At 45.4% G+C, this 57,671-nt stretch carries 51 protein-coding genes and 1 pseudogene (2 of these 52 running past the window's edge); 28 read left to right on the forward strand and 24 right to left on the reverse strand.

Annotation, left to right across the window (positions count from 1 at the left end):
* From MHH50_RS09265 to MHH50_RS09275, 3 genes are all read left to right on the forward strand, one after another.
* Positions 1-352, forward strand: the 3' end of a protein-coding gene (locus MHH50_RS09265) for a response regulator (protein ID WP_340034225.1). It extends 1,295 nt beyond the left edge of the window; 352 of the gene's 1,647 nt are visible here — the last part of the coding sequence; its start codon lies beyond the left edge, outside the window; its stop codon occupies positions 350-352.
* Between the two features lie 122 nt (positions 353-474).
* Positions 475-1,785, forward strand: coding sequence for an extracellular solute-binding protein (locus MHH50_RS09270; RefSeq protein ID WP_076124844.1), 1,311 nt, complete (start codon positions 475-477; stop codon positions 1,783-1,785).
* 130 nt (positions 1,786-1,915) lie between these two features.
* The gene (locus MHH50_RS09275) at positions 1,916-3,997 is read left to right on the forward strand and encodes a glycoside hydrolase family 36 protein (protein WP_340034599.1); all 2,082 of its coding nucleotides are present in this window, start codon (positions 1,916-1,918) and stop codon (positions 3,995-3,997) included.
* Between the two features lie 77 nt (positions 3,998-4,074).
* Here MHH50_RS09275 and MHH50_RS09280 read toward each other — a convergent pair whose 3' ends face one another.
* Both MHH50_RS09280 and MHH50_RS09285 read right to left on the reverse strand, forming a co-directional pair.
* Complete coding sequence (locus MHH50_RS09280; RefSeq protein ID WP_076184251.1) at positions 4,075-4,848, reverse strand: GHKL domain-containing protein; 774 nt, start codon at positions 4,846-4,848, stop codon at positions 4,075-4,077.
* 17 nt (positions 4,849-4,865) lie between these two features.
* Entirely contained in the window at positions 4,866-5,615 is a 750-nt protein-coding gene (locus MHH50_RS09285) for a LytTR family DNA-binding domain-containing protein (RefSeq protein ID WP_340034226.1), read from the reverse strand.
* A 182-nt stretch (positions 5,616-5,797) separates the two neighbouring features.
* Between MHH50_RS09285 and MHH50_RS09290 the strand changes: the two genes are divergently transcribed.
* The 8 genes from MHH50_RS09290 (at position 5,798) to MHH50_RS09325 (ending at position 13,815) form a co-directional block, all read left to right on the forward strand.
* Positions 5,798-7,525: an ABC transporter ATP-binding protein gene (locus MHH50_RS09290; RefSeq protein WP_076179649.1), complete on the forward strand. Its 1,728-nt coding sequence runs from the start codon at positions 5,798-5,800 to the stop codon at positions 7,523-7,525.
* Positions 7,526-7,602: 77 nt separating this feature from the next.
* Entirely contained in the window at positions 7,603-7,782 is a 180-nt protein-coding gene (locus tag MHH50_RS09295) for a CLI_3235 family bacteriocin precursor (RefSeq protein WP_036684027.1), read from the forward strand.
* 40 nt (positions 7,783-7,822) lie between these two features.
* On the forward strand, positions 7,823-9,280 hold the full coding sequence (ccpM, locus tag MHH50_RS09300; protein WP_217904434.1) for a Cys-rich peptide radical SAM maturase CcpM: 1,458 nt from the start codon (positions 7,823-7,825) through the stop codon (positions 9,278-9,280).
* A complete protein-coding gene (locus tag MHH50_RS09305) occupies positions 9,280-10,401 on the forward strand; it encodes a TIGR04066 family peptide maturation system protein (protein WP_081387796.1) in 1,122 nt (373 codons plus the stop codon). Before ccpM ends, MHH50_RS09305 begins: the two co-directional genes overlap by 1 nt.
* 16 nt (positions 10,402-10,417) lie before the next feature.
* Positions 10,418-10,702, forward strand: coding sequence for a hypothetical protein (locus MHH50_RS09310; protein WP_036684022.1), 285 nt, complete (start codon positions 10,418-10,420; stop codon positions 10,700-10,702).
* A 1-nt stretch (position 10,703) separates the two neighbouring features.
* The gene (locus MHH50_RS09315; protein ID WP_076184254.1) at positions 10,704-11,339 is read left to right on the forward strand and encodes a DUF6033 family protein; all 636 of its coding nucleotides are present in this window, start codon (positions 10,704-10,706) and stop codon (positions 11,337-11,339) included.
* Between the two features lie 93 nt (positions 11,340-11,432).
* Complete coding sequence (locus tag MHH50_RS09320) at positions 11,433-12,953, forward strand: S8 family serine peptidase (RefSeq protein WP_081387797.1); 1,521 nt, start codon at positions 11,433-11,435, stop codon at positions 12,951-12,953.
* A gap of 604 nt (positions 12,954-13,557) precedes the next feature.
* Entirely contained in the window at positions 13,558-13,815 is a 258-nt protein-coding gene (locus MHH50_RS09325; protein ID WP_036684015.1) for an AbrB/MazE/SpoVT family DNA-binding domain-containing protein, read from the forward strand.
* Positions 13,816-13,919: 104 nt separating this feature from the next.
* On the opposite strand, the gene MHH50_RS09330 is transcribed toward MHH50_RS09325, so the two are convergent.
* Both MHH50_RS09330 and MHH50_RS09335 read right to left on the reverse strand, forming a co-directional pair.
* Entirely contained in the window at positions 13,920-14,429 is a 510-nt protein-coding gene (locus tag MHH50_RS09330; RefSeq protein ID WP_036684013.1) for a PadR family transcriptional regulator, read from the reverse strand.
* A 96-nt stretch (positions 14,430-14,525) separates the two neighbouring features.
* Positions 14,526-15,689 carry an ABC transporter permease gene (locus MHH50_RS09335; RefSeq protein WP_339281887.1) on the reverse strand — a complete coding sequence of 388 codons (1,164 nt, stop codon included), beginning with the start codon at positions 15,687-15,689 and terminating at the stop codon, positions 14,526-14,528.
* Positions 15,690-15,882: 193 nt separating this feature from the next.
* Here MHH50_RS09335 and MHH50_RS09340 point away from each other — a divergent pair, with 193 nt between their 5' ends.
* From MHH50_RS09340 to MHH50_RS09350, 3 genes are read left to right on the forward strand one after another with little or no spacing between them, the layout of a single operon-like run.
* Positions 15,883-16,608 (forward strand): HAD hydrolase-like protein, encoded by a 726-nt coding sequence (locus MHH50_RS09340; RefSeq protein ID WP_340034227.1) that lies wholly within the window; start codon positions 15,883-15,885, stop codon positions 16,606-16,608.
* Entirely contained in the window at positions 16,601-16,771 is a 171-nt protein-coding gene (locus MHH50_RS09345; RefSeq protein WP_340034228.1) for a hypothetical protein, read from the forward strand. Before MHH50_RS09340 ends, MHH50_RS09345 begins: the two co-directional genes overlap by 8 nt.
* A 36-nt stretch (positions 16,772-16,807) precedes the next feature.
* Complete coding sequence (locus MHH50_RS09350; RefSeq protein WP_076304368.1) at positions 16,808-17,122, forward strand: hypothetical protein; 315 nt, start codon at positions 16,808-16,810, stop codon at positions 17,120-17,122.
* Positions 17,123-17,340: 218 nt separating this feature from the next.
* Here MHH50_RS09350 and MHH50_RS09355 read toward each other — a convergent pair.
* The 5 genes and pseudogenes from MHH50_RS09355 to MHH50_RS09375 all read right to left on the reverse strand — a co-directional run.
* A pseudogene (locus MHH50_RS09355) lies at positions 17,341-17,766 on the reverse strand (glutathione peroxidase); the annotation flags it as partial.
* 389 nt (positions 17,767-18,155) lie between these two features.
* On the reverse strand, positions 18,156-19,688 hold the full coding sequence (locus tag MHH50_RS09360) for a DUF3502 domain-containing protein (protein WP_076184258.1): 1,533 nt from the start codon (positions 19,686-19,688) through the stop codon (positions 18,156-18,158).
* 141 nt (positions 19,689-19,829) lie between these two features.
* A complete protein-coding gene (locus MHH50_RS09365; protein WP_038569639.1) occupies positions 19,830-20,714 on the reverse strand; it encodes a carbohydrate ABC transporter permease in 885 nt (294 codons plus the stop codon).
* Between the two features lie 12 nt (positions 20,715-20,726).
* Positions 20,727-21,707, reverse strand: coding sequence for an ABC transporter permease subunit (locus MHH50_RS09370; protein WP_340034229.1), 981 nt, complete (start codon positions 21,705-21,707; stop codon positions 20,727-20,729).
* A 321-nt stretch (positions 21,708-22,028) separates the two neighbouring features.
* Positions 22,029-24,272, reverse strand: a complete 2,244-nt coding sequence (locus tag MHH50_RS09375) for a helix-turn-helix domain-containing protein (protein WP_340034230.1) — start codon at positions 24,270-24,272, stop codon at positions 22,029-22,031.
* Between the two features lie 202 nt (positions 24,273-24,474).
* On the opposite strand from MHH50_RS09375, the gene MHH50_RS09380 reads away from it, so the two are divergent.
* The gene (locus MHH50_RS09380) at positions 24,475-26,040 is read left to right on the forward strand and encodes a glycoside hydrolase family 43 protein (protein ID WP_076124862.1); all 1,566 of its coding nucleotides are present in this window, start codon (positions 24,475-24,477) and stop codon (positions 26,038-26,040) included.
* A 19-nt stretch (positions 26,041-26,059) separates the two neighbouring features.
* Entirely contained in the window at positions 26,060-27,514 is a 1,455-nt protein-coding gene (locus MHH50_RS09385; RefSeq protein ID WP_076281030.1) for a glycoside hydrolase family 28 protein, read from the forward strand.
* A 7-nt stretch (positions 27,515-27,521) separates the two neighbouring features.
* On the opposite strand, the gene MHH50_RS09390 is transcribed toward MHH50_RS09385, so the two are convergent.
* The gene (locus MHH50_RS09390; RefSeq protein WP_076281029.1) at positions 27,522-28,403 is read right to left on the reverse strand and encodes an AraC family transcriptional regulator; all 882 of its coding nucleotides are present in this window, start codon (positions 28,401-28,403) and stop codon (positions 27,522-27,524) included.
* A 73-nt stretch (positions 28,404-28,476) separates the two neighbouring features.
* On the opposite strand from MHH50_RS09390, the gene MHH50_RS09395 reads away from it, so the two are divergent.
* The 3 genes from MHH50_RS09395 to MHH50_RS09405 are packed head-to-tail and all read left to right on the forward strand — an operon-like array spanning position 28,477 to position 31,581.
* A complete protein-coding gene (locus tag MHH50_RS09395) occupies positions 28,477-29,367 on the forward strand; it encodes a pectinesterase family protein (RefSeq protein ID WP_076191130.1) in 891 nt (296 codons plus the stop codon).
* Entirely contained in the window at positions 29,342-30,406 is a 1,065-nt protein-coding gene (locus MHH50_RS09400; RefSeq protein ID WP_254848713.1) for an alpha/beta hydrolase family protein, read from the forward strand. The genes MHH50_RS09395 and MHH50_RS09400 overlap by 26 nt, the downstream gene beginning before the upstream one ends.
* A gap of 47 nt (positions 30,407-30,453) precedes the next feature.
* Positions 30,454-31,581, forward strand: a complete 1,128-nt coding sequence (locus MHH50_RS09405; protein ID WP_076278570.1) for a glycoside hydrolase family 88 protein — start codon at positions 30,454-30,456, stop codon at positions 31,579-31,581.
* 67 nt (positions 31,582-31,648) lie between these two features.
* On the opposite strand, the gene MHH50_RS09410 is transcribed toward MHH50_RS09405, so the two are convergent.
* Both MHH50_RS09410 and MHH50_RS09415 read right to left on the reverse strand, forming a co-directional pair.
* Entirely contained in the window at positions 31,649-31,969 is a 321-nt protein-coding gene (locus MHH50_RS09410; RefSeq protein WP_036683993.1) for a cupin domain-containing protein, read from the reverse strand.
* A gap of 26 nt (positions 31,970-31,995) precedes the next feature.
* Complete coding sequence (locus tag MHH50_RS09415) at positions 31,996-34,536, reverse strand: heparinase II/III family protein (protein WP_340034231.1); 2,541 nt, start codon at positions 34,534-34,536, stop codon at positions 31,996-31,998.
* A gap of 236 nt (positions 34,537-34,772) precedes the next feature.
* Here MHH50_RS09415 and MHH50_RS09420 point away from each other — a divergent pair, with 236 nt between their 5' ends.
* From MHH50_RS09420 to MHH50_RS09440, 5 genes are all read left to right on the forward strand, one after another.
* Entirely contained in the window at positions 34,773-35,669 is an 897-nt protein-coding gene (locus MHH50_RS09420; RefSeq protein WP_038569654.1) for a sugar ABC transporter permease, read from the forward strand.
* An 87-nt stretch (positions 35,670-35,756) separates the two neighbouring features.
* Positions 35,757-36,578, forward strand: a complete 822-nt coding sequence (locus MHH50_RS09425) for a carbohydrate ABC transporter permease (protein ID WP_254847647.1) — start codon at positions 35,757-35,759, stop codon at positions 36,576-36,578.
* 45 nt (positions 36,579-36,623) lie between these two features.
* Positions 36,624-38,393 (forward strand): sensor histidine kinase, encoded by a 1,770-nt coding sequence (locus tag MHH50_RS09430; protein ID WP_340034232.1) that lies wholly within the window; start codon positions 36,624-36,626, stop codon positions 38,391-38,393.
* Between the two features lie 7 nt (positions 38,394-38,400).
* The gene (locus MHH50_RS09435) at positions 38,401-40,017 is read left to right on the forward strand and encodes a response regulator (RefSeq protein WP_256717495.1); all 1,617 of its coding nucleotides are present in this window, start codon (positions 38,401-38,403) and stop codon (positions 40,015-40,017) included.
* Between the two features lie 93 nt (positions 40,018-40,110).
* Positions 40,111-41,496 carry an extracellular solute-binding protein gene (locus tag MHH50_RS09440; protein ID WP_340034233.1) on the forward strand — a complete coding sequence of 462 codons (1,386 nt, stop codon included), beginning with the start codon at positions 40,111-40,113 and terminating at the stop codon, positions 41,494-41,496.
* 77 nt (positions 41,497-41,573) lie between these two features.
* On the opposite strand, the gene MHH50_RS09445 is transcribed toward MHH50_RS09440, so the two are convergent.
* From MHH50_RS09445 to MHH50_RS09470, 6 genes are read right to left on the reverse strand one after another with little or no spacing between them, the layout of a single operon-like run.
* Complete coding sequence (locus tag MHH50_RS09445) at positions 41,574-42,704, reverse strand: YheC/YheD family protein (RefSeq protein WP_076281025.1); 1,131 nt, start codon at positions 42,702-42,704, stop codon at positions 41,574-41,576.
* A complete protein-coding gene (locus tag MHH50_RS09450; protein WP_076124882.1) occupies positions 42,686-43,204 on the reverse strand; it encodes a GNAT family N-acetyltransferase in 519 nt (172 codons plus the stop codon). The genes MHH50_RS09445 and MHH50_RS09450 overlap by 19 nt, the downstream gene beginning before the upstream one ends.
* Positions 43,205-43,230: 26 nt before the next feature.
* Positions 43,231-44,343, reverse strand: a complete 1,113-nt coding sequence (locus MHH50_RS09455; protein WP_312150849.1) for a YheC/YheD family protein — start codon at positions 44,341-44,343, stop codon at positions 43,231-43,233.
* Positions 44,340-45,713 carry a YheC/YheD family protein gene (locus tag MHH50_RS09460; protein ID WP_036683976.1) on the reverse strand — a complete coding sequence of 458 codons (1,374 nt, stop codon included), beginning with the start codon at positions 45,711-45,713 and terminating at the stop codon, positions 44,340-44,342. Before MHH50_RS09460 ends, MHH50_RS09455 begins: the two co-directional genes overlap by 4 nt.
* Complete coding sequence (locus MHH50_RS09465; protein WP_076308253.1) at positions 45,714-46,880, reverse strand: YheC/YheD family protein; 1,167 nt, start codon at positions 46,878-46,880, stop codon at positions 45,714-45,716.
* 10 nt (positions 46,881-46,890) lie between these two features.
* On the reverse strand, positions 46,891-48,258 hold the full coding sequence (locus tag MHH50_RS09470) for a YheC/YheD family protein (protein WP_076124889.1): 1,368 nt from the start codon (positions 48,256-48,258) through the stop codon (positions 46,891-46,893).
* Positions 48,259-48,693: 435 nt separating this feature from the next.
* On the opposite strand from MHH50_RS09470, the gene MHH50_RS09475 reads away from it, so the two are divergent.
* Positions 48,694-49,032, forward strand: coding sequence for a YlbF family regulator (locus tag MHH50_RS09475; RefSeq protein ID WP_036683973.1), 339 nt, complete (start codon positions 48,694-48,696; stop codon positions 49,030-49,032).
* Positions 49,033-49,194: 162 nt separating this feature from the next.
* On the opposite strand, the gene MHH50_RS09480 is transcribed toward MHH50_RS09475, so the two are convergent.
* Positions 49,195-49,770, reverse strand: coding sequence for a hypothetical protein (locus tag MHH50_RS09480; protein ID WP_076124891.1), 576 nt, complete (start codon positions 49,768-49,770; stop codon positions 49,195-49,197).
* A gap of 195 nt (positions 49,771-49,965) precedes the next feature.
* On the opposite strand from MHH50_RS09480, the gene MHH50_RS09485 reads away from it, so the two are divergent.
* Entirely contained in the window at positions 49,966-50,247 is a 282-nt protein-coding gene (locus MHH50_RS09485) for a hypothetical protein (protein ID WP_076202990.1), read from the forward strand.
* 952 nt (positions 50,248-51,199) lie between these two features.
* On the opposite strand, the gene MHH50_RS09490 is transcribed toward MHH50_RS09485, so the two are convergent.
* Positions 51,200-51,340 (reverse strand): hypothetical protein, encoded by a 141-nt coding sequence (locus MHH50_RS09490; protein ID WP_175617313.1) that lies wholly within the window; start codon positions 51,338-51,340, stop codon positions 51,200-51,202.
* A gap of 106 nt (positions 51,341-51,446) precedes the next feature.
* Positions 51,447-52,277 (reverse strand): hypothetical protein, encoded by an 831-nt coding sequence (locus MHH50_RS09495; RefSeq protein ID WP_340034234.1) that lies wholly within the window; start codon positions 52,275-52,277, stop codon positions 51,447-51,449.
* A 300-nt stretch (positions 52,278-52,577) separates the two neighbouring features.
* Between MHH50_RS09495 and MHH50_RS09500 the strand changes: the two genes are divergently transcribed.
* The gene (locus MHH50_RS09500; RefSeq protein WP_076124897.1) at positions 52,578-53,912 is read left to right on the forward strand and encodes a DRTGG domain-containing protein; all 1,335 of its coding nucleotides are present in this window, start codon (positions 52,578-52,580) and stop codon (positions 53,910-53,912) included.
* Between the two features lie 133 nt (positions 53,913-54,045).
* On the opposite strand, the gene MHH50_RS09505 is transcribed toward MHH50_RS09500, so the two are convergent.
* From MHH50_RS09505 to MHH50_RS09515, 3 genes are all read right to left on the reverse strand, one after another.
* Positions 54,046-54,360 (reverse strand): YtpI family protein, encoded by a 315-nt coding sequence (locus MHH50_RS09505; protein ID WP_076124899.1) that lies wholly within the window; start codon positions 54,358-54,360, stop codon positions 54,046-54,048.
* An 83-nt stretch (positions 54,361-54,443) separates the two neighbouring features.
* Positions 54,444-54,944, reverse strand: a complete 501-nt coding sequence (locus MHH50_RS09510) for a DUF4044 domain-containing protein (protein WP_038569663.1) — start codon at positions 54,942-54,944, stop codon at positions 54,444-54,446.
* Positions 54,945-54,949: 5 nt separating this feature from the next.
* A complete protein-coding gene (locus MHH50_RS09515) occupies positions 54,950-55,273 on the reverse strand; it encodes a YtrH family sporulation protein (RefSeq protein WP_036678886.1) in 324 nt (107 codons plus the stop codon).
* Positions 55,274-55,414: 141 nt separating this feature from the next.
* On the opposite strand from MHH50_RS09515, the gene MHH50_RS09520 reads away from it, so the two are divergent.
* Positions 55,415-57,671, forward strand: partial view of a DNA polymerase III subunit alpha gene (locus MHH50_RS09520; RefSeq protein WP_340034235.1) — the 5' portion only. The gene runs 1,385 nt beyond the window's last position; 2,257 of the gene's 3,642 nt are visible here — the first part of the coding sequence; it begins with the start codon at positions 55,415-55,417; its stop codon lies beyond the right edge, outside the window.

Below are 57,671 nucleotides of genomic sequence, written 5' to 3' on the forward strand. Positions count from 1 at the left end.
CAAAAGCCTTGCTGGCAATCGCCCCAGCGTACTGGAAAATATTAAAGCATACATTGATAATCACTATTTTGAGAATATTAAAATATCGATGTTCACGGATAAATATTTCCTGAGCAGAGAATACTTGATGAAACTTTTTAAAGGGCAATATGGTTATGGCATACATGAGTATGTACAAAAGGTAAGAATGGACAAGGCAAAGGAGCTGCTATTCACCCCCGACTTGAAAATCCAAGACATTTCCGAGATGTTGGGGTACAAGGACAAAAATTATTTCAGCAAGGCGTTCCGGAATTATTATGACTGTTCACCTTCTGAATATCGGGTTCTGCTATTGAACGGGGAGGAGTGAAGCGGTTACATGAACACACTTTTTTACCCTAATAAGTTCACTTATGTACATTCTTATCCTTTTTCTTTTTCTTTAGAATTGTCTCAAGACCACTAGATGCATGAGGAAAAGGGGGCAACATCATGTTAAAAAGATTTATGGCTTTATCTGCGAGTCTGCTGCTCGTCGGCGGATTACTGGCGGGCTGCGGCGGAAACAACAATGCCGCTAACAATAGCGGAACAGGGAATACTCCTGCCACAGATTCTGGCAAGCCGGTCACGATTAATATGTTCACCGCATCACCCGAGTACACTGATGCTTTTAACGCTTATATTGCCGAGTACAAGAAAGTTAAACCGAATGTGACGATTAATCTGGAGATTATGCAGGCTGACTACAATACGGTGCTCAAATCGAAGATTGCTGCGGGAAGTACACCTGACGTATTCCAGACCACAGCGGGCGGAGATATTGATACTTTTGCGGAGTATAGTGCTGACCTAACTAATGAGCCACTGGCTGCGGCGATGACCGATGCAGTGCGTTCTAACATGAGTTCTTCGGACGGTAAAGTGCTCGGTCTTCCGGTAAAAGGAAATCTATTCGTCCTGATGTACAATAAGAAACTGTTGGCTGACGCTGGGATTACAGAAGTTCCTAAGACAACAGCCCAAATGGACGATGCGATTACTAAGCTTGAAGCTAAAGGCATTACTCCTTTTGCCAACGCTTATAAAGAGTGGTGGGTATGGAAACACATCTTCCAACACTTCGTAGATGCGGCAGCCCAAGATGCAGGTACGGATGCTAAGACACTAGTAAATGATTTTATTGCCGGAAAAACTACGATCAAGGATCACCCGGTGCTGTACAATAACTTCTTCAGCTTCGTTGATACTACTGTTAAACATGGCACAGACAAACCGCTTGAACGGGACAGCAATGCTGAAGTCAGCGACTTTGCATCCGGCAAAACAGCGTTCATGACGGGTAAAGGCGCATGGGATGAAGAAGCCATTAAGAAAATTACACCGGACTTCGACCTGGGTATTATGGGTTACCCAGTCAGCGACAAGGCTGAACAGTCCCAGATCATTACTGGTGCGGATCAAGCCCTGCGTATCAATAAGGATTCTGCTGTAGCTGCTGAGACTATTGAATTCTTCAACTGGCTGTATACTTCTGAATACGGTAAGAACTGGTTCTCTACAGTAGCTAAGGTTATTCCTCCAATTAAGGATGCTCCTATGCCTGACCTGCAAATGCCAAAAGAAATGGAAGAAATCCTCAAAACAGAGAAATCCGGCGACCTGTCCGTGAACTACTCTCTGGATACCTTCCACCAAAAATTTGGTGAGCTCATGCAGGCTTACATCGGCGGCAGCAAAACTAAGGATCAAGCCATCGATGAAATTCAAAAAGCTTGGATTCAATTCGGATCGGCAGAATAATTAGGTTCAGATCAGGGGCGGGCTCCAAGGTAAGATTCACTTACTGGAGAACCGTCCCTTTTTTACATGTTATATAATCATAAGAAGATACTGAGACAAAGTCAGGAGGTACATTATTGTGAATAGCAAAATGATTGAAATCATTGAAAATGGACTATATCTTACGATTGAAGTTACGGAAGATCAGGATGTTCGGCTGTTGCATTTTGGAGCGGCACCTTTGGAAGCAGTCATAGCGGATAAGAACAAGCAAGGCTTCCGGCTGCTGGAGCTGCAATTATCGGGCGAAGACCGCGCCGAATATCACGGGCGCACACACCGAGCATCCTATCCGGGTCTTCGGATGGTATATGCGGGGCACAGCGATACAGTGAATGCGCTCGGACGTAAACTGGAGTTTAGCTTGGCTGATCCGATTTCGGGAATCCAGGCAATGCAGCATTTTCAGTTCTACAAGGGTGTGCAAATCGTTCGAAGCTGGACAGTGCTAAAGAATGCTGGAGAAGCTGAGGTGGCAGTGGAATACATCTCTTCCTTTGCTCTTACAGGTGTAGACAAAGAGGGGGGCGGGGAGCGCAATGATAAGATTGAAGTAACCCTTGCTCACAGCGGATGGCAGAGTGAACTTCAGTGGCGGACCTACCGCCTGCCTGAGCTCGGAATGTATCATTTGGCAGACCGTGGCTCCAAACGAATTGCCGCAAGCAATACAGGCTCTTGGTCAGCAGCGGAACTTCTGCCGATGGCGGTTTTGCATAATAAGGAGAGCGGGACAAGCCTGTTCTGGCAGATTGAGCATAACGGCTCCTGGCATTGGGAGCTGACGGATCAATACGATCAGCTTACACTGCTGGTCAGCGGACCTACAGAACATGATAACCATTGGTGGCTGAAGCTAGCTCCCGGTGAAGAGTTTACTTCAGTACCAGCAGCTGTAGGTGCAGTGCGGGGAGGATTTCAGGGCGCGGCAGAACAGCTTACGGTATATCGCCGGATGATCCGCAGACCTAATGAGGATAATGAGCTGCTGCGGATTATTTTTAATGACTATATGAATTGCCTATGGGGAAGCCCAACGACTGAGAAGCTACTGCCTTTAATTGATGCTGCCGCAGAAGTAGGTTGTGAATATTTCTGTATTGATGCTGGCTGGTATGCACCCGGAGAGTGGTGGGATGGCGTAGGCCAGTGGGAGCCTTCCAGCGAACGGTTTCCGGAAGGGATTAAATATGTGCTCGACTATATCCGCAGTAAAGGGATGATTCCCGGACTATGGCTTGAGCTGGAGGTTATGGGCATCAACAGCCCGAAGCTTGCGGAGACTGATGACAGCTGGTTTTTCATGCGGCATGGTAAAAGGGTTAAGGACCGTAGCCGCTATCAGCTAGATTACCGCAACCCGAAAGTCATTGATCATGCAAACGGTGTTATTGCGCGTCTGGTTGAGCAGTACGGTGTAGGATACATTAAAATGGATTACAACATCAATGCAGGCATTGGGACAGAAACGAATGCGGACAGCTTCGGAGATGGGCTGCTACAGCATAACCGCGCTTATCTGGCTTGGTTGGACAGTATCTTTGTTCGTTATCCGAAGCTTGTTATCGAGAACTGTTCCAGCGGGGGAATGCGCATGGATTATGCGATGCTTAGCCGACACAGCATCCAGTCTACTAGCGACCAGGAGGATTATGTACAGTATGCGGCCATTGCTGCAGGTTCTCCGGCAGCACTGACACCGGAGCAGTCCGCAGTTTGGTCTTATCCGCTGCGCGAGGGGGACGATGAGGAAGTCATCTTCAATATGGTTAATGCGCTGTTGCTTCGTGTACACCAGAGCGGTCATTTGGCGGAGCTTGAACCCCACCGCAGAAGTCTAGTTAAAGAAGCGCTGGATTATTACAAAACCATTCGCAGTGATATCCCACACGCCACACCTTTCTGGCCACTCGGCCTGCCGGACAGTGAGGGCGAATGGGTCAGCCTTGGCCTGCGGCGCGGCGAACGACGGTATGTCGCGGTATGGCGGATTGCCGGAGAAGCTGCGAATGTCCAATTGCCGATGGTAGAGCTGAAGGGACTTGATCCGGCGATCACCTGTGCCTATCCTCAGCAGCATAGCTCAACCTGGAATTGGGATAAATCGGCAGGGGTTTTGACGGTGGCGCTCCCACCAGGAAAAACAGCGAGATTGTTTGAGATTACTTCGTAAAGCTTGCGGCGGGCCTGCTCTCCTTCAATCTGATGTTTGGGGAGCGGTCGCTGTAGCTTGCTAGGGAAATAGTTTATTCACTGCCTTTCTAATTCGGTCAGGATTGGCGTATCTGCTGAAAGTATGTTTAGAAAAGGCAGTACAATGATCGTTTCGAATTCATTATTTTCAGCGTTAGTAACCAGATGACCTCCGTATTTTTCGGTGACACTTTGAATATTTGTTAAGCCGAATCCGTGAAAAGCGGGATTCTCTTTAAAATTATGCTGTACTATAGTGCTAGAATCGTTCCGTGAGTTGGTGACTTGGATAAACAATGAAGTATCAGTAGTGAAAATTAGCAGCAGAATAAATCTATCTTCTTTTTTGGGAACTCTTGCAGCGGCGTTTAGAGCATTATCCAGCACGTTCCCGATCACGGTACATAAGTCAAACCGATCAATATCAATAGCTTCGGCGTGTATATGAATATCATAATTCATAGCAATTTTGTGTTCACAAGCAATATTTAGCGCGTTACCAATTAAAGAATCAATTACCAAATTACCTGTTGATAGTTTTAGAGAAGGCTGATGAATTTGACCGAGCATTGAATTAATATGATGGATAGATTCCTGAATCTCATTCTTCTGAATACAAGTCCGGACATATACCAATTGCTTGTTCGTATCATGGATAACTTGTTTGATGCTTGTAAGGGAATGTGCGGTTTTTTCATAGCTGTTGTGTTGATAATCCATTTGTTTATGTAATTGCAGATTTTCTTTAGTCAGTTTGGCATTTTCATTAATTTTACCGAATAAAAGGATGGTTTCTCTGATTAGCAGAATAAGCAACATCATGATTACCATTGATAGATAAAGAGTCGTCATCCTCGTTCTTTGAATTGTGCAATCATATAATAGGCGTAGGCTTCTTTAACCTCTTTTGCCTGAGTACGGCCAATAGGAAACTGCTCTTGATTGTGCATGATTACGGAAGTAGCTGTAAACTTATGGACATGTTCCAGATTAACAATAACGGAACGATGAATAAGCATAAACGGACGGTTTAGTTTACTTATATATTCTGAAATTGTACCTGAAATTATGTAATGCTGCATTGAGGTAATGATCTTTAGCCGGTTTTTAGCCAAGGAATGTTTGATTTTAACAATCGCAATAACGTCAGAATTTTTGATCACGATATGTCCATCTTCAGTTTTAATCATTAGAAACCTATTTACAGAAGAAATGATATAGTTACATAGCTTTATTATCTTTGCCTCAAAATACTCATAGTCTACCGGTTTAATCAAATAATGGAAGGGTTGCACATCAAAGCTGTTCATTACGTACTGCGGATAGTTAGTCAAAAAAATAATTTGAACCTCTCGATCCGGAAGTGCACGGATTTTTTTTGCAACCTCGATTCCATTTAATCCTCTCAGTTCAATATCCATTAGAAGTATATGAAAAGGATAACTACTCTGTTGATTATAATAGTGAAGCAATTCCTCACCACAGGTAAAATATTGAATCTCGAAAGAGTAAGCCGTGCTTTTCATAAGTCTTGGGAGATATTGCTTTAGCAACTCGTGTTCCTTTTTCTCGTCATCACATACGGCTATGCGTAACAAAGTCATTCCCCCCATAATTAAATTTGTTAATCTTCAGAGATACAAAAACCTGACACAAAACGTCATTCAGCCTCCTATTTCAACCATTAGCTACCAAATTACCCCAAATATTCTTTTATATGATATATTGATAGCGTTCTCAATGTCAAACCGAAGCTTGAAAGTAGAAGAGGATATATTCTATGAATGATAAGAATACCCTTAAAAAACTTATCAGATTATTCAAACCGCATAAAAAGAATTTATGTTTTATTTTTCTGCTCTTAATATTTTCTACTTTGATTAGTTCCATTTTGCCGATGTTCAACAAAATCATTATTGATGAAGGATTTATGAAATCAGATGTTAGAACCATTATTTTAACGGCAATCTACATTTTTCTTTTGTCAATGTCTAGTAGCTTTTTAGATTTGCTCAAAGAAAAACAAAGAATAAAAATAGCTTCAAATATTATCTACTCCTTGCATAAAGCTGCATTTGATCTACTTATGAAAGTGAAAGTGAAATATTTCACTGATAAAAACTGCAGTGAAATTTTAAATCGCGTTAGTACCGATATATCGAATATTTCGCAAATAACGGATGGTAGCATGCTTTTTATTGTTAGTCAGTGTTTTAGTTTGGTAGGAGGAGTTATTGGACTTTTTATCATAAGTTGGGAACTTACACTCATTGTGCTTATTTTAATCCCTATAGAATATTTTATTTTGAAATCGTTTGCTAAAAAAAGAAAGATGCTTGCGGAAAAATACATCACGAAAGATGGAGAATATTCGCATTGGTTTGAGGATAGTTTGAACGGTGTGAAGGAGACAAGGCTTTTTAATTTATTCGTTTTCAAAGAAAAAGAATTTGCGGACAAGCAGAATCAAGTAATAACCTCCCATATGGGAATCAGTTTATTGGACAATTGGCGGATTACTGTGGAGAGATTTCTAATTGGAGGACTAGTTCTTCTTATATATGCTTCTGGATCGACGATGATATTAGATTCAAAGCTTTCGGTAGGAAGCATATTTGCTTTTATTACCTACAGCGCTTATGTAACCACTCCTATCTCATCGATGTTGAATATTGGATACTTATTGTCGGGAATAATGCCTTCTGCCCGAAGGTATTATTCGTTGCTCGAGGAAGAAATCGAAGCTTGTGATGTAGAATCCGACAACATTGGTATGAAGCGACTCAATCCTTTTGGGAGCATTCAGTTTGAAAATGTAAGCTTTGCTTATGATACTGAACTGATCTTGTCAAATGTGAATTTCACGATTGGCAGCCATGAGAAAGTGGCCATTGTAGGAATGAATGGTTCGGGGAAGTCTACAATCCTAAATTTAATCCAGAGGTTTTACGAACCACTTGCAGGACGAATTTTATTCGATGGAGTGGATATTAAGGCTATTAATTTGAATGAATATCGGGAATTAATTTCGACCGTTAGTCAAGAGGTATATCTTTTTGACACAACCATCGAAAATAACATAAAACTTTACAGTGAAACCCATGAGGAGCAGTATAGACAGGCTATTGAGGCTACCCAATTATTAGAGAAGAATACAAGCCAGTTTAAGAATTATGTCGTAGGTTCTAATGGGAACAAGTTGTCCGGTGGACAAAAACAAAAAATCGCGATAGCCAGAGCATTAGTAAAAAGCAGGCCCATGGTGATTTTTGATGAAGCGACCTCCAACCTTGATCTTCACTCTGAACAAGCAATTAACCATCTATTAGATACAGTACTCAGTAACAATACAGTGATTATAGTCAGTCATAGGCCGGAAATTCTGAAGCATGTGGATAGAGTAATCTTTTTAGAAAAAGGTCGGGTATCCGATATTGGACTTCATGAGGAGTTGTCCTATACAAATGAAAGGTATCGGCTCATCACTCAACAGCATCAATTCGTTTAATGGGTTTACCCTTCGAGTGATTTAAATATCAAATATTGATATTTAGATAAATACGATTTGAAAGGAGGAATAGGCATATGAAACAACTTGTAAAAAGAACAAATGCAAATTATGAAACGTTGGAGGCATATGCAGCTTGCAGTGCATGTCCTTGTTATGCATGTACATGCAATGCCAGCGGATCAAACAAAGCAGCCATGAAACAAGTAACCTATACTGGTAACTCCATGAAGATGACTGCTATTGGAATCGGGTAGTAAGTGCAATCTTAAGTATAGCTAAGAGCAGGATGGCTAAATGGCTTTATTAAAAAAGCTGTCCTGCTTCACTTTTAGAGTGGGGGGAGTTCAGGTGCCAGTATTTCATTTATTTGAAACGGTAACGGGAAAATATATGTTCGATGCGAATGCAAATACATTTCTTAAATTAAATGAAAGATCTTATCAGGCTTTGTTGAACTATAGAAATTCAAACTTTGAACAAGTGGAACCGGAGATTCAAAACTTATTTGATTCCGGTTTTTTGGCGGAGAAACAGGATTTTGAGATGATTCATCCCATGAGCGACTCTTTGCAGCACAATTTAAGCAGAAGCGTTGGCTCGATAACTTTGCAGGTCACGCAAAACTGTAATTTAAGATGCAGCTATTGCGCGTATTCAGGGAGCTACTTACACAGAGTACATACCAATAAGAGAATGAAAAAAGAGGTTGCTTTGAAAGCAATTAAGTTTTTGATTGAGCACTCCGTAGATTCTCCAATTATTAATATTGGATTTTATGGAGGAGAGCCCTTACTGGAAATGGACTTAATAAAAGCTTGTGTTGCTTATGCCAGAGAACAAAGTGCGGGCAAAGAACTAACGTTTAACCTTACTACAAATGCAACTTTAATTACCGACGAAACCTTAGAGTTCTTATCTTCTAATGATTTTAATTTAACGATCAGCCTGGACGGCGATGAAGTCGCGCATGATAGAAACCGAGTTTTTGCGGTAAATAATAAAGGTAGTTTTCAGACTATTATGGATAATATTGAAAATATCAAAAACAAAACACCAGACTATGTTGATAAAGTGATGTTCAATGCAGTTATTGATCCAAATTCAGATTTTAGCTGTTCCACAAACTTTTTTTCAAACTATGAGACCGTAAAAGACTTTGCTGTTATGGCAAGTGATATAGCAAGTAGCTACAAAAAAAGTGAGTCCTTAATCAATGACAGTTTTATCAAGATGTATAATTACGAAGTTTTCAAATTATTTCTTTATAAATTTGATAGGCTTAAGAAAAATGATGTATCCAAGCTGGTGATGGAAAGCTTTGATCAAATCCAGGAGAATGTCCATAACAGGCTTAGAATCTCTTTCTATGATGTAAAAAAAGACCATCATTCCGGACCGTGTGTTCCAGGAGTACAACGATTGTTTGTGAATGCTGACGGTGCTCTGTATCCCTGTGAAAGAGTTAGTGAAGCATCTAGTGTAATGAGGATTGGGCATATAGATACAGGCTTTGAATTGGATAATATCCGGAACATACTAAACATTGGAACAATAACGGAGAAAGAATGCAAAGAGTGCTGGGCCTTTAGATATTGCACTTCTTGTGCAATGGCCGCCGATGATATCAGTGAGTTTTCTGCTGCCAAAAAATTAAGTATCTGCAATAAAGTTAAAGAAAACACTGAGAGTTTGTTTAAAGATTATTGCGTACTAAGAGAGTTAGGCTACGACTTTGATAAAGAAAAAGTGTAATGGGGGAGACAATGGTGAAAAAAAGAGCAATTGTTTATCCATATCATGCAGATTTCGGTCCGGTCGTCAGATTCTCCAATTTACTGGGCAACTATGAGCTTGTTTCATTAATGGCACCTTTAGGTTTTGGACTGAATGAAAAAGATGCAGCGTACAGCTATTATGGTGAGGATGTGGGTATAAAAGTTAAAGATTCTTTTTCAGATGCTGAATTTGATGTGTTAATGATTTGTGAATTTGAATGCAGTTTTGAAAAAGTGGTGTTCCCGACAATTATCAAAGCCGCAGAGATGGGAAAAGATATTGTTCTGCTTAACAGATGTGCTGATCATGAAGTTGAAATGGTAAAGAAGGTATGCCTGAAAAATAATGTGGAACTCACAAGTTTTTTTGGAATTGACATTGACAGAACGAAAGTAGAACTCGTTGAGAAAATACTGCTGGATATTAATGTTCCGATAATCTGCGTGGCGAGTCTTATGGAAAAATCCAATAAATTTGATGTTCAGCTTAGCCTAAGGGATTATTTCTTGAAAGAAGGGTACAAAGTAAGTCAAATTGGGACAAAATCTTATTGTGAGATTATGGGATTTCATTCTTTTCCTGATTTTATGTTTAATCATAAAGAAGCGGAGATAGATAAAATATTTCTTTTTAATCACTTCTGTAAATATATTGAATTGAACGAACGACCTGATGTAATGATTATCGGAATTCCAGGCGGGACAATGGTATATAATAATCTGTTTACCAATAGATTTGGTATTACTGCATTCGAGGCGGCTAGTGCAATCCATCCGGATGTCGGTATTATGAACTTGACCTATGATGATTTTAATGGAGAGTTTCTCGATAAGATATGTGTGTCAACAAAGCATAAATTAGGTTTTGATATTGATTGTTTTAATATGTCAAATCATAAATTTGATACGGGCAGAAGCAAACAGGATAAAGAATTGAAGTTTTTTACGGTTGATTCTAAGTTGGTTGATGAAAAAATTGCAAAAATATCGCTAGAGTCAGTGGTTCCTCTGTTTAATTCGTTAAATGGGACAGACACTTTGAAATTAGCAGAATGCTGTGAAGCTCTATTGTTACAGGAAAATATGCAAATCGTATAAAAGAAGGGTGATATTTATGGATCTGGATCAAGTGCGTGAACAGATAAACGAAATATTATTCGACGTAATGGGAATGGACAAGATCAAGCTTAATGAAAACTACTTCTATGAAGATTTATTGGGCGAGGCGATGCAGTTCTCACCACGGGATTTGTTGGTTCTATTTGTACATATTGAGGAAAAACTAAAAATACAAATTCCGGAAACCGATATATTAAATGGATGCTTCAACAGCCTAGATCGAATTAATAATACAGTTTGCCGCATTCTACAGGAAAAAAGAATAAGGGAGTTGGTTTAAGTTGTTGAATGTAGCTTCACTCAGTAGCCTGAATCGTGCGGGGGCTGCAATGGTAATCCAGAAAAATAAGAGTTCAGAGATTTCATTTCAAGACGCGCTATCGACATCGAGTTCGGAAGCGGTTTTGATGGAATTGGAAAAAAAATTCGACATTAAAATCAACGTTCAAGCCATACCAAAGAACAATGAAGCAGTGAAAAGTGTATACTCTGGTAGTGTTGGCAAAGGGAATGTAACCATTGCTCCAAATATACTGAATCAGTCGGCAACAGATCCACAAATGCAAAAAAGGGTAGAAGCAATTATTCAGGATCATTTTGATTCCAGCGCTAATGATAAACCCGGTGATGCCAGTGGCGTCATTATACATCCGGATGGAACAGCTACTTTTTGGGTGATTGGTGATTATTTAACACCTGCCGAGCGGGAGAAGATTAATAAAGAAGTAGAGGCAGATAAAAAGAAAAAGGCGGAGCAGTTAGACTCGTTGAGTAAATTAAGTAGCAGCTCTAGCCTATCACAATTCGGGTTATTTATTGACAACTCCAATAATGGTGAAGAAGATAGCATGTATTTAAATAGTGTGCTACAAGCTAGTCTGGATTCGATGCTGCGGAAAAAGAACCTGTTTAATTAAATGATTAATCACTTTTTTAATCATGACTACCGCCTGGGTCAATGGATTTGTGACCAATGAGGCGGTTTTATTTTTGTCGATCTGTAAAAGGAGATGATGAACATCGAAGCTAAAGTGAAAATTGCCGTGATTGATGATGGTATCAACGAATATTTGCTAGGTGAACCGGTTGTTCAACAGTTGATCTTCAATGAAGATTTCACAATAGACGCTTATACAATAGACAGTCCCGAAAGAATAACTCACGGCACCATCTGCGCAGGCATAATTAAGCACTATTATCCGGAAATCTATATGTATAGCTTGAAGATATTGTCTTCTACCTTAAGGGGAAATATCCAGAAGTTGTATAGTGCACTAGAATGGTGCGTTCAAAATGATATCCAAGTTGTAAATATCAGCTTGGGAAGCCATTGCTCAGCGGATTTATTAGAAACGCAGAGAGTTATAAACAAGGTTGCTGGTCAAGGCTTAGTTATTGTAAGTGCCGCAAGTAATCATAATTATATTACATATCCAGCTTCTTTTTCAAACGTTATAGGCGTTAAGAGAGAGGTAAGCAACACGCTGCACGAAGGGGAGTTTTATCTCAATGATAATATCATCGACGGTATAGAATTTACGGCTTTTGCTAGACATCATTTGAATGGTAAAGAGTGCAGCAACTCGAACAGCTTTGCCGCGCCCATGATTACAGCCAAAGTATGTGAACTCATTGGTAAATCTCACCTAACTAACTTGCAGCAAATAAAACTCATGTTGTCGAAAATGGCAAATAACTATAGGGACGATAAACACTTGTTTATTTGCTATGCTGACCCTGATTGGATAAGTGATATATTAGTATGCTATGTGAACGGAAAATGCAAATTGGACAATCTGAATCTTTGCGTTAACATACACGGTGAAATTGTCGTTCCCGCTGAGTCGGTTTATGATGCTGTTGATGCAGCCCTATTGGCTTACAATGAAAATATTGAGACTCTCGTTGTGATCAGCAGAGATCTTTACCCTGATGCTTATGTTGAATTACAGTGGATTGCTTCGAAATACAATAAAAATGTAGTGTTTATTGACAATTACCAAGGAAAAGATATGAACAAGATAGTTAACAATCAGTGTACTAACATTAAGTTATGGCATAGCTTATTCAAAATACACAACATTTACACACTTAACAGCACCCCGTTGCTGATCGAAGAGCCAATGGTTTCTATTTACATCCCTGCTGACACTGACTTTGAAGTTATTCTCTGGTTAAAAGGGCAATTTAAAAATAATAACTATAACAGTTATTTTGCATCGAATCACCCTATCGGAGTTTTATACGGAATAGACTATGTTCCTGAGACAAACTCAGCGCAGACATCTTCCTATTTTTCCTTAATTCTGAATAAGAAATCTTACGATATCGCGATATATGTCTTATATGGCTATGATATTTCGGATAAAATAGAAACGGATATTGAAATAGACATTGAACCATTAAACGGTTACTTTCAAGCAACTTTTGCTGTAAATGGCTTATGCCAGGAACGTATTATCAATATTAAACAGATTGATGAAACCTTTATCAGAGAACTATATAATTCTATAATTTATTTACTCTCTTAATGGGGGACAAAAATCATCAAACACTTAGAATACTCTCCATTAATAACTTCTTTGCTAGCCCCTCGTTAGTCGACTTCCGGATTCATCGTATTTACACTACAGTGATATCATCAGCCTTATATTTACATGAGGATTCGATACACACACTACTCATAGCGAATTTATTATTCCAATGATAGATCCTATTTAAGTTTGACTTACTAAACATCTGGGTAAATGACGGAGTAGCGTTCTTGCTAGTTTTCGACAATTTCCTACTTACTGTGATTGCGGATAAGCGGAGTGACAAGATTTACAAATAGATTAACGAAGGTATTTTAGGGTAGAATTGTCATCAAGTAGGGTTACATTCTGGGTGAATTTCGACATTCCAGAGAAGCCCCTATTTTTTTGTGTTCTGACATGGCTTCAAATCTTGGTGCTCAACAGATATCATACATTGTCGAAATTTTGTCGAATAATATCATATAATGTAGAAAAATAATTGACAGGAAATGAATAGAACTTTAGAATTAGGTAGTAGCGTAATCATTACTATCATATAGAAGCGTACATAGCTTTTAGCAAGAATGATTATAAATGTGACTTCAAGGGAGGATGTACGATGATGAAAGCAACAGGCATAGTAAGAAAAGTGGATGAATTGGGACGTATCGTAATTCCTATTGAACTGCGTAGAACAATGGGAATCGACATAAAAGACCCGCTCGAGATTTTTGTAGACGCTGAAAAGATTATCCTTAGAAAATATGAGCCAACTTGTATCTTCTCCGGAAGCTCAGAAAACCTGATCAATTTCAAAGGTAAAATGGTAAGCAAAGATGTTCTTGATGAACTTATTGCAAGCTTTGATAGAGCATAATCCATATACCACATATGATTTCAAAAAAAAGAACCGGTATTACAAGCACAAGATGTGCATGTAATACCGGTTCTTTTTTTATGGTGTACTTTCGAAAGCCGGTTTTATTTAGACTCTAGCACACTTTGGATTTTTTTGATAAAAGCATCATATTGTACGAGGCCTAGCTCCATGCACAACTTCTGGTAGGAAGATAACTTGTAATCTAGCTGGTTCAACTTCTGTTCCAGATCGTCGTACATTGCCTGCTTTTCTATCAATGCTTGCCGAAGCAGATTATCTATGTTCTCTTTGTCCGTCTTTTCCCCAAAATACAGGTGCATAAAAAAGTCAGAACGCAGAACATCTTTTTCGGCTGGTGATTGTAGATAAGCGTGGAACTGATCCAAGCCGGCAGAGGTAATGGTGAATACATTTTTGTCGGGTTTGCCTTCCTGTCGCACAGATTCTTTAGTGATCAGATTCAGCTTTTCCATCTTGCTTAGGGTAGGATAGATCGTGCCATAGCTGGCATCGAAGAAAAATGAGAAGTATTCCTCGAAATGTCGTTTTATCTCGTAACCAGAATGAGGTTTTTCGCTTAAAATCCCCAGAATAACATCTTGTATGTTCATAAATCATTGCCGCTCCTTTCTTTCACTTCCTACCATATCACAACTGCATATCGCTCTCAATTTGAAATGGCATAGCCGGAGTGGCAAACTGTATAATTACGCATTTACTGGCACGGGCTCTTGTTCTCGTGAGATCCGAGTTTCTTTACGGAGGAAAGTGACAAGTACGCTTAATACAGCAATTGTTGCCCCAATACAGAGTAAATAGAACATATCCTTCCATACCCCGTTACCCCCGATAACCAGGTCGAGCATACCATTAACTGCATAGTAAGCGGGCGAAAAGGGACCGATCCAGTTATAAAAAGGTGAAAGCACATCGCGTGGAATAGTTGCTCCGGACGCTAACATTTGCATGGAGAGAAGCGCAATATTTAGCCAGCCGCCAGCATCCCCGAGGAGCAGCAGACTAAACTGAGCAAGGATCATACAGGAGAGAATTACCGTGAACTCGAACAGCCACATAAGCAGAAAGCCACGATTAGAGTGGATACCGAGTGAGTTAACCATGATAGTTCCCACGAGTGAGATAAGCACAGCCGTTCCACCCATTATGACAAATCGGGCTGCAAAGCGATTCCATTTACTAAATTGTCCAGACAAGTTGGAGGAAGCTTTATGGAGATTCATCGCGAGTAACATAGCACCGGTAAATGAGGCGGTAACGATCATTAAGGGAACCATAGTTTGTGCAAAATTAGTTGTAGGGTTAATGATTTCGACGTTGGCGGAAATGCGGCTGCTTGCAGCACTTTTGATGATCTCCGCTTGTGCTTGCGGCAGATTCATAGCTTCCAAGGTGTGGCTTAGTGCTGAATTACTGCTTTGAGTGTTCATTGCTGCCGTGACTTTAAGTGCTACCGACTGCATCACATTGCTGACCATCTGCGGATTAGATTCATTTAAGAAGTAGTGGAGTTCAGTCTTTGCAGATGGATTACTGATCTGTCCAGTGAACCCTTGGGGAATATTGATAATCATGCGGATTTCTCTATGCTCAAGTGCTTCTTTTGCATTTTCTAGTTGGAGATCCTGTCTGGTTACGAACTGAAGTGATCCTGCAATCCCATCGACTATAGGCTGGGCATTTGTACCATCCTCATTAACAATAGCAATGGGCAACTGATCTACCCGATCCGTTACATGATCGTACCCTGTAATCCAAATTAAGCTGAAAAAAACTTGGAACAACAGTGCAGTTATAATTCCAATGATGGTAGCAGGCTGCTTGAGGAAGCGCATGATTAATTGATTTGACATGGTTATTTCTCCTTTATATTTCAAGTTGTAATATTACAGATTGAAATATAGCATAACGAAATATAAACTGCAACAGAAAAAGCTAAGAGTATGGACATTACAAAGCGATTTCATATATCATAGGGCTTGTACTGGAAATATCGCACAGATGAATGTCTTACCTGAAGCTGAACAGAATGGGGAGGAACAACAGATGAGTAACGAAGTACAAGGAACGGAACAAAACGTGGTTCATGCGAAACTGAACAAGCCAGAAGCGATTGTATTTGATATGGATGGAACATTGTTCCAGACTGAAAGTCTTTTATTGCCTGCATATCATAAAATGTTCGATATTTTGCGGGAAGAGGGACTATACGTAGGACCTACACCACCAGAAGAACGTATTCTAGGCTGCTTAGGGATGTTGCTGGCAGACATTTGGAAGAATGTTATGCCTGAAGCAGATGAAGCCGTGCACCGCCGGGCGGATGAATTGCTCCTGCAGCTGGAGATTGAAGGGCTTGAAGCCGGAGGCACACTACTGTATCCACAGGTGGTTGAGACACTGACAGCGCTTAAAGAGCGCGGAGTGAAGCTGTTTGTGGCTAGCAACGGGCTGGAGGATTACATTCACAGCATCGTTGTGGTGCATGAGCTTAAGGCGTTGTTCGAAGGCTTGTATAGTGCGGGAGGTCAAGGCACTGCGACTAAGACCGAGCTGCTACGTATTCTTTTGGATAATCATGGTATCAGCAGTGCCTGGATGGTTGGGGATCGTTCTTCTGATGTTCAGGCAGGTAAAGGAAATGGCCAGACCGTAATCGGCTGCGCCTATGCAGGCTTCGGACGTCAGGATGAGCTGAAGGGCTCTGATGTCATTATTACCTCCTTCGATGAATTGGTTGACTTATACGACAACGCAGCGATTAGTGAATAAGAACTTACGATGGGGAGTTTGCTTAGCTTACAAGCAAGCGCTTGATCACATAAGAGACAACCTTCTTGAAGAAGGTTGTCTTTTTATTGAAGACAAAAAGATGGTGCTTCAGTTGAAAGAAATCGGTATCGTCGTCAGGCAGCAAAGATATATACATAAATAAAGGGAGTAATCCGATAAAAAAATGGAGAGGGAAAATGTGGAAACCGAGAAGCGAGAAGCGAGCCAAGGGAGCATAAATATGATAATGAGTTTCTTTTTTATTGCTTTAAGTGCTGCGATTGGAGTGGGAATGTGGTTTTTAGTTATAGGTATAGTCTTTTCTATTGGTGGAGGGAGCCTATTTGTAACTCATTATGATTCCTTGTTTTTTTATAGTGCTGTTCTTTTGTTGTGCATTGTAAGTTATCTATGGTTTATAAAACATCTATTTGAAAAAAATTTGGAGCTATTGCTCCTTATCTGTGTGGGTACCACAATGCTCTTTTTTTTCCTTACAGGTTGGCTTAACTAATCATAGGGGGGGAGGACAGGCAATTCTTTATGTATTGCTGGTTATTGGCTTATATCTTATCTTATTAATACAATTTATTCTGACTTAATATTATTTAATCAAAGTAAGAAATGAAATTTAAATAACATAAAGGGTTCTAAATGTTTTGCATGCCCAATATGTAAACCCTTTAAGTTAAACTATCGTTCTCTGTGGGTTAAATTACCAATCGGATTCATTTAATTTAAAAGAAGTGACTCAATAAATGGCTCTATGTCAAAAGGTTCAGTCGTTGTTTCGTATCTACCGTATACATGACCGTTTCTATCGATTAAAAACTTCGAGAAATTCCACTTCATCCCATCGCCGGCATATATGTCCGGATACTTTTCCTGCAGAAAATCCTGCATCCATTTACCGCCTGATGTCTCAGTATCGAATCCTTGAAATGGTGCTTGCTGTGTTAGATATTGAAATAAAGGATGGGCAGACGGTCCCCTAACCTCAACTTTCTCAAATAATGGAAACTTAACTCCAAAGTTGCTCTCACAATATTCATGTACTTCTGAGTTGCTTTCTGGCTCCTTCTCGTTGAATTGGTTACAAGGAAAACCAAGTATTTCAAACCCTTGCTCATGGTGGATTTCGTAAAGTTTTTGAAGATCAGGTAATTGGCGAGAGTTATTATTATAAATAACATAATAGCGCTATAGGCGTTTATTGGTCTAATATATAATAGGAATAATATTTATAGTATTAACCTATAACGAGTATATCTCCACTATAAAATGCCGCTTAAATTTTTATTTTTGCGCTTTTAACCAATGAGCAGTTTCCCTCTTATCCTTCAAGTTACTTTGAAAATAATTCTAAGAGTATCAGCAACGAAAATTCCCCAAACGTAATCATTTTGATTGAATTATCCTGCTCGCCGTCGTATTGATTCAAGGTTGGCCATTATACCGCTTTCATCACGGTGTTCGAAGGCCAAAAGAAGCGTGCTCCTTAATGGAGACACGCTTCTTGACCGGGATGATAATTGCCGCGGCGGTGCTTACTGCTGCTTAGCGTACCATTCGGAAAATTGTTTCTGGTATTCAGCGATATATTTGTCTATTCCCGCTGCTTTTAGTCTGTCTAGCGCTTTGGGAAAGGCGGTGTCATAATCACTGAAGCCGCTGCCGATCGGAGCGAGGTATTCAGTGAATACGCCGTTCAGCTTCGTTTCTTCATTCTTGACGGGTGTATTGTCAAAGTTGAAGCCGGCACCTTTGGAAATGATGGCTCCATCGTCCCAAGCTTTATATTCTGCAATAAACTCGTCCGGTACCGTGTTGTCGAAACGCATGAAGTTTTTGTTCATCAGCAGCCAGTCAGGGATCAGCGAATCAGTGGTTATTTTGGTCAAACGCCCGTTTTCATCCAGCGTATAGTCTGTTCCTTCTATCCCGTAGGCGAACAAGTCGTACAGCTCCTGGTTTTTTTGCAGCAGATTGAAGAACATAATATAACGTTCAGGGTCTTTAGCTGCGGTGGAGACAAAAAAGGCGGTGCTGTAAGTGCCGCGGCTGATTTTTGGACGGCCGCTGCCGAGGAAATAGTTGACCAGTTTGGCATCAGGCACTGCTTGTGAGATGGTTGCCGCACCTTCGAATGGGCGTGCTGCTGTGCCGGCCCAGAACATCGCTTTTCCGGAGTTCCAGTCAGACTGCAGCTGTGGGACATTGGTGGCGGCATATTTTGGAATGATTCCTTTTTCATACCAGCCGTGCATTAGGTTCGCATAACTCTTGAACTCTTCGGTTTCAAACCAGCTAATAATTTGATCATCCTTCACAGACTCATCCAGGGCAATAAAATCATTTTGCCAATAGAGGTTTTTGTCCGTGTAATCATATTGTAGGAGTCTGCGTGCATCGGTGTTAGCGTACCCGATCAGTTCGGGATGAATGGCATGGACCTTATCATAGAACTGCTCTAATTCTCCCAGTGAAGTGACCTGTGTCATGCCGGCTTCTTCAAGCAAATCCTGTCTAACTAGCGCACTGTAGAATTCCGCAGAATTCGGTTTGTTGCCGACGGGGATCGCATACTGCTTGCCTTCTAGCTGAAAGGCTTTGAAGGAGGCCTCGTCCACATTTTTACTCAAATCAGCGGCTGCATCGGCATACGGAGTGAGGTCGGCATAAAGCCCCTTTGCCACAGATTTTACCATGTAATTGGCATCTGTATAAGTTGCGAAGTCTTCTCCCGTAGACAGCATTAAATCAGTTTTACCGCCGCCATATTCGGTCCAAGGAAGAAACTGAAATTCAACCTCAGCATTGATTTCTTTCTTAATAGTGTCGTAGAACGATGTCTTCGCTAGTTCCTTCATCCGGTTGGACTCATCCCCGTACAGCACAATTTTCAATTTGGCAGGAGCCAAGGCGCTGCCGTCTTTACTACCGCTATCCGTAGAGGAAGAGGTACCTTCATTTCCAGTTCCAGAACTAGGGGGAGCGCTTTCATTGTTGCCCTGAGCACAGCCACTTACCAAGAACACCGCAGCGAGGAGCAAACTTAACCAACCTTTTTTCTTTTTCATGATGAACCCTCCTGAAATAGAATCATAATGTTTGAGGCATCTATTGCAAAGGCCGTGCTCCCTTAAGTCCCATTGTACATCAAGAAGTAGGGGAGCATAAACCCGGTGCAACCGAACATAATATGGCATCCTTGCTGGAAATTAGCCTTTGACTGAACCTACGATAATGCCTTTGACAAAAAAGCGCTGGAGAAAAGGATATAATATGGCGATTGGCAAAACGGTCAGACAGGTCATTGCCATTTTGGCTGTCTCCAGTGGCGGTGCGATGATAGCTCCACCAACTTGAGCAGCATTGCCGGAAGCCAGGAACTGAATGTTCGCCATCATGTTGTACATCAAATATTGGATCGTATAGAGATCCTGATCGGATACCAGCATTAGTGGCAAATAGAAGTCATTCCAGAATTGCAGTGCGTAAAAGAGCGAGATGGTGACCAGTCCGACGCGGCCCAGCGGAATCATAATGCTGAAGAAGATCCGCAGATGTCCGGCACCATCGATTTGCGCAGATTCCACGATTTCATGCGGGATGCTGCGGAAATAGTTAGCCATGAGAAACATCAGAAAGACGCTTAGCACATAAGGGATGAACAGGCCGATGAGCGTATCGCCCAAATGATAATATTTGGTGCTAAGCAGATACCATGGCAGCGTTCCTCCGCTGAACAGCATTGTAAAATAGGCGAAGAAGGCGAAGAAATTTTTGAGCCGGAAGCTTTTAACGGAAATGACATAAGCGTAAGCGGTGGTCACCAATACGGCCGATACGGTACCCAGCACCGTAACGATCACCGACATGGAATACGCCCGCAGAATCTGCTGTGCCTTCGAGCCAAACAGGAATTCATAGGTTTCAAAGGTAAAGCCTCTGGGCCAGAACGAATAGCCTTCCGCGGCGATTCTGGATTCGGTAGATAAGGAGCCGGATACTGCCAGAATGAACGGCGCTAGACAGATTACGGAAAATACGGCAATACAGATGTAAAAGAAAATGAGCAGGCCTTTGTTTTCGGTAGTTTGCATCTTATCAGTCTCCTAAAATAGTTTGCTGTCTTTGTCATACCAGCCGGCTAATTTGTTGGCCACCAGCACCAGAATGAAACCAAAGATGGATTGATAGAGCGTGATGGCTGAAGCAAAGCCGAATTCTCCGGAACGGATGGCTGTGCGGTATACATACACATCGATAATGTCGGTAGTCGGCAGAAGCAACGGATTCAGGAACGTTACCCCCATAATCATACTGAGGTCGCCTTTCAGCATGCCCCCGATGCCCAGCAGCGTCATCAGAATGATCGACGGAATCAGCATTGGCACCGTAATTTTGGTGATAATCTGCCATCTGGAGGCACCATCGATTCTTGCAGCTTCATAATAGGAAGTGTCGATGCCTTGCAGCACCGCATAATAGATGATGGCACCGTATCCAGCGCTTTTCCAGATATTCGCTAGCACGAGAATGATTACGAACAGCCAAGGGCTGGAATACCAGTCAACCTGGGAGAAGCCGAATGTCTGGAGCAACTGGTTCATAATGCCTTTGTCGTAATCCAGCAGGGAGAACAGAATGGCTCCGATAATAATCCAGGAAATAAAATACGGGAAAAACATGACGCTCTGCGTGATTTTGATAAACCATTTGCTGCGCAGCTCATTTAGAATAATGGCGATGGCCACTGAAAAAAACGTGCCGGTTAGCATATACAGCGCATTTAACATCACCGTGTTACGTGTAGCCCTAAGAGAATCTTCCATACTAGAGAAGAAAAACTCGAAATTAGAGAAGCCGGCCCACGGGCTGCCGAAGATTCCGTCGTTGAAGTTGTAATTTTTAAAGACGAGAATCAGACCACTCATCGGCAGATAAGCAAAAAGAATTAGAATGATGATTCCCGGAAGAGCGAGCAAATAAAGCGAGCTGTCCTTCCTTAGGGATTTACGGAAGCTCTTGGCTTTGGCCGTCCTGATTCCCGGACTTGGCATTCCTTGTGTCTCCGATGTAGCTTCTTGCATCATTAACAGTCCACTCCTTTATACTAGCGTTGTCATTTCCGTCCCTTGTTTTAGGAGAACGCTTTACATGAAAATCATAAATCCACCCGGAATGTAAACGCTATCATAATAAACGGAAAAAAGTTAAAAAAAGCGGAAAAGGGCAGCTTAAAAAAACGAAAAAGACAGAACTTTTATGTTTTTAGGGTGCTCAAAAGCCTGATTTAAAGGGGGATTTCATAGTATAGGCCGGCGCGAGGGTTATTCATTGAAAGTCAAAAAGGGGATGTCTCCGGCTATGAAAATGCTGCCGGGACATCCCCTTTGTTCCTTACTTTTAGCGGGTCAATCAGGAAGATTCTGTTTCTGTAGAATATGATTCATTCTCCATTTAGAAGGTGTAACCCCATAACGCTTTTTGAACTGGGTTGTAAAATAGGTGCTGCTGTTGTAGCCCACTTTCTCGGCAATTTCCCGGATATCCAAGTCAAGCTCAGTGACTAATAACATCTGCGCCTGCTCCAGACGCAGCAGGTTAACGAAATCGGGAAAGCTGCAGTTTACTTCGTCGGCAATAAGTCTACTGAGATAAGCGGGACTTAGCGATAGCTTGTCAGCAAGGGCATTAAGGGAGAGCCTGGAGTCATCATAATGATCTCTGATATAACAAATGGCTTCACCAGCAATGCTCTTGGTCTGTACAGCGCTCATGCTGGCAATACGCTCGTGGGCGGTATAACAGCTGTCTACAATCCAATTCCATAGCTTGTCATAGCTTTGGATCTGCCAGATATGCTGGTAATTATCTAGAAAGCCGGAATGCTGGACGTCTGCATTAAGCTCAGCCGTGCGACTGAGCTCAAAGACCAGTCTCGATAAAGCGATGGTGGCAGGCTCGACGCGGTAACTGCAGGCTACTGCCAGCAATCTCTCCACTGCCTGCGGAATATGGTTCGAGAGTTCCGTCTGCTTAACGGCTTGCAGTACCGGTTGAAGGGCACTGTCGGGCATTGGGCTGCTGTTCAGGTGGATCGTATCATCGGCAAAGATGATGTTCTGCTGCACATGAAATTTAATATATTGCAGACTGTCCGCAGCCTCATTGTATTTAGCCCTCAGTAGGTTTAAATCATCCGTCAGCCCGCTGATTCCGAAGGCGCAGCAGGCTCCGGAAAGCTGTAGCTGAGCGGCGGTTTCTTCCCATTTGCCGCGGTACAAAGCGTAATCGCCGAAGCTGCCGCTGTGAAGCTCGCTCAGAATAAGTACAGCAGTGCCTTGATGCGGGCGGAAGGATTGAATGGCTGCAAGTTCACAGAAGGCATGTTCAATCTGTTGTATGTTTTCCTCAAAAGTATGCCGGAAGTCGGAGTCTTCAGGTTGTTCGGGCTCCAGAGCGGTCAGCACGCATACACAATATGCTCCCCCAGAAGCGGCTATGCTCATCAGGGGTGTCCCGCTGTTCTCCGGTGTTCTCTGCGGGGAAAGCAGCCACCGCATCAAGGCGCTATCATCGCTTTCTTTTTTTAGCTGCTCCAGCTTAACGCCAATCTGTTCGAGCTCCTGGCTTACGGTATCGAAATCGCCACCGGTTTTCAGCGCTTCTTCATTGCCAGATAGATGAGCGATATTGCCGAAGAGCCGGCCGATTGGCTTATACATCCGCCGCGAGATCAGGTTGGCGGTTATAGATGCGGCGGCAATCAAGGCCAAGCACAGGCCAGTCATCAGATTACGGGCATTGGAGATATCACGGATGCTATCCTTGTAGGAAGTCTCCGACACAAACCACAGCTTGTCCGCTGCAGAATATACATAGGTAATCAGCTGTGGCTCTTCACCTCCCTTATAGACAAAAGAGCCTCTTTCTGAGGTGGAGGACACCACCTGCTTTAACATGCCCTCTTCCAGAGGGATGTCAGATAATGCACTGTGCATGAGCACAGATGCTTTTCCGTCAAGCACAGCGTAACGGGTGGCTTCGCCTTCTTTTTGCGTAAACAGATTATTCTGCAGCTTTCCCAAATTGACGGTCAGTGCTACCGCACCATTATATTCGCTATTCACAAACGCCCGGTCATTATAAAACACGGTGAGCAGGGTAATGGGGGTACCGTTATTCAAGGTTGCCTCCCACAGAAACGGTGATTCAACAATGATGTTATCCCGCATTCTCGAGAATAGCTCCAGCTTGGATTCAGGGCTTAGCGGAAGGTTTTCGAACATGGCAACAGGCTCATCCACTCCCATGATGTAGGCGTTCTCCATATATTGGTTCACAACCAATGCTCCGCGGATTTGGCTTAAGGCACTGTACAACTGGTCGCTCCAGCTGGTATCGCCATTCATCATGAGCGCGTTGATGTTTGGATTCCTATAGAAGTCCATAGCGTAGTTCTGGACGATCTCTTCATAGTTTGTAAAAACGGTTTCAGTATTCACCAGTACATTTTGGTTCGCCTTGTTGACATTATCTATCGTAATATTCCGGTACCAATAAAAGATCACTACAGCCAGTACTAGAATACAGCAAACTGAAATCGCGGTTAGGCTCATAAAAAAGCGGGAGTACAATTTCTTTCTTTTTCCCAAGCTGCTCACCCCTTCAGGTAAATCCTATTACACCCATTCTAGAGGGAAAGGCTATTTGCTGACAAGGAGTGAAATATGGGCAATATAGCATGAAAGTATAAAAATGAAGAAATAGAACATAGAAAATACAAGAAAGTTAAACTTATACGAACTATAATTGGTGGTGCTTACATTTGAATTGTTTTGAGGAGGATTACTTTTAATGAGAACATTCCACAATCCAGTGCTGCCGGGATTTTATCCTGACCCTTCCGCTATCCGTGTTGGTGAAGATTATTATCTTGTGACTTCAAGCTTTGAATTTTTCCCAGGCGTTCCTATCTTCCACAGCAAGGATCTGGTCAATTGGCGCCAGCTTGGCCATGTACTGGACCGCCCGTCCCAGCTCAATCTGGATCACTCGATTCCCTCCATGGGTATTTGGGCACCGACGCTCCGCTATCATGAGGGAGTTTTCTATATGATTACCACTTTTATTGACAATGACAAGAACCAGCATAATTTTTATGTAACAACAACCGATCCGGCCGGAGACTGGTCTGACCCTGTATGGCTGGAGGATGCACCCGGTATTGACTCCTCTTTGTTCTTCGATGAAGACGGCAAGGTGTATTATACCGGCAACCGTGTTCCGCCGGAAGGGCAGGATTATCCGAAGCATATGGATATCTGGCTGCAGGAGATTGATCTCAGCCAAGGGAAGCTAATCGGTCCGAAGCATAGTATTTGGCAAGGCGCACTCAAGGTAGCTCATGCGCAAGAGGGACCGCATATTTATAAGATCGGCGCTTGGTATTACGTGCTGATTGCCGAGGGCGGAACCGGGCATACTCATGCGATTACGATTGCCAGAAGCAAGAGTGTGACCGGTCCTTATGAGGGCCATAAAGCCAATCCGATTCTGACGCATCGCCATCTTGGCAGAGCGTATCCTATTGTTAATGTGGGTCATGGAGAGCTTGTGGAGACTCAGCATGGTGACTGGTGGATGTTCTGCTTGGCTTCACGAACCAGCGGTGGTTATTACCGCAATCTGGGACGTGAAACCTTCCTGACACCGGTAATTTGGGAGAATGAATGGCCTGTGGTCAATCCCGGTAAAGGGGTGCTGGAATTTGAGACGGAGGCTCCGGATTTGCCAGAGACAAAATGGCCGGAATTGCCTGCGCGCGATGAGTTTATAGGTAATGAGCTGGCACCGATCTGGAATTTCCTGCGGACACCGCGGGGTGAATTCTGGAGTCTCACCGACAAGCCTGGAGTTCTACGGCTTCGCCTGAAGCCAGAACGGCTCTCGGAGATTGCCAATCCATCTTATATCGGTAGACGCCAGCAGCATTTGAGCTTCAGAGCGGCGACTGACATGACGTTTAGTCCCGCTGCAGAAGGGGAAGTAGCTGGTCTTGTTCTCCTCCAAAATGCGGATCACCACTTCCGTTATGAACTGGGGCTAGAGGCAGGCGAACGTGTATTACAGCTGATTCATCGGATGGGTGGCAGCGAGCAGCTGCTGGCGTCAGTGCCCTATCTACAGGATCAGGTACAGCTTAAGGTGGAAGCCAGAGGACAAGAGTATAGCTTCTATTACAGAGCTTCTGAAGCCGCCAAGTGGACAGCCTTCTGTGAACGGACGGATGGCAGAGTGCTCAGCACCGATCTGGCCGGAGGATTCACAGGAGCATACCTCGGGATGTACACAAGCTCTCAAGGCGCAAAGAGCGAAAGCTATGCCGATTTCGACTGGTTTAGCTATGAAGGACTTGAGTAATAGGAGGAGGTGAAATTCAATGAGCAGCAATCTTGTAACTAACACGTATCCGATTCCCGAGCTTCCCCAGATTCCCGAACGGACTTTTGCAATCACGGATTATGGGGCAGAAGAGGGGGGATTAACGCTATGTACCTCTGCTATTCAGGCTGCACTGGATGCCTGCGCTTCGGCGGGAGGCGGAAAGGTTGTTATTCCCGCTGGCATCTGGCGCACAGGACCCCTTACTTTACGTAGTCGAATTAATCTGTATGTAGACAAGGGAGCGTTGGTGCAGTTTGACCCTGATCATACCTTGTATCCGTTACTTTCTTCCCATTATGAGGGGAATGCCGGCTGGCGCTGTCAGGCTCCGCTCGATGGAGAAGCTTTAAGCGATGTGGCAATAACCGGTGAGGGGATATTCGACGGCAGTGGCGAAGGCTGGCGCCCAGTGAAGCGGTTTAAGATGACCGAGAAGCAATGGGAGCGTTTGATCGAATCTGGAGGAGTGCTTGATCCGCAGGGCGAAGTATGGTGGCCTTCCCGGGAAGCCATGGAAGGTGAGGACTTCTGCCGGAAGCTGTGGGACAAGGGAGAAACTAGTATGGAGGCTTATCTGCCTGCTCGTACGTATCTTCGTCCGACGTTGCTTAGCCTGCGCAATTGCCGGCGGGTGCTGCTGGAAGGGCCGACCTTCCAGAATTCACCTGCTTGGTGTCTTCATCCCATTGGCTGCGAGCAGATTACCGTACGAAATGTTCAGGTACGTAATCCTTGGTATTCGCAGAATGGGGATGGCCTTGATTTGGAATCCTGCACGCATGCTCTAGTTGAGCACAGCAGCTTTGATGTGGGTGATGACGCCATCTGTCTCAAGTCAGGCAAGGATGAGGAAGGCCGTAAGTGGGGAATGCCCTGTCAGTATATTACCATCCGGAATTGCACGGTATATCACGGACATGGAGGCGTTGTGATCGGCAGCGAGATGTCCGGAGGTGTCCATGCAGTTCGAGTTAGCGACTGCCTGTTCATCGGCACGGACATTGGCCTGCGGTTCAAAAGCACCCGGGGAAGAGGCGGTGTGGTGGAGGATATTGTAATGGAGAATATCAACATGACTGGCATCATCCATGAAGCTGTATCCTTTCATATGTTCTATGCAGGGGTTGAAGGATCGGAAGGGTATGACGAGCAGTTATTTTCGGTTACAGAGGAAACTCCGCAATTTCGGAAGATTACCCTGAAGAATATTGTGTGCCATGGTGCGGCAACCGCTCTACTGGTTAACGGGCTGCCGGAGATGCCGCTTGCTGATCTAACCATCGAAAAATTCCACGCAGTGAGTGATCGGGGAATTGTGCTGCGGCATGCCACGGGGCTCACGCTGGATCGTATCCGGTTGCAGACTTCGGAAATGCCGAAGATAACAGCGCATAGATGCAGCCACGTCACGCTCACTCATTCCGAAGATTTGACGATTACAGATAGATAAAAAAATTCTATGGATGATGGAAATCCGTCTTGAACTTCCGTGGGTGTGACCTTGCTTCTTTTCGGTATTGGAGCGGGGTCAAACCGGTTGATTTTTTGAATGTTTTATTGAAATGGGAAAGATGTTCAAATCCGACAGCGGAGGCGATCTCCTGGATTTTGCCTGTAGATCCGACAAGCAGCCGTTCGGCTTCCCTTACGCGGACATGAACGATGTATTCCCGAAAGTGAAAACCCGTCAATCGGTGAAATACACGGCTCAAGTATGAAGGACTAATGTAAAAATTACTCGCAGTCTCTTCCAGAGTAAGGGCCTCACGGTAGTGATCACGGATATAGGTGGCTACATCCGTTACTAGATGATGGAGCGGATGTTTCGTCCCTCCAGCTTGTGAGATACTCTCTGAACGCTGGAGGAGAATCATCAGCTCGGAGAATAAAGCGATTACGATGGTTTCGTAATACGGGCGCTGCAACCGGCATTCTTCCAGCATCCGGTTCATTAGAATTTCCGCTTCGTCCTGCTCGCGCAGGGTCAGCTTGAACAAGCGGTACCCGCGGTCATGAAACCAGATGGCTTCATTCTGCAGGGATGGCGGTAGAAGAGCAGGATCATAGTTGATCAGAATCCGCTCGAATTCGGCTACTTCCGAGCTTGCTGTGGAATGAAGCTCCCGGCCGGAGATAAGAATAAGCTCACCCTTATGAACCGTAATGACTCGGTCGTCCACAAAGTATACCCGCTCCCCTTGTATCAGATAGTACAGCTCGGCTAAGTCATGGCTGTGGGGACGTGGCATAGCAGTGATGCCTTTACGTTTCATATGCTGGATGCTGTAGCGGTCTTCTTCAATATGATATTTGTGATTGGGGCTAGTCAGGCTAGTCATAATTCTCCTCTTCTCTTACGAAGCGTTACGGTTATTATAGAATAAACTCAGGTTGATAGGAAAGGAGCCGCAGATGTTAATTACAGTCTCTAAGAGTGTCGACGAAGGATTCAGTAGTTTACAGGCAGCGTTGGATTCAATTCCACAGGAACACAAGGAAGAAGTGACGATTCGGATCAAACCCGGCATTTACGAGGAAAAAATTACAGTGAAACAGGGAACGCCTCCGGTTCTGCTACTGGGGGAAGACACGAATTCCACCATCATTACGTGGTCAGACAACGCGCACACTTTAGGTCCGGACGGAGAGCCGATTGGCACATTCAAATCCGGTACCCTGAATGTATTCGCTGAGCATTTCACCGCTGAAAATCTGACCATTCGAAATGCATCAGGTCCCGGCACTGGCCAGGCGGTGGCTGCTTTTGTTGATGCTGGTCATGCTGTATTCCGGCGTGTACGCCTGCTGGGTGATCAGGATACTTTGTATACAGGGCAAGGAAAGCAATATTATAACGAATGTTACATTGAAGGCGATGTGGATTATATTTTTGGCGCGGCTACGGCTTTGTTTGAACGTTGCCGGCTGCATAACAAACGTTCCAGAGGATATATTACAGCCGCATCAACGCCTGAAGGCGCACCGTTTGGTTATGTATTCCTCGATTGTGAAATTACTGGCGGTCAAGGTGTAAGTGAAGTGTATCTTGGCCGACCTTGGCGCCCTTATGCACATGTGGCTTTTATCCGCACGGTCATAGACAGTTCGATTATCGGCGAAGGCTGGCATAATTGGGGGCAGCCGGACAGGGAGGAAACTAGCCGCTATGAAGAATATGGCAGCAGTGGACCGGGAGCCAATCCCGAAGCCAGAGCTGCATGGTCACGGCAGCTGATTCCACAGGAAGCTGCGGAGTATAGGGTGCTGACCGTGCTTGATGGCTGGCATCCTGAAGGATATTAAGGAAGGAGCACTTCGGATGGAGCCTCTGGAACAATACATGAAAGAACTAGCTGGTTCAGCTCAACGCAACTCGGCTTTCAGCAAAGACATACCCTTTCAGCAATGGCGTGATGAGCTTAGCACAGCATTTACGAAGCGGTTAGGTGGCTTTCCAGAAATAGCTGAGGAGCTGCAACCGGTTCTGCTGGAACGAACCGTCTGCTCCGGGTATACCCGTGAACGTATAGAGATAACTACCTATGAAGGGTTGCGCATGCCGCTGTATCTTTTGATCCCGGATCAGCCGTTCTCTACCCCTGTTCCTGCCGTTCTTGCCATTCATGGACATGGCTATGGAAGCCGGGAGATCGTAGGCTTGAACCCGGACGGATCGGATCGGCAGGGAGATCCAGGGCTGCACAAAGACTTCGCTGTTTCACTGGTAAAACAGGGCTTTGTAGTGGCAGCCCCGGAGCTGCTCGGCTTTGGGGACAGACGATTGGAAGAAGACCTAACAAGCGGGGAGCCTGGACGTAATTCCTGCTTCCGCCTGTCATCCGCATTGTTGATGGTTGGGAAGACAATGGCCGGCTACCGTATCTACGAAACCATGCGGGCACTGGATTATTTGCAGACAAGAAAAGAAGTTAAGGATGAACGAATTGGAATTATGGGTATTTCCGGCGGGGGACTGGTGGCTGGCTTCACAGCTGCACTTGACGAACGAATCGCTTGTGCGGTCGTAAGCGGGTATGCCAATACTTTCGCAGACAGTATTCTGACACGCAATCATTGCCTTGATAATTATATTCCAGGGATTTTGCTGGAAGCGGAGATGCCTGACCTACTGGGCCTCATTGCCCCTCGTGGCCTGTTCCTCGAATCGGGAGATGCTGATCATCTGTTTGGCCCGCGCGGAACAAAATTAGCTTTAACCCAGTTGCAGACGATTTACAGGTCGGCGAATCATATCGGACAGGTAGAAGCGGACTTCTTCACCGGAGGTCATGAGATTCATGGTGAACCAGCCTTTGCCTGGCTGCGCAAGCAGCTCAACTGAGCATAAGATTAGACTTCATATGGATGACAAACGAAGGAGGAATAAGGATGTCTATAACTGAAGCAACAACCGTTCGCTTGTCCAGTAAAATCGCGAGTACGATTCTTGGAGGGTGCAACAAGCAGGGAGAGCATGAATATGTGCTGGAAAGATGGGCTTATGTTCCGGGCATGCTGCTGATGGCAATGGCCCGGGCGGGTGTTCAGCTCGACCAGCCTGAGTATGTCTCCTTTATGGAGCGGCATATGGACACATTTATTGGAGAGGATGGTTCCATCCGTACCTACAGGCTGGAAGAATACAATCTGGACCAGATTAACGAGGGGAAAAACCTGTTCTTGCTATACCAGAAAACCGGAGAAGAACGGTATGCTGAAGCAGCCCATTTGCTGGCCGCACAGCTTATTGGACATCCCCGCACCTCCGAAGGGGGATTCTGGCATAAGAAGGTATACCCTTTCCAGATGTGGCTGGACGGGCTGTACATGGCATCGCCATTCCTAGCGGAATACGGCAAGGTTTTTCAACGACCTGAACTGATTGACGAAGCGGCGCATCAGCTGCTGCTGGTTGAGCGGCGGACCCGTGATCCACGGACCGGTCTGCTCTATCATGGCTGGGATGAATCCAAAGAGCAGGAATGGGCTGACTCGTCTACCGGATTGTCCTCTCATTTTTGGAGCCGGGCGATGGGTTGGTATGCGATGGCTGTGGTTGATTGCCTGGAGCATTTTCCGCTCACTCATCCGCAGCGGGGGACGATCATTGGCATTTTCCAGCGGATGTGCGGCGCGCTTCTGGAGGTTCAAGACAAGGAGACTGGCCTCTGGTACCAGGTGTTAGATCAAGCGGGGAGAAAAGGCAATTATCTTGAAGCTTCCGGCTCGTGCATGTTTGTTTATGCGATGGCTAAGGGACTAAGATTAGGTTATCTGGAATCCTCTTTTATAGAGGCGATGTTGCAAGGGTATGAAGGCATTTTGACGCATTTGACTGAAGAGGATGAACAAGGTGTGCACCTGCACCAGATCTGTCATGGAGCGGGTCTGAGCAAAGACCGTAATGGCTCATACGATTACTATATCTCTGAGGACGTATTGTCGGATGTGCCTATGGGCGTCGCTCCATTGTTATTAGCATCACTTGAGGTGGAACGGTACCAAGCTGAAAAATAACAGAAGCCCAATCATTCCCTCTGAAATGGAATGATTGGGCCTTTTTTTGCTGCCAGATATATATTTATTAGCGTTTCAGCAGATCCTCGCGGATAGGTGTGAAGACATCGAGCAGCGCAGAGTCTGCTTCCAATGCGGTTACACCGTGCTTTGCATCTGGCGGTATGGCAATACTTTGCCCCGCGGTTACCTTATGCTTCTCGCCGTCAATACGAAATTCAAAGCTTCCACGCAGACAGTAGCTCATCTGCTCGTGAGGATGGCTATGCTCATAGCCCTCGGCTCCCTTTTCGAAATGAACCTCCATCATCATCAGACTGGCTGCAGCGTTCAAGATACAGCGTTTAACTCCCGGTTCTGCTGGTTCCCATACTCCAAGATTGCTCATGTTCTAATCTTCCTCCTTGTATATAGTTATCGGGGCATGGCGATGTGAATTCTGCCTGCCTCAATTCTTAATTGGGTTGCTTCAGGTTGCCCGGATGTTGACTCAGATTCTCCGAGCAGCCTAAGCGGTCCGGGACCCGGAACAGTAACAAGGTGTTCCTCCTTGGTGCCGTTGATGGCGGCGATAAACCATTTTCCATCCGTACGGGATATCCTGTACAAGCGTACTCCTTCGACAGCCTCTTCATAATCAAGCTGTTCAAGCTGTAGTGAAGAAGCATCTTCTGTCCGGGGATGAAGCAGAATGACGTAATCGCTTGTACCACCATAAACACGGAAATGTTGCTGCTCTGCCAGCGGATAATTCCCGGCGACAGCGCCTTCTCCCACTGTAATCACTGGAAGTTCTGGTTCGGCGATATAAGCGCTTAGGTGCTTGCCGTTCAGGCAAGCTGCATCAATGGATTGCTCCATTATACTTGCATCAGTACTGAGTGTATGCAGATTCCAGACGCTGTTCGATGCTCCCTCAATTCGATCCCATATCAAGTAGACGTTAAAGCCTGCTTTAATGAACAAGAAATTCCGCTCATATTCTCTGGCGTTAGCCTCTGGAATAAGACTGCTGGCATGATCTAACTCTTCTGAAAAGCGTACTTCCTTGCATGTGCTTTGCAGTGGGCCATTGGCAAAATTTCCGAATGAATCGGTAAATTGAACAACATTATGAGCTGCGCTGGACACATACCAATGCCGATCTCCGTTATAGTAACCTCCCGTTCCAGAATCAAGGGTTACTGGAACACCATCTGCCCAGATGGAGAAGTGCCCTTCATCATGATGAGCGTGATAAGTCAGCGGAGACGCCTCGTAGATTGCATAATGCTGAAGGTTCTGTTCTCCGTTGCGGAAGATGACATAACCGATATCGGGATAATGTACGGAGTCGAGTGCAGGCCTTTGTTCTGTTAAGTCGGGCTGTGGATATAACAGCGCGACCAGAGGCAGAGGAAAAGCGCCGCTATCCTCAATCGGTTCTCCGCCGTGCTTCCACGTCCAGAGCATTTCCCCGGCAAGCTGGGGGTCTTCGTCCATATAGAATGGGGCCGCATATCCAAGCAGGCGAAACCATTTTTCCTGCACATTGGCATCGCCGACCGCTGGTGTAAGCAGGATGGGGGAGCCAGAAGAGCCGCCTTGAATAATATCTGGTGCAGTCACTGTGCCGATTAGGAAACGGTACATGCCCTTTACCTTCTCATGCTTGAAATAATCAATGCCCTTCAAACGCTTTAATAGGACGAAGAAAAGAAAATAGCGATGCAATACTGCGCCATGGTAGCGAATATTTTCTGGCCACGCGCCGTCTGAATCCACCACTTCTGCCAGCTGCCAGTTGATGACAGAGAGGGCATGATCAAGATATGCCTCACTTTGTTTTTCATTGGGAAAGAGGAGGGCATATACACCCAGTCCGGTTGCCCGGTCGGCATTCCAATTACTGCGTTTTCCCCCCTTTTCATCTGGGAAGGTCTCCAGATCAAACCGGTAGTAGTGGGTATCCATCATCATGTCTGCGATATAGCGGAAATGAGCGAGAAGTTCGGTTTCTTCTCCAGTGAGGAATACACTGCTGCCAGCAATCTGATCGTAGATTACCGAAGCAGCAGCGAGCCCCCTCCCGATATGCACCGCGCCGTAAGTATCATCGTCATGCCAGCCGTCTCTACGGAAAATATCCATGCCTACCCGCATATCGGCAAGCATGTACTGGAGCTTTTGCTTGGCTCGAACCGCAAATTCACTTTCACCCGTGATCATATACATATTGGCGTCCGCTCCCGTAGCCTCCAGCAGGTAGGCCCAATTGGTAAGTGTCAGCCGATTAAAAAGCGGGGAGAGCAGCTCAGTTCCTAACGGCTGCCCCGCAGCATTTAGAAAATGGACCCCGATGCAGATTCCTTCGCCCAGAGGAGCTTCCAGACTGAGCGCCGTCTGCACGCTGTAATGATCACCTTCGTATACAGGTATGGTCTCTCCATAATGAAGGATTGTCAATCCTTTCACTTCCTCATTACTGATGCAGATACATTGCAAATCGTCTGCCAGACTAGCGCCAGATGGGGTTACACCAGATGGCTGGAGACCCTGCTGCCAGCTGGCCAATTTCTCTAGATATACTGTGCTTCCGTTTTCTCGGTCTTGACTCCACCCCAGCATCCCAGATTCTAGACCGCCATTCGCTAGTTCAACCGGCAAGCCAAGCTGCGAATGAGTCAGACGCAAGCCCCCGATGCGCGCCGTGCCCTTTCCCCGAATCTGTACAGAAAGCTTGAGGAAGGCCGTTCTGGGAGGGGTTTTAAAAACAAAGGGTTCTACCCGGAACACGCCGAGTTTATGGAGGGGCGCAGCAGCTTCTCGGCTGGCAAATTGTTCAGACAGCTGTTGTTGTCTTTCGTACTCTTGCTGGACCTTGGGAAGCTGTTCGATTCTAAGGCGTATGCCCTCCAGCTCTCCTTCGGTATAACATCCGAAGGGGCGTGTACCGCCACCATATGCTGAAATCATCGGTAGTTCTAACCTCCTTGTAAAGTAGTCATGGTTCGTGGGTGAGCTTTCTCTTAATTAGTATAAACGTGGCTTTACGAAGGACGGGATAGATAAACAAATGAAGGAAAGGGGACAAAGCAACTGAAAAAGTGAAATTCTCCCCCAAGCGCAGTCGCTTTCTCCCTAACCGTTACGAACGGATAGAATTATCATTAAGGACATAAGCTTAGTCCAATGGACAGGAGGAACAATAAATGAATTTATCAAAACGTCAAATTAACGCCTGGACCTTCGTTGCTCCCAGTTTGATTCTGACGCTGGTTTTTGGAGTATATCCGATCTTTTGGGCTCTGAAGTACATGTTCTATGATTACCAGGGTTTCGGCGAACCCTTGTTTATCGGGCTGGAGAATTTCGAGCGCTTATTAAGGGATCAGGAATTCTGGAAGTCAGTGGTCAACACCTTTATCTACGCTGGAGGCAAGCTGCTCATCACCTTGCCATTATCATTTTTACTGGCGGTTGTCCTCAATCGTGCTTTGAAAGGGCGGCAGCTGCTAAGAGCGATTTACTTTATGCCGACCGTAATCAGTGCTTCGGTTATGGCCATCGTATTCTACGTTATCTTTAATTCATACAATGGGATGGTTAACCAGCTATTGGTCGGCTCTGGAATTATTTCCGCTCCGATAGATTGGCTAGGGCCGAAATATGCCTTACTAACAGCTATTATGATTGCGATATGGGGGGCTATCGGTAACTATATGCTGCTCTTTATCGCTGGTTTACAGAACATTCCTGAGGATCTCTATGAGGCGGCATCTATAGATGGAGCTGGACCTTTCAGAAAAATGTGGAACATCACCGTTCCCATGCTCGGACCTGTATTGCAAATGATCATTATGCTCGCTATTACCGCCTCCCTAAAAGGCTACGAGAGTATTATGGTGCTTACCGAAGGCGGTCCTTATGGCAAGACGGAAGTTATGTACCTGTACCTGTATAAGCTGTTCTTCCCTGTATCCAGTGGGGGTACAAGCATTCAGCAATTTGGCTACGGTAGTGCGGTTGGTTTTGCCACAGCAGTTATTGTAGGTCTGATTACCTTAGTCTACTTTTATGTATCTAAAAAGCTAAATGATATCTATTAAAAGAGAGGAGAATGAACAGTGAGTACATTACATGCGGAGACGAAGAACACTTCGGTCCAGCCTGTCCGGTCCTTCAAGACCCGAGCGGTGCTGTCCCGGACCTTGCTGTGGATTTTTCTACTTATAGTGGCGGCTTTTGCGTTGTTTCCGATTATTCTGGCTTTTTTTGGATCCCTTAAGACCAATCTGGAGTTGACGACAGGAACCACCTTGCTGCCTAAGTCATGGCAGATTGGAAACTACGCGCAGGCTTGGAATTCGGCTAACTTTGCCCGCTTTACATGGAACAGTGTGTTTATCAGTATCTTTACCACCTTAGGCACTCTATTCATTGGAACGATGGCCGCATATGCGGTAGCGAGAGTAGATTTTTACGGGAAACGTATATATGTTGTAATTCAGTCCTGCACGCTGTTTATCTCGATCGGTGCTGTGGTGCTTCGGCCGCAATTTGACCTTATGGTAGCGCTTAATCTACAGAAATCGTTATGGGGTGTCATTATTATTCTGATTAGTGCGCATGCCACGGCATTTTTTATGTTGATTGGTTTTGTACGAGCGATTCCGAAGGATCTGGATGAGGCTGCTTTTATTGACGGCTGTAATTTCTATAGCGTATACTTTCGAGTTATCTTACCGCTTCTGACACCCGCCCTTGGAGTCACGGCGCTCTGGACCTTCCGCGGAGCATGGAACGAATATATTCTGCCGCTGGTTTTTACCATGACACAGCCAAAATTACAGACACTCACCGTAGGATTGGCGGGGCTAAAATATGGTATCGGCGATGCGGCGCAACCTCAATTGATGCTCGCGGGTGCATGTCTGTCCATGTTGCCAATGATTGTTGTCTATATTTTCGCTAACAAATCGTTCATGCAGATGACAGCTGGCTCTGTAAAGGGCTAAATTCGGGGCGGGCTTCGGACAGCTATTCAAGAAGGATGTGAATACATGCTGAAGGCCTGGGTTTATCGTACCTCTTTGAAGAAAAGAATATGGCTATCTTTTACCGCACTGACGGTATTCTGTATTTCTGTCACCGGTTTATTGGCTTACTCCATCGCTTCTCGGGCGATGGAGCGTAACTCTGTCGAGTTAAATCAAAATGTGCTGACTCAGTCAATCAATGTCCTGGACCAGAAGTTAAAGCAAATCATTGTGGCTTCCTCCACGATGATGTTGAGCGAAGCTTATCAGCAGACCATCCGGGATATTAAAGCTCATAATATGGAACGTTTTTTTGCCAATTTTTCTATGCTGCAAGCGCCCTTCACGCAGGTAGAGTTGACGGAAAACTCCATTGAATCTATCTTGATCAGTACGCCGGACGGGGATTTCTACTCTACCAGCAATCAGCGCAGAACTTTGACCCCATTTCTAGAATCTTCGCTGTACCAACGGATTAAGGAGAAACCTGAATCCAATTGGGTGGAGAGTCATCGGGACGAGCTATTTGCCGGGAAACACCATGTTATTTCCCTAGTCTTGCAGCCGCTTACAGACAATTATGTCCCTGATCTATTTTTGATTGTTAATGTAAAAGAGGACATTCTTGAAGATACTGTAAGTGGAGGCGGGAGTCTTGGCTCCGCGCGTTTTTTACTGATCAATAAAGAGGGAACAAGCGTCTTCGGAGACGGGAGACGTCCGGAATGGTCTCGGGACTCTGTGTTTTTGGACAAACTGAGGGAAGCGGACCGGGGTAATTTTGAATATTCTGCTGGGGATGGGCCAATGCTGCTCAGCTATGCCAGTTCAGGGTACGCAAAAGACTGGGTGTTGGTCAGCTACCTGTCCAAAAAGGAACTGCTGCAACCTGTTCGGAGTATTCAATGGCTGGTGTTGATGATCATGGCGGCATGTATCGTCATCGCGCTTTTCCTTGCAAGGTATCTGTCCGCTTTGCTACTGGGACCGCTGCTGAAACTGCAACGGACGATGTCTCGTGTTGAGCAAGAGGATCTCAGTGCACGCTTCCAGAGTCCTTTCCAGGATGAGATTGGGGAGGCGGGACGCAAATTTAACCAGATGTTAGACCGGATTGGTGAGTTGATTGTTGAAGTCAAGGATACAGAAAAAGAAAAGAGAAAAGCGGAGATCAAGGCGCTTCAGGCGCAGATCGAGCCTCATTTTTTATATAACACATTAAACACGATTTTCTGGAAATGTGAGATGGATGAATATGAAGATGTGAAACAGATGGTCATTTCGCTGTCTGCACTGTTTCAGCTGGGACTGAACAACGGGCAGGAAATTACGACCTTAGGCAAGGAACTGGAACATGTCCGCCAGTATCTAAACCTTCAGCAGCAATGTTACGAAGGGTTGTTTGACTATACAATTGATGCCGGAGTGGAACTGCTGGAGCTTCCTGTGTTGAAAATTATTATTCAGCCCTTGGTGGAGAACTCAATCCTGCACGGCCTTAAGGAATTAAGGGGAGGGGGAGTGATCCGGATCTCTGTAGAAGTAGCCAAAAACACACTGCTCATCCGGGTTACCGATAACGGAACCGGCATGAATGCGGAGAAACTCAATGCCTGGCTGAAGGAGCCGAACGGCAGTGGAGGTTACGCTCTGTCTAATATATGTAGCCGACTGCAGCTGTACTACGGCAAAGAAGCCGGATTGGTCTTTCGAAGCAGTCCGCGTGTTGAAACCGAAGCTGTTCTATCCATTCCTGTGGAAGGGGGAATAAATCCTGAGCACCCATTCAATTAAAATATGTATTGTTGATGATATTCCTGCAGTGGTCCGCGGATTGTCGCAGCGGATTCCTTGGGAGGAACATGGGATTGTGATCGCGGCCACCGCGGCAGACGGGGAAGAAGGTCTGGAGCAGATCCGCAAGCATCGTCCTGACATCGTATTGACGGATATCCGAATGCCTTTTAAGGATGGTTTAGAGATGATGCGGAGCATCCAAGCCGAGCAGCCAGGCATCAAACTGATTTTTTTGACGGGTTATTCTGATTTCACCTATGCCCAGGAAGCAGTTAAGCTGGGTGCCTTTGATCTGATTGTAAAACCGTATACCAAGGTTCAAGTGCTTGAATCCGTATTGAAGGCCAAAGAAGTGTTGGAACGGGAACGCAGTCAAGCTGAGCAGATGATGGGCATGGAACAAAAGCTGCGCGAGAGCTTACCTTATTTGCGTCAGGAATATATGCGTCTGCTCATCCGTTACGGCACTAGGCAGCAGCACTTGAGCCAGCAGTGGGATTTTTACAATATCGAGATGAATAACCATAACTTTTGCGTGATGGTAGCGGAAGTGGATTTTTTTGTGGAACGTACATCAGAACTTACGGTTTCCGAAGTGGAATTAATCCGCTTTGCCGTACAGAATATTTTGGAAAATACAATATCCGAATACACTCGGGGTATTGTGTTCCGGGAAAATGTGAATCAGTTCGTTATTGTGATGAACCCTCTGGCGGAGCCGAATATGGAGCAACTTGCAGAGAAATGCCGGGAAAATGTACATCGGTATACGTACCAGACGGTATCCATTGGACTGGGTGGAGAGGTGGAGGAGGTAGGGCAGCTTTCTGCTTCCTATGCGCAGGCGCTGTCTGCACTTGCGAACACCTTTCTAAATGGTGGGAACAGCGTGTACACCTATGTTGAAGATGCAGTCGTGAATGCCGTGCTACCCAGATACTCATATGACAAGGAGAAAGAATTGCTTTATTGTCTGCGTTCGGCGAATTTGTCCAAAGCAGAGGAGCAGCTGGATCATATTTGGCATGATTGGATTACTGCACCGGCAACGCCTAACCCGTCCATCGTTAAGACGTTATGTCTTGAACTGGCTCATTCTATCCATCGGATTTTTTCGGAAAAAGCAACGGATTCGGAAGTTAAAACTCTGGAAAATAAGCTTGCAGACATGAGCAGTGCAGTCTCTTTTGAAGATCTTAGCCGCCAGATTCGGGAATTTTGCCGTTTGGGCTGTACGTATTTGCAACAACGCCAATGCAGTGACGCGCGTATGCTTGTGGATCGGGCCATCACTCATATCAATGGAAATCTGCAGCGAAATCTATCCGTCGCCGACTGTGCACGGGAGGTGCATCTTAGTCCTAGCTACTTCTCCAATCTTTTTAAAAAGGAGACGGGGATGACACTCGCCCAATATATTATCGGGAGACGAATGGACAAAGCCAAGGAGCTGGTGCTGGAAGGCATACAGGTTCAGGATATTGCCATCTCTTTGGGATATGAGGATCGACCCTATTTTACAGAGCAGTTCAAAAAATACACCGGAATGACGCCGACTGACTTTCGTGCAAAATATACCTTGCCCAAAGTGGAGGGAAACAGTGATTTCGTCTCCCATTGACAGTTGTTTTCTCCTTCACTGATAAAAGGGCAGTGGAATTATAATTTTCTTAAGAAATGAATGCGATTTCAAAAGAAAAGGGAGGCATTTTAGATGAAAAGAAACAAATGGATATTAGCTGGGGTTTCGCTGATGCTGGCTGGCTCGTTGGCCGCCTGTTCATCATCCGAATCTAATACGGAGGTAAGCAGCAGCAATACAAACTCCGAAAAAACAAAATTGGTCTACTGGACCATTGATCGTCATGATTCTGATTTTATTGAGCAAAAGATCAGCGAGTATGAAGGTCTTAATCCCAATATCGAGATTGAAATGAAGGTTATGGCAGAGAACTATACGCAGTCGGTGGATATTGCCTTCTCCAGCATGCAGGCGCCTGATATTCTCCGGGTGGATACTTATAACGTGCCAACGTGGGTCAAAAGAGGGTATCTGGAATCTTTTGATAGCTACATTTCACCAGAGATGAAGAGCCGGTTCGAGAACGTACTTATCAACGAGAAAAATACCGTTGACGGCAAAATATATAGCCTTCCCAATATCGGTCAGTTCTGGCGCCTCATTTATAACGTAGATTTGTTCGAGAAGGCTGGCATTACAGAGCCGCCTACCACACTCGCAGAGATGGTCGAGGATGCCAAGAAAATTACGGCAGCGGGAAAAGATATAGGCGCTTACGGCTTCGCGGGTAATTTTAAAAGTACCAGCGGATTTGAGCGTATCGCTTATCCAATAACAACACTTAGCAAGACTAAGGGCACAGAGGGCTTCGACTTCCAGACGGGGCAATTTGATTTTAGCGTCTATAAAGAGGTTGCTGAGGCGCTGCGGCAGATTAAGGTGGATGGAAGCATGATGCCAGGATCGGAATCGCTTGATATCGACCCGCTGCGTGCGCAATTCGCTCAAGGCAAGATCGGCATGTATTTCAACCATTCCGTTGAGCCGACGGTCTACAAAACCCAATTCCCAACTGAAATTCGCTGGGCAGCTGCGATTCCTCCAACCATTGACGGGGAGCAGAAGGGGGTCAGCCAAGTTATTGCAGGAAGTTATTTGGCTATGAGCAAGGATTCTAAGCATAAGGAAGAAGCTTGGAAGTTTATTGAATGGATGTACAGTGATGATGTGCAGATTGCTTACCAGGAAGCAGGGTATGGGGTTTCGGTTATTCCATCGGTTGCTACTGTTGCCAAGGCACCAGACATTGCAGGAATTGAAGATTTTCTGCCTACGAAGTTAGACGGAATTTATCCAGCGACTCCGATGGTCATTAGTGAAGGACGTCTGGAAGGACTAAAGAAGGTTGATGTCTTCAATAGATATATTTTTGGTGGTGGAGATTTAGATAAAGAGCTTCAGGACTTGAATGCTCGCTATAATGCGGCACTTGAAAAAGCCAAAGCCGCAGGTGACACCGATATCGAAGCACAGCCGGACTTCGATGCAGGTTCCCTGCAGGGATCATTGGCCAAATAAATCGAAAAAGACGCCTCTTGTGCTTCGTATTAATACGAGCTAGTGGCGTCTTTTTTTGATGACTACTATGATAATTTTTATTCCTCAGTCGTTTTAGCTGTGCTCGGGGTTCCTTTGTTATTGTAGAGCCACAGCGCGTATTCCAGAGGGCGAAGCAGGGCTTTGCGGTAAGTGGTTCCGTCACCTGATCTTGCGAACACTTCACGGGCGGGCTTTGGATTAACCTCCAGCACGTAAATTTTACCTTCGCGATCAATGGCGAGGTCCAATGCAAGCTCACATAAGGCTCCGTAACTTTCTTCCAAGAAGGCTGCGGCATCAAGACCTAACCTCTCGGCAGTCTTCATGACCTTATCGGTTTTATCCTGACTACCCAGCCATTCCTTCAGCAGCGTTTCCGCTCGAACGGCATGACCACCGCCATGAAGATTGGAGGTTACACTCCGCGCTGCACCGACTCGTGCTGCCATACCTGTCAGTTCCCAGACACCTTGCCCATTCTTTTGAACGAGCATCCGGTAATCATGGAAACGTCCGCCCGGCAGACGTAATGGGATCCCCTGTTGGATAAGGAAACGTCCGCCGATACACCATTGCCGTACGATGGAATCCAGCCGAGTAGAAGAGACTTTACGGGTGGGAATGATTCGGCGATCCTGGCGACGGCCTTGAATATCATATACCCCACGCCCATCCTTCATTCTCTCAATTCTGAGAATGCCACGTCCGCCTGTGCCGTTTGCCGGCTTGATATAGACTACTGAATTGGTTTTCAGCATCCGGCGCAGGTCGGCAGAGGACTGATAGAGTAAAGTTTCTGGCATATGCTGCCGGAAACGGCTTTTTTGTGAGAATGTTTGGTGAATGGTCCATTTGTTGCGCAGTGGACGATTCAGAAATAACAGATGATTGTAGCGTTCTCGGAAACGAAGCAGTTGCTGAAAGCGTGAGCTGCGCTGAATACGGCAACGGTCATAAATCATGTTCGGAAAAGAACGCCATTTGCGTGACCATTTTCCGCTCTTGGGATCAAAGACAAGGGCATGGATCTGCTCTTTGCTGGGATGAACATCCATGGGGGTAAACACAAAGACATCCAAGCCAATTCGTTTGCCCTCGACGATCATTCTCCGGTACACGGCCTTTTCTTCAAGCTGCTTGGCTTCGTTAATATATAAAGTAAGAATGCCTAAGACGGGCTCTGGCACAGGAGTTCACCTTCTTGTGGAGAAATAGTAGTGCTGCCGGTATGATGGGGTGACCGGAGCAGTAATGTTGGCTTGCCGGTAGGACCAGTGGTAAGTGTGTCGGCAGCAAGGCCGATATTGAAGCACATCTTTAGGCTAGCAGTATTGTCGCAGGCAACACTGCATTGCAGATGCCCGAGGCGTTTCAGCTGGGCAGCCATTAAGGCAGTGCCGGTATGTCTATTCCGGTAGAAGGGGTGCACAGCGACAAGACAGGCTTCTGCACCGAAACCGGATACGAAGCTGACTCCTGCGAGCTGGCGCCCATTCTGACCGCGTACGGTAGCGACAAGCAGCGAGATACCCGGCTCTGACAACTGATCCGGTGTTAATCGGGCCAGTACTTTGCAAGCTTGGTTTGTGATTCGCTTCTCCCCATGCGCTCTTATAAACTCAAGCAGTCCAGCCAGCCGTGATTTCCACTGCTTGGCATTTGTGTCATAGATGGAGGATATCTGCATGCTGTGTCACATCCTTTTAATGATTTCTATTTAAACTGGCGCGCTAAATGCTGGCCGTAGTGAAAGATTCGCTCTAGGGACAGCTTGCGGATCGCGGGTTCATCAAATTTCATCGGCCGGGAGTTGGCCTCAAAGAACCAGAGTCCCCCATTCTCATCTACACCCAGATCCATCGACATCTCTCCGAGCATAGAATCAGAAGCTCTTTCAATTTGTCTAGCGATAAGAAGGGCGGTTGTAGGCACGCTCTTCAGGATCATGGCTGCTTTTTCGGTTCCAAATGTACTTTCCAGCATGCTGGCAGGCTCTTCAATACTACCGCCGCGTGGTACATGTGTCGTTATACTTCGGGCACCGGCGAGGCGTGCACCTATGCCAGTGACTCCCCAGCCGCCTCTGCTGTTTTTTTGCAGAAGCACCCTCAGATCAAACGGTCTTCCCCGATGAGTCGCCAGTTCAATAGCCTGCTGCACAATATAACGAGAGATTCCTTTTTCTTTTCCGATTCTTGCCCAGAGCCGGTCCATGGAAGCTGCTTTGTACGTCACATTTTTTTTGCCGCTTTGAATTTGGAGCCGGTAAGGCAAAGCGGTATCTGCACGATATTTTAAGCGCATAATTCCTTTTCCTGCTTTGCCATTCTCTGGTTTAAGGTAGAGGCTGGTATGCTGGTTCAGCATGGCAGTAAGGGTGTTTGCACTGCGTAATCGTCTCGTTTTTGGAACATGCTTTGAGGTGGAGTGCGAACCCCGTAACCATTCGAACAGACTCCATTTATTGAAAAAATATGGATTATATAGCTTAATGCCTGGATGTTCCAGGCATTGAGCTATTTTACGTACCACAGCAGGTTTTTCCTCATCCTCACGGGTGGGAATTCGGTTATAAATGATTTGTGGAAGAGGTACAGGAATGCTGTACCAGATTTTACCGCTGGACGATGGGACATATCCGTTCACCATCCGTTCCTCAAGTTTGAGGTCACGGACAGTGATGACGTAGACAAGAAATCCCATTTCTTTGCCTGTGCGAATAATGTCCCGGAAGTTGCTGCGGTTGCCATTAAATTGCCGTACTTTATCGCTGGTTGTCAGTATGGCAATAACAGGTTTTGTATCTTCCGGATTATGGGTGCTCACATCTCATCCCTCCTGCGGAATTTGCTGAGGTATAGACAATGCTCCAGAATGTGCTCGATGGAAGCTTTGCCCTCAGCGCGCAGGGAAGGGTGACGGAAGATGGAACGACCTGGTTTGGCGTTGGCCTCGAACATCCAGATGTCTTCATCCTGATCAATTCCGAGATCAAAGCCAATTTCACCGAGCAAATGACGATGCTGGACTTCTAGTGATTCTGCCAGCTTGATGGCTGTAGTCTTTGCACGCTGCAGTACTTCATCAGCTCTTGCGCCGAATACACGTCCGAGTGCTTGCTGAGGTGTAAGCAATGCTCCTCCATTTTTAAGGTGAGTGGTGACACTGCCACGGCCGGCTTTTTTAGCGCCTATGCCGACTACAATCCACTGATTACTGCCGTTTTTATGCATATGGAACCGGAAATCAATCGGGCAGCCATCTATTTCAATGAGACGTATTCCCTGCTGAACTATATAATTTTGCAGATTTTGACCGTGACGCGAACGAAGCATACGCATAAGGGCTTCAAAGGTGGTAAAGCGTAAAAGAACGTTTTTTCCACCGCGGCGGTAGCGGGCAAAATACCCCTTTTTCGGGAGATAGGTAAGCCGGTAAATGCCGTGACCCAGACTTCCCGCAGAAGGTTTATAGTATACAAAATGATGGTGATCCAGCATTTCTCTCATTTTTTCCGTGGACGGATTGCTGTGGGTTTCAGGTACATATCGATTTGCCGCCCCATCATTTTCTAAAAGCTTATAGATATCGGATTTATTGAAAAAGCTCCAGTTAAAGTATGGAATTCTTTTCCGCATAAATCGTTCGCGAAGTTGGTTGATATAGGGTGAGGTCTCAGCTCTCCGACTGGGCAATCGATTATAGACAACATCAGGTAGAGGGACCATTTTTCGTTCAAACTTACCGCTTGAAGTCAAAAAATATCCATAGACCTGTTCCTGTTGCCAGTTGATGTCACGCGGCATAAAGGCAAATATATAACATTTGTTGCTGCCTTCCCGCAGTAATTGCTTGATGAACCCTGTGCGAGAACCGAAGGGCTGAGACGAGGAAGCAGGACCATCGGACAATATGCCAACTAAAGGTCCTAGCTGCACCTCGTCATTCTGTAGATTGCGTAAATAGACACCACCTGATTTCGGAACCTTGATAGCGCTTTTTACGCCTGAGGCGAGATATAGGTGATTTCCGGCGCGCTTGATGGGCTTGATCATGGTCGGGGTGGCATCTTTACCGAGCCTTAAGCGTATATTTTTTTTCCCCGTTAACTTCAAGCTTTTCATCAGTGCACCTGATACATATACAACTCTTTGGGGCTGCTTAGTGAAATGCACATTGCAAAAAGTGAGACTCATTTATGAATCCTCCTTAGGAACCATTGTTATCATTCTCCCGTTTGTAACGGAGCTGCCCGTAGATAGGGATGGTATCCGTCGTTGTGTGAGCAGTAGATGGCGCGCATAAGACAGTGGATTCTCGGCGGCGAGCTTAGCAGCCCGGCGGTCGCCCGTCAGCCGGAATACCGTGCGCCCTGGCTTGGAATTTGCTTCTAGTAAATGAATCCGACCGCTCGAATCAATACCGAAATCAAGGCCGAGTTCTCCAAGCCTGCCGCATGCAGCCTCCAGTAGGGGAGGCAAGTATGCAGCTTCTGCAGCAAGCTCATGCATGATGTCTTTTCCACCCTGACCATATTCAGCAAGCAAAAAAGGCAGGGGAGAAACAGCTGTTCCGCCGCCATGCAGGTTCGAAGTCAGCGAACCTTGGTTACCCAGCCGTACAGCCATGCCGGTAAGAGTCCAGCGGCCAAGGCCATTCTTTTGCATCAATACACGCACATCGAACGGTTGCCCCTTACTATTCGTTAGGTGCAGGAAAGGCTGTATAATATAGCGGCGTGAGCCGATAAATTCATGAATCCAGTTCAGTCCTTCAGCCTGTGAGTCGAAAACATATTGAAAAGGTGTATTTGTACCGTCACGCCCTCGTACTCTCATGCCTCTGTTCTGCAGTATGGCATGTAATGTACGTTTGCCATGGGTGCCGGCCTTGGGCTTTAGAAAGACTCCATATTCTCTTTCAGCAAGCATTGTACTTAACCTGCGGGTACCGGTATAGAGTACAGTTTCCGGCAGTATTGCCGCTGCTCTCCGGTCGCGCTTCAATATCTCATGTACACCCCATTTATCTGGCAAACCTCGAGACCAAGGCAGGGAACGATGAAGAGTAGAGAGAGCAGCGGAAGCTTCTTTTCTTTCTTTAGGACCTTCGTAAAAGCAGCGATTATAGACAATATCTGGCGGTGAAGAAGTAGTATTCTGCCAGCTTCCATCTTTCCAGGTATAGCCGGTAATGGAGGAACCGTCTGCCGCTACTCCGTCTGGATGAAATACGAGGACTTTTAGGCTGTATAGAGGAGCTGCCCGGCATAAATGACTGCAAAACTCTGGCTCGGCGATCGGTGGATTCCCGTTGCGGCGGCCTGTCATAATGCCGAGGAACCCCACTTCTGTTTCAGTCATCGTGTCCTCCTTATAAACCGGCCAAGTAGCGGCAATATAAAATCATTTGCTTGACGGACGGTCTTATTTTTTGATCGTTTAACGGTGTATTATCGTTCTTGGAGGGCTTGGAGTTAACCTCTAAGAGCCATATTCGTCCTGATTGATCCAGTGCCAGATCGATTCCGAGCTCTCCGAAATGAGCGGGGATAAAGGTTTCGACCCCTCTTGCAATGGCAAGTGCTGCTCTGGGCAGCTGAAGCTGAACGTTTTCTTTTGCGCCCGGAGGAAGACTGCTCTTGCTAACCGCTTCTTTTACAGTGCTGAGACTGCCACCTCTAGCTAAATTAGACACGAAGTGATTGCTTCCGGCGGTGCGGGCGACAATGGAGGTAACCCCCCATTTTCCGCTGCCATTCTTCTGAACAAGTGCCCGGAAATCTACAGGCCGCCTTCCTAGCTCCATCAAAGGCAATCCCTGCTGAATCTGGTATCGAGTAGTCTTCATTTTGGGAGCGATGGACTGGTACAATTTAGCGAGAGTGGTGTAGCTTTGCTTGCGTGTACCTATGGAGGTAGTAGACAACAGACGGTAACCTCCGCCTTCTTCTTTAGAGATACGAAGTATGCCTTTGCCGAGACTGCCTCGTACAGGTTTCAAAAATACACTTGGGTAATGGCTGCACATCTTCTTCATTACGGCAAAGCCGTTCAACGCATGCGACTCAGGTAAATACCGCTGCAGGGAAGGGTCTTGCGCTAAAGCTTCAAATACCTCTGTCTTGTCAAGAAATTTTTCGTTGAAGAAATGCGTTCCATATCGTGATTTTACATCCGCCAAAAAATGCTGTACGCTAGGTTTATTCTCCACCTTTCGCGTCGTTAACCGATTGTTGATTACATCGGCAATGGGCAGACTCATTTTTCTCCAACCCTCGTTGTATACCCAGCCCTGAATGGAAGAACTGCGTGTTTCCAGCGCTTCCGGGGTAAAGAAATATACATAGGCGCCTTGTGTGTGGCAGGCATTTGTCAATTCCCGGCAGAACATGGTAATGGGTCCAAACAACCTGTCGAGATTATCTGGATGGTCACGACTGACGAGCACGCCGATCAACGGTCCAAGCCGCAAGGTGCGGCTTACAGAGCTGTAAGAAACGTTGAGGGTTTGTCGGTGTTTCCATCCGGTCCGCTGCGCCAGTCCTTCGCTTACACGCAGGATGTCGGATTTGGGAGCCGAGATAATGGTAACCTCCTGCCGGAAAGAGCCGAATGCCAGCTGGAGTGTTCCGTGAGACGGGATTTTGAGTCTTTTCATGGATTTTTCGCCAAGCATTATAGCGTTTTCCTGCAGGATGCCCGAGTTGACCGTATGGACCGGGATCTTGAATTGGGACATCGTGGATCTCCTTCCGGTAGGCAGCATGATGCCGGCAATTTGGTAGCTAAGGGTTACATATCATTCATCATATGGAGACAGATGACCCTTGGTGATTGACCTAATCGCTAAAAACCTTGCCCAGTCATTTCATAAGCTCGGCCCAAGAAGCAAAACAAGTATGGAATGAGCGAATATTGGAAACTAAAGCAGCGTGAATTCAGGAAGCGGCTGCTAACAAAACTTAAGCGTATGTTTTCGGAGTGAGTTTTTAGAGCAGAGTAGATTCAGGAAGCGGCTGTTAACAAAACCTAAGCGTAAGCTTTCGAAGTGAGTTTTGTAAGAAGACGATAGGAAGTGTACGCTAACAAAACTTAAGCGTATGCTTTCGAAGTGAGTTTTGTACGAAGACGATCTGAGGAGTGTACGCTAACAAAACTTTTAGGAGGAATCATAATGAGCATTCACGACAAAGCACATGAACTGGCGAAAGCCATTAAAGAGAGCAGCGAGGTATCGGATATCAGAAATGCCATGAAGGTCGTAGAAACAGATCCTGAAGCGAAAGCGATGCTGGACAATTTCCGCCAAGGTCAGATGGAGCTGCAACAACGGATGATGAGCGGAGAAATGCCTCCACAGGAAGAAATGGAAAAGATGGAGAAGCTGTTCGAGGTGCTTAACTTGAATCTTGGCATTCGTCGTCTGTTCGATGCGGAACGCCGTCTGAGCGTTGTAATCGAGGATGTAAATAAAATTATCACCGAGAGTTTGTCTCAACTGTACGGCGAATAAATTTCAACAATGAAAATCAAAAGAGGGTGTTCCCGAAGCCGGTGGCTCTGGAAACACCCTCTTTCTTGTGGCTGTGACTATAGGGCTAGCTTAAGTTCAAGCTCGACTTCGACCTCGACCTCGACCTAATCCTCAACCCCAACCCCAACCATCAACCTCAACCTAATCTTGTTTACCTTCGACTGCGCAGAGAAGAATACCAGCTGCCAAACCTAAGCGGCGATCAAGCTTGCCTTTTCGATCCTCCGAGAAGTCAGCCATAATTTTGGTGACAAATGGATTGAAATTTTGCTTGAATGCAGGGATCGTAGTATCATCCATCTCGATATTATATTTCTGCGGAATAATAGCGATGAAGCGGCGCAGTAGAGCCATCGCGGTGCTGTCTTCCTTGATTTTTCCGATTTCCTGATCATGACGGTCAAGAATAATCCATTCATCCTTCAAAATAGATTTGAGACCCTTACGTCGAAAAGCACCAATATGCTCACCGGACTCTGTATCGTGTACATCATAAGTAGCACTAAAATCGACCACGTTGCGGGCTTTTATGCGCAGAAGCTCCTTCTGCATGGACTCATCCGTATAAAGTGCAATGTCTTCTTTAAGCTTGAACGCTTTCATTTGCGAATAGAGCACAAGCTGCTCAGAGCTATCAAAAATATGAAGTTTCGCACCCATGATCGAAAATACTTTTTTGCGAATTATGTATTCGGTATGATTATAAGCTGCATTCAATTCAAAAACGCCTCCCTAAATGAAATCATCATCTCATATATAAGCGTCTCTTGCTATATAAATGCTAACCTTTTATACATAATTTTGAAAAGGTATATATTTTTTAATGGACTTGTCTCATATTACGGGCCTCATGTTCATAGAGTAGAGATATAGATTCAATCGAATATCCTGTCTACGAAGGAGCTGTTATTAATGAGAAAAAGAAACAAGTTCAAACATGGTATCTATTTGTTGCTGGCGTTGGCCATGCTTTTGTATGCACTGCCGAAGCTTTCGCTTGCGAATGGACCGAGCTGGGTGTTTGGTTTTGGAGTCGTCTGGTCACTTTTTGCGTTTATGGTCATTGCGGCACATTTGCATTTTATTATCGGGGTTGATGAAGAAAAGACCAAACGTTTGGAAGCTGTGCGAAAAGCAAAGCTGGAGCAATGGCAGACAAAGTGGAATGAAGAAACTAGAGTTTCGCAAAGATAATAGAGTTGGCATCGGATACTAAAAAGCTAGATTAGCTTCAGGTCTCTCGAATAAGCGCGGCAGTCGTGCAAAGAGAGGCAAAAATGCCTTAGAATGTTGCGGAAAGCACAGAAGTAGTGCAAAGAGAGGCAAAAATGCCTCAGAATGCTGCGGAAAGCACAGAAGTGGCGCGAAGAGAGGCATAAGTGCCTCAGAATGCCGCCGAAAGCGTAGAAGTCGCGAAAAGAGAGGTGAAAATGCCTTAGAATGCCGCGGAAAGCGTAAAAGTGGGGAAAAGAGAAGTATAAATACCGTAGAATGCCGCACAAAACACCAAAGTAGCCAAAAGAAAGGTATAAATACCTTAGAATGCCGCGGAAAGCGTAAAAGTGGGGAAAAGAGAAGTATAAATACCGTAGAATGCCGCGCAAAACGCGCAAGTAGCCAAAAGAGAGGCATAAGTGCCTCAGAATGCTGCGGAAATTGCAGAAGTAGAGAAAAGAGAGGCAAAAATGCCTTATAATGCTGCGGAAAGCGTAGAAGTGGCGCAAAGAGAGGCATAAGTGCCTCAGAATGTTGCGGAAAGCGCGGCAATGGTGCGAAGAGAGGCATAAGTGCCTCAGAATGCCGCCGAAAGCGTAGAAGTCGCGAAAAGAGAGGTAAAAATGCCTTAGAATGCTGCGGAAAGCGTAGGAGTGACGCAAAAAGGGGCGGAAATGCCTTAGAATGTGCGGAAAGCGCGGCAATGGTGCGAAGAGAGGCATAAGTGCCTCAGAAAGTTGCGGAAAGCGCGGCAATGGTGCGAAGAGAGGCAAAAATGCTTTAGAATGCTGCGGAAAGCACAGAAGTGGCGAAAAGAGAGACACAAATAACGTAGACTGCCGCGCCAAAAGACACACTCATACGAAAAAGCCCACTAGCTTAAGCCAGTGGGCTTTAATATGTTCCTGCATTGCTAGCAGGGGGCTAAATGTTATTTTCCACCCGTAAAAGGATTGATCTCATTCGTGAGATCTCTTCCAGCCTTCTTTTCTTCTGCAGATATCCGTTTACCGAGAGCCGCGTAATACCACACTGCAGGAACGAGAACCGCGAGTATAACAAGAAATTGCATAAGCTCAGCTCCTTTCACGTCGATATTATAAACTTTTTTTCTGATCGTAGAGAGGATGGATATGATCCTACCATCATCCCACCCACTTGTTGCAAAAACAAACCGATTACTTTTTACTGACCGAGCCTTCTACTTCAAATACATAACTGGCGCTTCCCTGAGGCCATCTTGCATGGATGATATACAGATGTCTGCCGCTACCTGCTGCGAGTTGAAAACTATTTTTGTCCACAGAAAGGGTTTCGTCCGGTCGTTCCTCACGAGGAAATGAAGCCATAACCTCTATCTCTTTGGGTGCATATGAGAACTCGAGTTCTACCCGATCACCGCTGATGGCTTTAGGATGTACCTTTTGTTTGGAAACCAATTCATCGTAAGAAGCCATATCCACACATACACCTTTGCCATTGTCGTTCCAGCAATAAGAGCCTTGAATAGCCTCGAACCGCTCACCGCCAACAGTAACTTGAACGCTTGGGGGCTGTGGGTTAGCAGTGTCTTCTGTTGAAATCTTATCTTTAAAAGTTGATTGAAACAAGTCCAATAGATCTTTTTTGCTGGTATCTGACAGACGATAGTGGCCCATTTGTCCGGATTTAATGAGTAACCCACTGTTACTTCCGCCGATCCAAAAAGAGAACTCATAACTTATGCCATCCTTCATGTTCACAGTGGTGCTGTAATCGCTGGAAGCAATATCTAGTTGTCCTCTATCATATTCAGCAGTAGTTATGGCTTGAACAAAACGTTCAAACGAGGATGGATCCGAAATAGTGGCCATGGGCTGTTTTTTTTCAATTAAGTTAATAGACACTATATTATTTGCATCCAACTCAATCTGGCCTGCTTGTTTTACTTCGTTTCCCGTATTTCCACAGCCGACCAGTCCTATAAAAAGCAAAGTAATAGTAAGTAGTAATAAAGCGGTCTTGTTCATATCTTCAATGCTCCTTTACACATTCTTTAATTCTCAGACTATAAAAAAGAGGAAAAGGTTGCTAAATAAAGGCAGCGAATGTTTAAGGTCAGCTTAAAACGCATCAGAGATATTCAGTTTCAAAAAATTCGATTTTAAGGTGGTTTTCAAACTCACTATGTGGCAATACCTACCTTAATCGTAGATTGTGTAAGGAGAGTGAAATTCGAATTCGAAGCTTATGAATCGGTTGTACTGAGCCATTCTATCCGTGTATAATAGGTACAGTATAGTACAGATCGGAGCATGGGGGTGTAACAGTTGGAAGGTCAAGGCGATGCGATTACTAAACACGAGCAACTGCTGCAGCATATTGAAGGTCTTAAGGTAGGCACCAAAATATCTGTTCGCAAGCTCGCCAAAGAAATGTTAGTCAGCGAAGGGACTGCTTACCGTGCAGTGAAGGAAGCTGAGAATCTCGGGATAGTCATCACGAAGGAACGGATTGGTACAGTTCGTGTAGAAAAGAAACCTCGGAACATTTCAGAACAGCTGACGTTTGGCGATGTAGTTGATATTGTTGAAGGGCATGTGCTCGGCGGAGCAAGTGGACTAAATAAACATCTGCATAAATACGTGATCGGGGCGATGAAGGTCGATGCGATGATCCGTTATATAGATGCTGACAGTCTGTTGATTGTAGGTAACCGTGATGATGTTCACTCTCTAGCGCTGGAGCAGGGTGCGGGGGTTCTGGTGACAGGGGGCTTTGGGACGAGCCGTGAAGTGAAGGCCTTGGCAGACGAGCTGGATCTTCCCATTATTTCTTCGAGACATGACACGTTTACCGTCGCTTCAATGATTAACCGTGCTATTTTTGATAGATTGATTAAGAAAAAAATTATGCTGGTAGAGGATATTATCGACAGCAAACCGCGCCTGAATACGTTAAAAATCTCTAGTACCGTCGGCGAGCTACGACAGGTTTCTGAGGAAACTGGAGAGCAGCGCTTTCCCGTTACGGATGAATGGAACCGAGTCATCGGCATTATCGGTCGCCGCGATGTAGAGGAATTGACGGAAGGCCAGATCATTGAAAAAGCGATGATCCGCAGTCCGGTTACGGCTGCACTGCAAACCTCACTAGCCTCCGCGGCCCAGATCATGATGTGGGAAGGCGTGGATTTTCTGCCCATAGTGGACCGTAACCGTAAACTGGTAGGCTCCCTAACCCGTAAAGAAGTGCTGCAAAGCTTACGCGATGTCCGGAATCAACCTCAGCTGGGAGAGACTTTTGATCATCTCATTTGGAATGGTTTTGCGGATGAGCGGGACGAAGAGGGACGATTGTTCTTCCATGGCTTTATTACGCCGCAGATGGCCACGGATCTTGGGACGATTTCTGAAGGAATATTGTCTACGCTTATGACGCTCTCGGCATTTAAAGCAGCTAAGGACATCACAGGAAATGATTATGTACTAGATAATATGTCCACTTATTTTATCCGACCGGTACAGATCGAACATGCGATCATTGTAATGCCGAGACTGCTCGAAATCAGCCGCCGTACCTGTAAGCTTGAAATTGAGATCAGCCACTCGGATACTCTGGTAGCCAAAGCTGTTCTGATGCTGCAATCCATTGATCATGGCTAAAAATGGTTTGCTAGCTGGATAGCATACGGTAAATAGGATCGTATACATGCTAAATAGACTGCCCTCATCATTGAAAGAGAGGGGAGTCTATTTTATTCTTTCTATTCCGTCAGAACAGCAGTTAAGCTTTCGACTAGTGTTGTTCCTGGCTGCGGCTGCGACTACGGCTGTAAAAACTATAGCTGCGTAGCCCCGAGAAGATGTTGAACGCACCAATCAGCAGAAAGGCTGCTTCAACAATGATATTAACGGTAGAGCCGCGAAACAAAAACATGGATATCAAGGACAGCGTTACGAGCATAGCACCGAGCATCACATTCATGACGGAGCGTTTCAGCCCTTTATCTTGGGGATTTAAGGCACGGCGGGAGGATATGCTGAACACAGCGGCACCGATTACAAAGATCACCAGGAGGATAAACAATAAATACTTGATAAATAAAACCATGGACAGCCAGCTCCTTTATCGTGTCTTGCAGTAGCCAAGAAGTAATTTCCACGTCTGTCCATTATTGTATCACACGATGGCTGTCAGCTGCGCTTAAAAGGACTGATTTCTACCCAGATTTGCAGGACGCCTTCCATGACGAGCATGGTTCGGATTTTGACAGAGTATTCCTTGTCACGCACAATGTATAGCTTGCCATCCAACAGCAGTCTAACCAGTTTGCTGTCTGTATCAATATCGAACATGCTGCGGCCGCGCATCGGTTCCAGATCTGAGCCCATTTGGCTTATGATTAATTTTACAGTTACGGGGTCAAGTGGGGTATCTTCTTTGGATTTGCTTTCCTCCGATCGAATTTTGATTTCTCTGATCACGGTTGAGGTATTATTGTATTTTTTGAGTGTCTGAATATCTTTTTGATATTGCTCGATCTGTACACGCAGATCTTGATTATGCAGCCATAATACGTTATATCCTACATGGTAAATAGCATTGTATATGACAGCTCCTACGACGATCCCTAGCATGAATATAGCGGAGATCTGGGTGAATCTGCGAAAACGACTGAATGGTGGAACTCTCACTGGCGTTACCCCCTGCCGCACACCCATTTTACTAGCTCACTGCCCATATGGGCTCCTAGAAAAGCGAAGGCAAGATACATGATTTGTTTGATGGCGGGGGAGAGGTTGCCTCCAATCATGTTGCTTTCAATGACCCGTAAGGGGTCCATAGTACCTCCTACAGCGGCTGCTAGTGCCCATATTTTAATCCGATCTGCCACATCCAGCATCGTTTGCGTCGGCGGTTGCAGGGATACAACGGCGCCGATTCCGCCGAGCATAGCTCCGCCAAGCACGATGCCGAAGGCGATAAAGAAGTCGAGGATAGCTTTGCTCATAAAAATGCTCATACAGGCCCCTTCCCGGACGAGGCATTTACAAGCTTTGCCTGTCCTTATGCTCTTAATCCATTCTATGGGCGGGTCCCCCTTTAATATGATAAAATAGTTTCATCTTATGTTTGATTTTTGCAGTAGAGAGGAAGTGGGGTTATGAGCCCTTTCGTGCATTTGCATGTGCACAGCGAATACAGTTTACTGGACGGGGCGGCGCGCATTACCGATCTCGTGCGCCGGGCCGGCGAATACGGCATGAAGTCGCTGGCGCTTACGGATCATGGAGTGATGTACGGGGCCATCCCCTTTTATAAAGCGTGTAAAGAGAATGGAATCAAGCCGATTATTGGCTGTGAAGCTTATTTAACCGCGGGTTCACGCCGTGAGCGGGGCAGTCGAAAAGATCAACCGATCTACCACTTGATTCTGCTCGTCAAGAATGAAACCGGCTACAAGAACCTGATGAAGCTGATCTCTATCGGCCATCTGGAAGGCCATCATTATAAACCCCGGATCGATATGGAAGTGCTGGCAGCTCATTCAGAGGGGATTATTTGTCTTAGTGCTTGTCTTGGCGGAGAAGTGCCGCAGCATCTGCTGCATGGACGTGATGAGGAGGCGCGCAAGGCTGCGCTGCGATATAAGGCGATTTTTGGCGAAGATTTCTATCTGGAGCTGCAAGACCACGGGATCTCCGAGCAAAAGAGAGTCAATCCCAAGCTGATCGCCCTTGCCGAGGACTGTGAAATTCCACTTGTGGTGACGAATGATGTCCATTATTTAGCGAAGGAAGATGCTGAGGTTCAGGATGTGCTGATCTGCATCGGAACAGGCAAAACGGTGGATGATGAGGAACGTCTCAAGATCGGAACAGATCAGCTGTTTCTAAAAAGCAGCGAGCAAATGGCGGCATTGTTTCCGCATGTGCCGCAGGCTATCGCCAATACCTTATTGATCGCAGAAAAATGTAATTTGGAGCTGACCTTCGGCAATCATATTCTGCCTGCCTATTCTCCGCTCCCTGAAGGCATGGATTCCGCTGCTTATTTGCGTGAGCTGTGCTGGAAGGGGATGGAGGAACGATATATAGATACACCGCAATGGACTACACCTGAGCAAAGAGAGACGGCTGAGAAGCGTCTCACCTATGAACTGGGCGTTATCGAGAGTATGGGCTTCAGCGATTATTTTCTAATTGTGTGGGATTTTATTGCTTATTGTCATCGTCAGGGAATTGCTACGGGACCCGGACGGGGATCCTCCGCGGGTAGTCTCACCGCATACTCTTTGCGAATAACTGACGTGGACCCATTGAAATATAACTTGCTCTTTGAACGTTTTCTAAATCCAGAACGGATCACCATGCCGGATATTGATATCGATTTTAGTGATGAACGGCGTGATGAGGTTATTGGTTATGTAGTGGAGAAATACGGCAAAGAACATGTGGCGCAAATTATTACTTTCGGAACTATGGCTGCACGGGCTGCCGTTCGTGATGTAGGCAGGGTGCTGAACTTGCCTTATAACGAGGTAGACAAAGCTGCCAAGCTTATACCTGGTCAACTAGGGATCAGCCTTGCCAGGGCGCTGGAGAGTACACCAGATCTTAAAGCACTGTATGATAGCAATCCAAAGATTAAAGGGTTGCTGGATATGGCTATGAAGGTGGAGGGCATGCCCCGCCATGCTTCGACACATGCCGCTGGGGTTGTTATCTCGAAAGGTCCGTTGACCGATGCAGTCCCACTTCAGGAAGGTAACGAAAGTACGGCGTTAACCCAATACTCTATGGAGCATTTGGAGAGTGTCGGGCTGTTGAAAATGGATTTTCTGGGTTTGCGCACGTTGTCGATTATCGAACGCTGCATGAATTCGATTAGAGAAATGAGCGGAAGTGTTCCGGATTTCCGTGTCATCCCAGATCATGATCCAGCTACGTATGAAATGCTTGGGGCTGGTGAGACAACAGGGGTCTTCCAGCTGGAGTCGGCGGGCGTTAGACGAGTACTTAAAGATCTGAAGCCTAACGGCTTTGAAGATATTGTATCGGTTCTAGCGCTGTATCGTCCGGGTCCGATGGAATTTATCCCGAAATATATAGCAGGCAAACACGGTGAGATTGAAGTAGAGTATCCACATTCTGATTTGAAGGCTATATTAGCGGACACCTATGGGATCATTGTGTATCAGGAACAGATCATGCAGATTGCTTCTCTGATGGCGGGCTTCTCGTTAGGAGAAGCGGATCTGCTCCGTCGAGCGGTCTCAAAGAAAAAACGTGAGACGCTGGATAAGGAACGGAGCCATTTTGTTCAAGGCAGCTTGCAGCAGGGGTATAATGAAACGGATGCGAATGCTGTTTATGACATGATCGTGCGCTTTGCTGATTACGGCTTCCCGCGAGCTCATG

Origin of the sequence: Paenibacillus sp. FSL H3-0302 (assembly GCF_037982245.1) — a bacterium.
Lineage (GTDB): Bacteria > Bacillota > Bacilli > Paenibacillales > Paenibacillaceae > Paenibacillus_AQ > Paenibacillus_AQ odorifer.

Coding starts and splice junctions, on each gene's coding strand:
- MHH50_RS09325 (WP_036684015.1), top strand. CDS start 13,558: ATGATGAAAGCAACAGGCATAGTAAGAAAAGTGGATGAATTGGGACGT.
- MHH50_RS09515 (WP_036678886.1), bottom strand. CDS start 55,273: ATGAGCATTTTTATGAGCAAAGCTATCCTCGACTTCTTTATCGCCTTC.
- MHH50_RS09415 (WP_340034231.1), bottom strand. CDS start 34,536: ATGATTTCAGCATATGGTGGCGGTACACGCCCCTTCGGATGTTATACC.
- MHH50_RS09370 (WP_340034229.1), bottom strand. CDS start 21,707: ATGATGCAAGAAGCTACATCGGAGACACAAGGAATGCCAAGTCCGGGA.
- MHH50_RS09490 (WP_175617313.1), bottom strand. CDS start 51,340: ATGCAATTTCTTGTTATACTCGCGGTTCTCGTTCCTGCAGTGTGGTAT.
- MHH50_RS09430 (WP_340034232.1), top strand. CDS start 36,624: ATGCTGAAGGCCTGGGTTTATCGTACCTCTTTGAAGAAAAGAATATGG.
- MHH50_RS09405 (WP_076278570.1), top strand. CDS start 30,454: ATGTCTATAACTGAAGCAACAACCGTTCGCTTGTCCAGTAAAATCGCG.
- MHH50_RS09495 (WP_340034234.1), bottom strand. CDS start 52,277: ATGAACAAGACCGCTTTATTACTACTTACTATTACTTTGCTTTTTATA.
- MHH50_RS09320 (WP_081387797.1), top strand. CDS start 11,433: ATGATGAACATCGAAGCTAAAGTGAAAATTGCCGTGATTGATGATGGT.
- MHH50_RS09400 (WP_254848713.1), top strand. CDS start 29,342: ATGGCTGGCATCCTGAAGGATATTAAGGAAGGAGCACTTCGGATGGAG.
- MHH50_RS09485 (WP_076202990.1), top strand. CDS start 49,966: ATGAGAAAAAGAAACAAGTTCAAACATGGTATCTATTTGTTGCTGGCG.
- MHH50_RS09310 (WP_036684022.1), top strand. CDS start 10,418: ATGGATCTGGATCAAGTGCGTGAACAGATAAACGAAATATTATTCGAC.
- MHH50_RS09335 (WP_339281887.1), bottom strand. CDS start 15,689: ATGTCAAATCAATTAATCATGCGCTTCCTCAAGCAGCCTGCTACCATC.
- MHH50_RS09385 (WP_076281030.1), top strand. CDS start 26,060: ATGAGCAGCAATCTTGTAACTAACACGTATCCGATTCCCGAGCTTCCC.
- MHH50_RS09410 (WP_036683993.1), bottom strand. CDS start 31,969: ATGAGCAATCTTGGAGTATGGGAACCAGCAGAACCGGGAGTTAAACGC.
- MHH50_RS09275 (WP_340034599.1), top strand. CDS start 1,916: ATGATTGAAATCATTGAAAATGGACTATATCTTACGATTGAAGTTACG.
- MHH50_RS09470 (WP_076124889.1), bottom strand. CDS start 48,258: ATGTCCCAATTCAAGATCCCGGTCCATACGGTCAACTCGGGCATCCTG.
- MHH50_RS09450 (WP_076124882.1), bottom strand. CDS start 43,204: ATGCAGATATCCTCCATCTATGACACAAATGCCAAGCAGTGGAAATCA.
- MHH50_RS09475 (WP_036683973.1), top strand. CDS start 48,694: ATGAGCATTCACGACAAAGCACATGAACTGGCGAAAGCCATTAAAGAG.
- MHH50_RS09305 (WP_081387796.1), top strand. CDS start 9,280: ATGGGGGAGACAATGGTGAAAAAAAGAGCAATTGTTTATCCATATCAT.
- MHH50_RS09270 (WP_076124844.1), top strand. CDS start 475: ATGTTAAAAAGATTTATGGCTTTATCTGCGAGTCTGCTGCTCGTCGGC.
- MHH50_RS09505 (WP_076124899.1), bottom strand. CDS start 54,360: ATGGTTTTATTTATCAAGTATTTATTGTTTATCCTCCTGGTGATCTTT.
- MHH50_RS09330 (WP_036684013.1), bottom strand. CDS start 14,429: ATGAACATACAAGATGTTATTCTGGGGATTTTAAGCGAAAAACCTCAT.
- MHH50_RS09440 (WP_340034233.1), top strand. CDS start 40,111: ATGAAAAGAAACAAATGGATATTAGCTGGGGTTTCGCTGATGCTGGCT.
- MHH50_RS09365 (WP_038569639.1), bottom strand. CDS start 20,714: ATGCAAACTACCGAAAACAAAGGCCTGCTCATTTTCTTTTACATCTGT.
- MHH50_RS09390 (WP_076281029.1), bottom strand. CDS start 28,403: ATGACTAGCCTGACTAGCCCCAATCACAAATATCATATTGAAGAAGAC.
- MHH50_RS09280 (WP_076184251.1), bottom strand. CDS start 4,848: ATGGTAATCATGATGTTGCTTATTCTGCTAATCAGAGAAACCATCCTT.
- MHH50_RS09360 (WP_076184258.1), bottom strand. CDS start 19,688: ATGAAAAAGAAAAAAGGTTGGTTAAGTTTGCTCCTCGCTGCGGTGTTC.
- MHH50_RS09295 (WP_036684027.1), top strand. CDS start 7,603: ATGAAACAACTTGTAAAAAGAACAAATGCAAATTATGAAACGTTGGAG.
- MHH50_RS09460 (WP_036683976.1), bottom strand. CDS start 45,713: ATGAGTCTCACTTTTTGCAATGTGCATTTCACTAAGCAGCCCCAAAGA.
- ccpM (WP_217904434.1), top strand. CDS start 7,823: ATGGCTTTATTAAAAAAGCTGTCCTGCTTCACTTTTAGAGTGGGGGGA.
- MHH50_RS09395 (WP_076191130.1), top strand. CDS start 28,477: ATGTTAATTACAGTCTCTAAGAGTGTCGACGAAGGATTCAGTAGTTTA.
- MHH50_RS09380 (WP_076124862.1), top strand. CDS start 24,475: ATGAGAACATTCCACAATCCAGTGCTGCCGGGATTTTATCCTGACCCT.
- MHH50_RS09420 (WP_038569654.1), top strand. CDS start 34,773: ATGAATTTATCAAAACGTCAAATTAACGCCTGGACCTTCGTTGCTCCC.
- MHH50_RS09340 (WP_340034227.1), top strand. CDS start 15,883: ATGAGTAACGAAGTACAAGGAACGGAACAAAACGTGGTTCATGCGAAA.
- MHH50_RS09290 (WP_076179649.1), top strand. CDS start 5,798: ATGAATGATAAGAATACCCTTAAAAAACTTATCAGATTATTCAAACCG.
- MHH50_RS09465 (WP_076308253.1), bottom strand. CDS start 46,880: ATGACTGAAACAGAAGTGGGGTTCCTCGGCATTATGACAGGCCGCCGC.